50 protein-coding genes and 1 pseudogene (1 of these 51 running past the window's edge) are annotated in these 57,671 nt (G+C 37.3%); 11 read left to right on the top strand and 40 right to left on the bottom strand.

Annotated elements, in window-relative coordinates; translation table 11 throughout:
• Window positions 1-749 carry the 3' portion of an NAD(P)/FAD-dependent oxidoreductase gene (locus tag EKM66_RS08840; RefSeq protein ID WP_125763737.1) on the top strand. Its footprint begins 244 nt before the window's first position, so only the last 749 of its 993 coding nucleotides appear in the window; its start codon lies off the left edge, out of view; it ends in the stop codon at window positions 747-749.
• 96 nt (window positions 750-845) lie between these two features.
• Entirely contained in the window at window positions 846-1,493 is a 648-nt protein-coding gene (locus EKM66_RS08835; protein ID WP_164505100.1) for a DedA family protein, read from the top strand.
• Between the two features lie 17 nt (window positions 1,494-1,510).
• Here EKM66_RS08835 and EKM66_RS08830 read toward each other — a convergent pair whose 3' ends face one another.
• The 6 genes and pseudogenes from EKM66_RS08830 to EKM66_RS08805 form a co-directional block, all read right to left on the bottom strand.
• Window positions 1,511-2,116, bottom strand: coding sequence for a TIGR01906 family membrane protein (locus tag EKM66_RS08830; RefSeq protein WP_125763727.1), 606 nt, complete (start codon window positions 2,114-2,116; stop codon window positions 1,511-1,513).
• The gene (locus EKM66_RS08825) at window positions 2,109-2,888 is read right to left on the bottom strand and encodes a TIGR01457 family HAD-type hydrolase (RefSeq protein WP_125763725.1); all 780 of its coding nucleotides are present in this window, start codon (window positions 2,886-2,888) and stop codon (window positions 2,109-2,111) included. The genes EKM66_RS08830 and EKM66_RS08825 overlap by 8 nt, the downstream gene beginning before the upstream one ends.
• Window positions 2,888-3,469 carry a YutD family protein gene (locus tag EKM66_RS08820; protein WP_125763723.1) on the bottom strand — a complete coding sequence of 194 codons (582 nt, stop codon included), beginning with the start codon at window positions 3,467-3,469 and terminating at the stop codon, window positions 2,888-2,890. Before EKM66_RS08820 ends, EKM66_RS08825 begins: the two co-directional genes overlap by 1 nt.
• Window positions 3,470-3,484: 15 nt before the next feature.
• Complete coding sequence (locus EKM66_RS08815; RefSeq protein WP_125763721.1) at window positions 3,485-4,858, bottom strand: bifunctional metallophosphatase/5'-nucleotidase; 1,374 nt, start codon at window positions 4,856-4,858, stop codon at window positions 3,485-3,487.
• Window positions 4,859-4,866: 8 nt separating this feature from the next.
• Window positions 4,867-5,479, bottom strand: a pseudogene (locus tag EKM66_RS08810) (metallophosphoesterase).
• Window positions 5,479-5,814, bottom strand: a complete 336-nt coding sequence (locus EKM66_RS08805) for a hypothetical protein (RefSeq protein WP_125763719.1) — start codon at window positions 5,812-5,814, stop codon at window positions 5,479-5,481. Before EKM66_RS08805 ends, EKM66_RS08810 begins: the two are co-directional and overlap by 1 nt.
• Window positions 5,815-5,916: 102 nt before the next feature.
• Here EKM66_RS08805 and EKM66_RS08800 point away from each other — a divergent pair, with 102 nt between their 5' ends.
• The 4 genes from EKM66_RS08800 (at window position 5,917) to EKM66_RS08785 (ending at window position 12,140) form a co-directional block, all read left to right on the top strand.
• Window positions 5,917-7,347: a glycerophosphodiester phosphodiesterase family protein gene (locus EKM66_RS08800; protein ID WP_125763717.1), complete on the top strand. Its 1,431-nt coding sequence runs from the start codon at window positions 5,917-5,919 to the stop codon at window positions 7,345-7,347.
• Window positions 7,348-7,415: 68 nt separating this feature from the next.
• Window positions 7,416-8,819 (top strand): dipeptidase PepV, encoded by a 1,404-nt coding sequence (pepV, locus tag EKM66_RS08795; protein WP_125763715.1) that lies wholly within the window; start codon window positions 7,416-7,418, stop codon window positions 8,817-8,819.
• Between the two features lie 117 nt (window positions 8,820-8,936).
• The gene (locus tag EKM66_RS08790; RefSeq protein WP_125763713.1) at window positions 8,937-11,678 is read left to right on the top strand and encodes a transglycosylase domain-containing protein; all 2,742 of its coding nucleotides are present in this window, start codon (window positions 8,937-8,939) and stop codon (window positions 11,676-11,678) included.
• A 162-nt stretch (window positions 11,679-11,840) separates the two neighbouring features.
• Window positions 11,841-12,140 (top strand): hypothetical protein, encoded by a 300-nt coding sequence (locus EKM66_RS08785; RefSeq protein WP_125763711.1) that lies wholly within the window; start codon window positions 11,841-11,843, stop codon window positions 12,138-12,140.
• 64 nt (window positions 12,141-12,204) lie between these two features.
• Here the strand turns inward: EKM66_RS08785 and ccpA are convergent, their stop codons facing one another.
• Window positions 12,205-13,206, bottom strand: coding sequence for a catabolite control protein A (ccpA, locus tag EKM66_RS08780; protein ID WP_125763708.1), 1,002 nt, complete (start codon window positions 13,204-13,206; stop codon window positions 12,205-12,207).
• A 173-nt stretch (window positions 13,207-13,379) separates the two neighbouring features.
• On the opposite strand from ccpA, the gene EKM66_RS08775 reads away from it, so the two are divergent.
• The gene (locus EKM66_RS08775) at window positions 13,380-14,480 is read left to right on the top strand and encodes a M24 family metallopeptidase (RefSeq protein WP_125763706.1); all 1,101 of its coding nucleotides are present in this window, start codon (window positions 13,380-13,382) and stop codon (window positions 14,478-14,480) included.
• Between the two features lie 467 nt (window positions 14,481-14,947).
• On the opposite strand, the gene EKM66_RS08770 is transcribed toward EKM66_RS08775, so the two are convergent.
• From EKM66_RS08770 to murI, 4 genes are all read right to left on the bottom strand, one after another.
• Window positions 14,948-15,328 (bottom strand): YtxH domain-containing protein, encoded by a 381-nt coding sequence (locus EKM66_RS08770; RefSeq protein WP_191988041.1) that lies wholly within the window; start codon window positions 15,326-15,328, stop codon window positions 14,948-14,950.
• 4 nt (window positions 15,329-15,332) lie between these two features.
• The gene (locus EKM66_RS08765; protein WP_125763704.1) at window positions 15,333-15,740 is read right to left on the bottom strand and encodes a DUF948 domain-containing protein; all 408 of its coding nucleotides are present in this window, start codon (window positions 15,738-15,740) and stop codon (window positions 15,333-15,335) included.
• A gap of 67 nt (window positions 15,741-15,807) precedes the next feature.
• Window positions 15,808-16,407: an XTP/dITP diphosphatase gene (locus EKM66_RS08760; protein ID WP_125763702.1), complete on the bottom strand. Its 600-nt coding sequence runs from the start codon at window positions 16,405-16,407 to the stop codon at window positions 15,808-15,810.
• Entirely contained in the window at window positions 16,404-17,219 is an 816-nt protein-coding gene (gene murI, locus EKM66_RS08755) for a glutamate racemase (RefSeq protein ID WP_125763700.1), read from the bottom strand. The genes EKM66_RS08760 and murI overlap by 4 nt, the downstream gene beginning before the upstream one ends.
• A gap of 126 nt (window positions 17,220-17,345) precedes the next feature.
• Here murI and EKM66_RS08750 point away from each other — a divergent pair, with 126 nt between their 5' ends.
• A complete protein-coding gene (locus tag EKM66_RS08750; RefSeq protein ID WP_125763698.1) occupies window positions 17,346-17,834 on the top strand; it encodes a DUF2507 domain-containing protein in 489 nt (162 codons plus the stop codon).
• A gap of 56 nt (window positions 17,835-17,890) precedes the next feature.
• Here EKM66_RS08750 and EKM66_RS08745 read toward each other — a convergent pair whose 3' ends face one another.
• From EKM66_RS08745 to groES, 25 genes are all read right to left on the bottom strand, one after another.
• Complete coding sequence (locus EKM66_RS08745; protein WP_125763696.1) at window positions 17,891-19,720, bottom strand: ISL3 family transposase; 1,830 nt, start codon at window positions 19,718-19,720, stop codon at window positions 17,891-17,893.
• A gap of 640 nt (window positions 19,721-20,360) precedes the next feature.
• Complete coding sequence (locus EKM66_RS08740; protein ID WP_125763694.1) at window positions 20,361-21,374, bottom strand: aldo/keto reductase; 1,014 nt, start codon at window positions 21,372-21,374, stop codon at window positions 20,361-20,363.
• A gap of 105 nt (window positions 21,375-21,479) precedes the next feature.
• On the bottom strand, window positions 21,480-21,791 hold the full coding sequence (trxA, locus tag EKM66_RS08735) for a thioredoxin (protein ID WP_125763692.1): 312 nt from the start codon (window positions 21,789-21,791) through the stop codon (window positions 21,480-21,482).
• A 77-nt stretch (window positions 21,792-21,868) separates the two neighbouring features.
• Complete coding sequence (locus EKM66_RS08730; protein ID WP_125763690.1) at window positions 21,869-24,220, bottom strand: endonuclease MutS2; 2,352 nt, start codon at window positions 24,218-24,220, stop codon at window positions 21,869-21,871.
• A gap of 356 nt (window positions 24,221-24,576) precedes the next feature.
• On the bottom strand, window positions 24,577-25,110 hold the full coding sequence (locus EKM66_RS08725; protein WP_125763688.1) for a CvpA family protein: 534 nt from the start codon (window positions 25,108-25,110) through the stop codon (window positions 24,577-24,579).
• Window positions 25,111-25,219: 109 nt separating this feature from the next.
• Entirely contained in the window at window positions 25,220-25,528 is a 309-nt protein-coding gene (locus EKM66_RS08720) for a DUF1292 domain-containing protein (RefSeq protein WP_125763686.1), read from the bottom strand.
• Window positions 25,529-25,566: 38 nt separating this feature from the next.
• Window positions 25,567-26,001 (bottom strand): Holliday junction resolvase RuvX, encoded by a 435-nt coding sequence (gene ruvX, locus EKM66_RS08715; protein ID WP_125763684.1) that lies wholly within the window; start codon window positions 25,999-26,001, stop codon window positions 25,567-25,569.
• On the bottom strand, window positions 26,001-26,258 hold the full coding sequence (locus tag EKM66_RS08710) for an IreB family regulatory phosphoprotein (RefSeq protein WP_010018752.1): 258 nt from the start codon (window positions 26,256-26,258) through the stop codon (window positions 26,001-26,003). Before EKM66_RS08710 ends, ruvX begins: the two co-directional genes overlap by 1 nt.
• Window positions 26,259-26,321: 63 nt before the next feature.
• Window positions 26,322-28,961 carry an alanine--tRNA ligase gene (alaS, locus tag EKM66_RS08705; protein WP_125763682.1) on the bottom strand — a complete coding sequence of 880 codons (2,640 nt, stop codon included), beginning with the start codon at window positions 28,959-28,961 and terminating at the stop codon, window positions 26,322-26,324.
• Between the two features lie 236 nt (window positions 28,962-29,197).
• Window positions 29,198-30,538 carry a DEAD/DEAH box helicase gene (locus EKM66_RS08700; protein ID WP_125763680.1) on the bottom strand — a complete coding sequence of 447 codons (1,341 nt, stop codon included), beginning with the start codon at window positions 30,536-30,538 and terminating at the stop codon, window positions 29,198-29,200.
• Window positions 30,539-31,495, bottom strand: coding sequence for a DHH family phosphoesterase (locus EKM66_RS08695; protein ID WP_125763678.1), 957 nt, complete (start codon window positions 31,493-31,495; stop codon window positions 30,539-30,541). It abuts the gene before it with no gap.
• Window positions 31,495-32,613, bottom strand: coding sequence for a DNA polymerase IV (dinB, locus tag EKM66_RS08690; protein ID WP_225426581.1), 1,119 nt, complete (start codon window positions 32,611-32,613; stop codon window positions 31,495-31,497). The genes EKM66_RS08695 and dinB overlap by 1 nt, the downstream gene beginning before the upstream one ends.
• 27 nt (window positions 32,614-32,640) lie before the next feature.
• Window positions 32,641-34,083 carry a glucose-6-phosphate dehydrogenase gene (gene zwf, locus EKM66_RS08685; protein WP_125763674.1) on the bottom strand — a complete coding sequence of 481 codons (1,443 nt, stop codon included), beginning with the start codon at window positions 34,081-34,083 and terminating at the stop codon, window positions 32,641-32,643.
• A 626-nt stretch (window positions 34,084-34,709) separates the two neighbouring features.
• A complete protein-coding gene (gene yajC, locus EKM66_RS08680; RefSeq protein ID WP_404811466.1) occupies window positions 34,710-35,207 on the bottom strand; it encodes a preprotein translocase subunit YajC in 498 nt (165 codons plus the stop codon).
• Window positions 35,208-35,288: 81 nt separating this feature from the next.
• Entirely contained in the window at window positions 35,289-36,431 is a 1,143-nt protein-coding gene (gene tgt, locus EKM66_RS08675) for a tRNA guanosine(34) transglycosylase Tgt (protein ID WP_125763672.1), read from the bottom strand.
• Window positions 36,432-36,825: 394 nt separating this feature from the next.
• Window positions 36,826-37,860 (bottom strand): tRNA preQ1(34) S-adenosylmethionine ribosyltransferase-isomerase QueA, encoded by a 1,035-nt coding sequence (gene queA / locus EKM66_RS08670; protein ID WP_125763670.1) that lies wholly within the window; start codon window positions 37,858-37,860, stop codon window positions 36,826-36,828.
• A 6-nt stretch (window positions 37,861-37,866) separates the two neighbouring features.
• A complete protein-coding gene (ruvB, locus tag EKM66_RS08665) occupies window positions 37,867-38,889 on the bottom strand; it encodes a Holliday junction branch migration DNA helicase RuvB (RefSeq protein ID WP_125763668.1) in 1,023 nt (340 codons plus the stop codon).
• Between the two features lie 33 nt (window positions 38,890-38,922).
• Window positions 38,923-39,513, bottom strand: coding sequence for a Holliday junction branch migration protein RuvA (ruvA, locus tag EKM66_RS08660; RefSeq protein WP_125763666.1), 591 nt, complete (start codon window positions 39,511-39,513; stop codon window positions 38,923-38,925).
• A 2-nt stretch (window positions 39,514-39,515) separates the two neighbouring features.
• On the bottom strand, window positions 39,516-41,432 hold the full coding sequence (gene mutL / locus EKM66_RS08655; RefSeq protein ID WP_125763664.1) for a DNA mismatch repair endonuclease MutL: 1,917 nt from the start codon (window positions 41,430-41,432) through the stop codon (window positions 39,516-39,518).
• 17 nt (window positions 41,433-41,449) lie between these two features.
• Entirely contained in the window at window positions 41,450-44,098 is a 2,649-nt protein-coding gene (gene mutS, locus EKM66_RS08650; protein WP_125763662.1) for a DNA mismatch repair protein MutS, read from the bottom strand.
• Window positions 44,099-44,126: 28 nt separating this feature from the next.
• Window positions 44,127-44,933 (bottom strand): TIGR00282 family metallophosphoesterase, encoded by an 807-nt coding sequence (locus tag EKM66_RS08645; RefSeq protein WP_125763660.1) that lies wholly within the window; start codon window positions 44,931-44,933, stop codon window positions 44,127-44,129.
• A 129-nt stretch (window positions 44,934-45,062) separates the two neighbouring features.
• Complete coding sequence (locus tag EKM66_RS08640) at window positions 45,063-45,743, bottom strand: DUF554 domain-containing protein (RefSeq protein ID WP_125763658.1); 681 nt, start codon at window positions 45,741-45,743, stop codon at window positions 45,063-45,065.
• A gap of 71 nt (window positions 45,744-45,814) precedes the next feature.
• Window positions 45,815-46,624, bottom strand: a complete 810-nt coding sequence (locus EKM66_RS08635; protein ID WP_125763656.1) for a MerR family transcriptional regulator — start codon at window positions 46,622-46,624, stop codon at window positions 45,815-45,817.
• Between the two features lie 675 nt (window positions 46,625-47,299).
• Window positions 47,300-48,934, bottom strand: coding sequence for a chaperonin GroEL (gene groL / locus EKM66_RS08630; RefSeq protein WP_125763654.1), 1,635 nt, complete (start codon window positions 48,932-48,934; stop codon window positions 47,300-47,302).
• A gap of 53 nt (window positions 48,935-48,987) precedes the next feature.
• Window positions 48,988-49,275, bottom strand: coding sequence for a co-chaperone GroES (groES, locus tag EKM66_RS08625; protein ID WP_125763653.1), 288 nt, complete (start codon window positions 49,273-49,275; stop codon window positions 48,988-48,990).
• A 133-nt stretch (window positions 49,276-49,408) separates the two neighbouring features.
• Between groES and EKM66_RS08620 the strand changes: the two genes are divergently transcribed.
• A complete protein-coding gene (locus tag EKM66_RS08620; protein WP_225426580.1) occupies window positions 49,409-50,035 on the top strand; it encodes a CPBP family intramembrane glutamic endopeptidase in 627 nt (208 codons plus the stop codon).
• A gap of 365 nt (window positions 50,036-50,400) precedes the next feature.
• On the opposite strand, the gene EKM66_RS08615 is transcribed toward EKM66_RS08620, so the two are convergent.
• The 4 genes from EKM66_RS08615 to EKM66_RS08600 form a co-directional block, all read right to left on the bottom strand.
• On the bottom strand, window positions 50,401-51,681 hold the full coding sequence (locus tag EKM66_RS08615) for a cation:dicarboxylate symporter family transporter (protein ID WP_125763651.1): 1,281 nt from the start codon (window positions 51,679-51,681) through the stop codon (window positions 50,401-50,403).
• A 72-nt stretch (window positions 51,682-51,753) separates the two neighbouring features.
• Window positions 51,754-52,566: an alpha/beta fold hydrolase gene (locus tag EKM66_RS08610; protein ID WP_125763649.1), complete on the bottom strand. Its 813-nt coding sequence runs from the start codon at window positions 52,564-52,566 to the stop codon at window positions 51,754-51,756.
• Window positions 52,567-52,946: 380 nt separating this feature from the next.
• Window positions 52,947-53,915, bottom strand: a complete 969-nt coding sequence (gene manA / locus EKM66_RS08605) for a mannose-6-phosphate isomerase, class I (protein WP_125763647.1) — start codon at window positions 53,913-53,915, stop codon at window positions 52,947-52,949.
• 23 nt (window positions 53,916-53,938) lie between these two features.
• Window positions 53,939-54,598, bottom strand: a complete 660-nt coding sequence (locus EKM66_RS08600; protein ID WP_125763646.1) for a redox-sensing transcriptional repressor Rex — start codon at window positions 54,596-54,598, stop codon at window positions 53,939-53,941.
• Window positions 54,599-54,736: 138 nt separating this feature from the next.
• Here EKM66_RS08600 and EKM66_RS08595 point away from each other — a divergent pair, with 138 nt between their 5' ends.
• Window positions 54,737-56,656 carry an ABC-F family ATP-binding cassette domain-containing protein gene (locus EKM66_RS08595; RefSeq protein WP_125763644.1) on the top strand — a complete coding sequence of 640 codons (1,920 nt, stop codon included), beginning with the start codon at window positions 54,737-54,739 and terminating at the stop codon, window positions 56,654-56,656.
• A gap of 71 nt (window positions 56,657-56,727) precedes the next feature.
• The gene (locus EKM66_RS08590; protein ID WP_125763641.1) at window positions 56,728-57,585 is read left to right on the top strand and encodes a DUF368 domain-containing protein; all 858 of its coding nucleotides are present in this window, start codon (window positions 56,728-56,730) and stop codon (window positions 57,583-57,585) included.
• Window positions 57,586-57,671 lie beyond the last annotated feature (86 nt).

The following is a 57,671-nucleotide window of genomic DNA, read 5'->3' as shown; positions in this document are numbered from 1 at the left end:
AATACCTTGATACATCAGTAACCAATCTTGATCAAGAGGATGATATCTGGAAAGTTTCTACTACTAAGGAAACTATCTACACCAAGGCTATTATTATTGCAATCGGTAATGGTGCATTCAAACCTCGCAAACTTACATTTGAATATGATAAAGCTATTGAAGAAAACAATCTAACTTACTTCGTTAATGATATGGAAGAATTCCGCAAGAAAGATGTTGCAGTTGCCGGTGGTGGAGACTCTGCTGTTGATTGGGCAATTGACTTAAATGAAATCTCAAACAGCACATTCCTTATACATAGAAGAAACAAGTATCGTGCTATGGAGTCGAGTGTCGACAAACTCAATGAATCTACGGTTGAACAACTGAATCCTTATATCATTAAAGATGTTACATTCAATACTGATGATCACAGCAAAATTGATATTACATTGAAGATGATCAAATCTGACGAGATTAAAGTAATAACCGTCGACAAATTACTGGTCAATTACGGATTTATCTCAGACTCCAAAATTCTTCGTGATTGGAATATTGAACTCAATGGTCCGTTCATTAAGGTCAATCAAGAAATGGAAACCAATTTACCCAATGTGTTCGCCATCGGAGACATTGCATCATACCCTGGTAAATTACAATTAATTGCAACTGCATTTGCTGAAGGTCCAATGGCAGTCACCAAAGCTATTCGTAATTTATACCCTAATAAAGACTACTTTGAACATAGTACTTCATTATTTGAGAAATAATTTTAAGAATGCTATACAATTTAAAGTTATTTTAAGCTAAGCTGGTATAATGTAGTTTAATTTGAAAATTTTGGAGTTGATTGATTGAGTTACGTAATGAGTCTGATCGACTTTATTCTGCACATTGATAGCCACATGGTCAATATCGTGAATAATTTCGGAATCTGGACATATCTTATACTATTTCTAATCATATTCATTGAAACTGGGGTTGTAATTCTTCCCTTCTTACCTGGAGATTCATTAATATTTGCAGCGATGGCACTGGCTGCTAATCCTCAATATGGGTTATCAAGCATTGGGCTGTTCTTCTTATTCTTTGTTGCTGCGGTACTAGGTGATTCGATGAATTATGAAATTGGTGAGCATTTTGGTGAATTTGCAACTAATAACCGGTATTTAAGTAAACTGATAAATAAAGAGCATCTTGATGAAGCGCATGCTTTCTTTGAAAAACACGGTGGAAAGACTATTGCCATCGGACGTTTTATCCCATTGATAAGAACATTCGTACCATTTGTTGCGGGTAGTGGTACCATGCATTACAGAAAGTTTCTAGAGTTTAACATGCTGGGGGCTTTCCTATGGGTTCTCATTTGTTCACTTGCTGGACATCTTTTCGGAAATATTCCTGCTGTTCAAGAACATTTTTCAATGATTATCATCGGAATCGTAATTGTTTCATTAATTCCAATTTTAATTACTGCTTTGAAGAATCGTAAGAAAAAAACTGCTGGAGAATAAGTTAAAAGGCTAGGACATTATGTCCTAGCCTTTTTTATGTACTTCCAAATATTTAACCCCTCAAACAATATGAAAAATAGTACAAAACACTGTGTAAAGAATTCTTCTGGCAAGATATTAATCACTGGATCTCGTTCTGGATCAAATAACCAATCGCTATTTCGAAATAGTACTTCATGGAATACTACAAAAAATCCATCAAAATCTACTGCCATTAAAATTGCCAGCACTACTCCTATTATTGCAATATACTTAAATACTGGTTTGATATAGACTCGTTTCCTTCTCTGAAACCACAGATAAGCACCAGACAGTATCAATACGCCAAAATTGAGTATGAATAGTTTCTTAACATCCTCAAAATGCAATCGTCCCGCAGCAGAGGATTGAAAGTCACTCAGCTTAAAGGTCCAATTGAACGGATTGATCAAATAATTCATCATCTGGTCGTAATTGTGCATTACTGCACCAAAACTTAGATTTACTGCTTGTTCAAGATAATAATGTTTGATTGCAAAGAAAAACAGTCCATAACTGGCAAAAATTGTCACTGTTATAGACAGAGTCAGAATAAAGAGTGCCAATACTATTGTATAAAAAGTATCCTTTTGAAAATTAGACATCCCACTGATCTAGACTTTCTATTTGATATGTTGGTTTCTTAGTTTGCTTATCAATATCTTCATGGGTACTTACACCTGTGTAAACTAATAGAGTATCTAAGCCTGCACTCAATCCACATTTGATATCTGTATTGTAATTATCACCAACCATAATTGCTGTTGATGGATCAAATTCTTTGACTGATACGGCAAAATCAACGATATCGGGTTCAGGTTTACCGATATACTTAGCCTTTTGTTGCGTTGATGTCTCTACTAGCGAAATAACTGAACCGGCACCTGGAACTAATCCACGTTCATTAGGAAGATTAGTATCCGCATTTGTTCCAATAAAGAATGCTCCACGCTTGATAGCTAATGTTGCCAATTCAAATTTGTGATATGTAACGTCATAGTCTAATCCCACGATAACAACATCTGGATCGGTTTCATTAAGCTTGATTCCTGTACCAAAAATAGCGCTCTTCAAGCCATACTCACCTATAACATAAGCTGAATGGTTCTCGATTCCGTCTTTGAACATCCCTTTAACGTATGCGGCGGTTGCTAGTGATGGTGTCAGAACTTGTTTTGCCGTAGCTGTTATTTGATGATTATTCATCAAATTATCCGCCACTTGCTGCGGTGTCTTAGTAGTATTGTTCGTCAAAAAATAATAATCTAATCCGTTGGCGTTCAAATTATCAATAAAAATCTTTGCTTCTGGAATTTTATCCTTGCCTCGATACATGGTTCCATCTAGATCAATTAAGTATGTTTGGTACTTTTTCATTAGCTCTTCTCACCTATTTTTCTAATTTTAAAGTTTCTTGTTTTTGTATTCCCAGTCGACTTCTTACTATTATTGTGAGTTACTGGGCGTTTTTTATTTTTATGAGTCTTGCCAGCGTGGTTAGCCGCATTGTTAGTATTATTCTTATGAATCGAACGAATCTTACCTTGATGTGGATGTCCTTGATGGTTCTTTGGACGACTATGTTGTTGATTACGACGACGCTTTGAAACTGGAGCTTTTTTATCTTTCTCCAAGACAAAATAAGCACATCCGAAGTTGCAATACTCAATCAAATAATCCTCTAAGTGAGAAATTCTATTATCTATGCCGCTTTCTTTTCTCTCATCTTCATAAAATCCCTTGAATCTAAGCTGATCATATCCCCAATCACCGACGATGTAATCATACTTTTCCAGAACAGTATTATAGCGTTCTTCAATCTTCTCACGGTCAAACCCGCCATCATGATCTTCTACTAAATGATACTTTTCTCCATTGATAGTAATCAAATTATCAGTTAGGACTATCACGTCGGCCTGTTTAACTACTTCTTTTTCTTTCTCTTCAGGTTCTTGCACAAAATCACCTCACATTTACATTGGATATTTCTTTTTCAAATAATCGCCAAATACATTTCTCAAAAACTTAGGGTACAAAATTTCATTCTTACCCATAATCTCAATTGCAGGAAAGTATGGAACAAATAAATAATGGTCTAATAATGCTAACGTATACTCTTTATCCATTTGTAGTTTTTCATCATTAATGTAGACGTTTCTCTTCTCATCAATAGTAATTCCGCGATAAACAAGCTCGCCAAATATTTTACCACGGAAACCCATTCCTTTTTGCTGATGACTGCGTAAATATGGACGATTTTTTTCCATTTCCATAATCATCCACCAAATATCAGCACCACGCATAGTTGTTTTCATTGCATGAATTGCATGTGGCAACATATCATGCAGGTCTTTTTCAGTGACGACCCCGGCACTCAGTCCCTTTAAAAACAAGCCTGAGCTTAATACGCCGGCATCTGCTTGTGTATAATCCATTATTGCATCTAATCCAGTTTGAATAACAGCATTTTCATTATGAAAATCAGAACTTAGATCATTTGGAATATTGGCAATCTTTTTAGATGACAACAATCTATTACCGGTATCAAGTTGGTGTTGTATCCACTCTTTATCACCAGCTAACTCTGGAAGGTCCGCTGTTTTTTGGGTATCAGTATGTTTATCAACTACTTTTTTATTATCATCTAGCGTCAAATTAATGGTTCCAATATAATAGCCATATTTTCCAGCTGCTGCCAATAACACACCATTATCCATTTCACCTTTTTCAAACAAATGATGTGTGTGCGAACCGATGATAACATCAATTTCTGGATATTTACTAGCAAGCATCCGATCCATGGAAACACCCAAATGAGATAGCAAGACAATCACATCACATTCTTGCTTCTGCAACTCACCTAGCCACTTAGGTAACATCTCTTGAATCAAGCGAATATCCCAGTCTACTAGTGGATATGTCAAAATGAATGGCGCTGTGAACCCCAAGATACCAATTTTGGTATCTTTCTTTGTTTTTATAATAAGGTAAGGTTTAGCAAATTCTGCCAACTGATGAGTCTTTTCCTCGTATAAATTACCTAGTATGACCGGAAAATTAGCATCATCATATAGATGTTCCAAAACTTCGTGGCTGTTGCCGAGTCCTTCATTATTACCAACTGTTGCTGCATCATAATTTAATGAATTCAGCCAATCAATATTGGCACGGCCATCAGTCGCTTCTGTTAGCGGATGCGCTCTATCCATGGCATCCCCGATGTCGAACAAATAAAACTCCTGTTCAGTATGATGTGCACGAGCATCTTCAATATATCGTTTGATTTTGGGAAAATTTTCAAAGTGAGAATGTAAATCATTGGTGTGCATGATTCTTATAGTTTCCATATAAGTCCCTACTTTCTATTTAACTCCGCTATATCCGCTTTTTTCTTATCATACATTTCTAAGATCTCTTCTCCACGCAATGGAGAACCCCATGGGAGATCCTCTGACAAATAATCTCTTTCAGGAGCATCGACTCCGACATTGATATTTTCAGCAATTGGAACACTATAATGATGAATGTGTCCGTGCAAATTAATTATTTTATCCACTTTGCCAAGCAACATTGGATAATGTGTACAATAGAATTGATGATGATCAAATTTTAATAGTGCTCCAACATCTTCAAAAGTATACTTGGGCTTGCCATCCGGCATAGTTGGATTACGTTTGGCCAGAAATTTGAACAATTCACGATAATCATGATTGCCTTTGATCAAAACAATGTGACCATTCAATTGTTTGAGCATTGCATATGTATCTTCATTGGTCGGTGTGTTCTGAGGACGCATTGAGAATATCCCCTAGATGATAAACTGTATCATTATCATCGACTCGTGCATTCCAGGCATCGATCATAGCCTGATTCATCTGATTAACATCACTAAAATGTCGGGGTGCAAAATTATTCGGCTCTAGCAATTGATAATGATAAAAATGTGTATCTGCAATGAAGTAATTCATTATTTATCATTATCCTCCTTTGAAATAATTTTATTTGCTTTTAGAATATCGTTAAAAGCATCTAGAATTTGTCCTTCAGGTTTCTTCCATTCAACCCATTCAGACATATTCATTGGTGGTACGGTATAATTCTCATTGATGTAGTCTTCATAAATTATCACGGCTGATGAATGAGGAATATTAAGTTTTAAGATACGCACTTCTTTGATAAGCCCCAATTCAGCGGCCTTTTCCGCACGTCCATTCATGAGCACATTTGCCATTTCATAATACTTTGTGCCATCATTACGTGTAATCTGTTCGATTATATCAAGCGTTAATTTTTCATTGTCCATATTTGTACCTCACAATTATTACTATTTATCCAGCATATCTAGTATATAATACCAGAGAACGAAACATCGCTAATAAGCCTTGTTATATAGGGAGTTATTTAAATGAATTCTAGAAATTCCAATATTTTAAAAGTTCTATTAGTCAGTTGTGTATTCTTTTTTGCAAGTGGTTTTTCGGTTATTGGTCATCGTGGCGATCCGATCAAAGCTCCTGAAGAGACTTTCCAAAGTTTTAACACTGCCTTTTCCGAGGGTGCGGACTACGTTGAATTAGATCTCCATGTTTCAAAAGATAACGTTCTAGTAGTATCTCATGACAAAAATCTGGAACGTATCACAGGTACTTCCGATGTTGTTTCGCAACACAATTTTTCAGAATTAAGTCAGTTAACTCAAAAAAATGGCGAACCTATTCATAGCTTGGATCAGGTATTTGAACACTATAAAAATAATCCTAGAGCAAAATTCCTTATTGAAACTAAAAAGACTAGCAAAGGGAATCCTCAAAATATGGAGGAATTGCTCAAAGAATGTATTGATAAATACGGTATGCATGACCGAGTTATGTTCCATTCATTCTCAACGAAAAGTTTGCAAAATGAGTCTGAACTGATGCCAGACATCCCCCGTATTTTCATTGCCGGAACTATTAAACGTGTTAACTTCGATGTGCTTTCATATGTGACTGGTGTTAATCTTTCGTCAAAAATCATTACTCCAGAAGTGATCAATACTCTTCATTATATGGGTAAATCAGTTTATGTATGGGATGAAATGAATGAGAGTCCTTCAAAATGGAACACTCTAGTTAACATGCCTATTGACGGTGTCGTAACCAACTATCCAGCAACTGGTAATGAATATCGCAAATTAAAGGACAAGTCTAAGAGTGAAACTCTCAATCAAAATGTTTACTACATGAGTAACAAAGATGAACCAATCTACGAGAACCCTTACCGTTTGATCAAAACAAGTAAGGTCGTTCATCCAATGTCTGGCTATCATATTACTAATGTTGTTAAATTCAATGGTGAGGAATACGTCCAACTTGGTGAGAATCAATTCGCCAATTCAGATGGATTCACGCCTGATTACGAATTGAACGAGGTTGGAGCATACTTCGGTGCTAAAGCAATTTATCGTAAGCAACAACCTAATAACTTCTTGCGTGCAGAACCAAATAATTCCGCACAAGTAATTGGTAGAATGTCAGATAATAAAGCTGAAAGAATTCAAACGGTCAAAAAAAATGGTTCAAATGTCTGGCTTAAAGTTAGTGGTGGTTGGATAAAATCAAAATATGTATTGATTCAACTTACCGATGAAAACTATTATGGTAATAACAGCAAATTGAGCTATTACAATTTGCCGGTCAACCAAAGATTCAAAAATATTGATTTGTTACAAGATTTAGGAACATGGGAAAATTCAGATGAAGTTGGAACGCAAAACACTGATCTACTGAGGGATTATCCAAATTCTAATTTGCTTTTCCCCATGAATATCGAAAACGATTCCATAAATCATATATAGGTCAATTAGCTTATATTTACAACGTTTGGTAAAATAGATAAAAACTTCGTGTGGAGGTTATACGATATATGTCTATAGATTGGGAAAAAGAAGTTGCTCACCGTTCAGATGAATTGATCAATGATCTAACTGAATTGGTAAGTATTGATAGTCAAAGAGATATCGAACATAAAACAAGTGATTATCCACTTGGACCAGGACCTGTTGAAGCATTGCAAACATTTTTGCATTTTGCTGACAGAGATGGTTTCGAAACAAAGAATGTGGACAACCTAGCTGGTCGTATCGAATTGGGTGAGGGTGAAGATAAAGATGCAATCGGTATTTTGGCTCACGTTGACGTTGTTCCTGGCGGACCAGGTTGGAACACAGATCCTTTTGATCCAGTTATAAAAGACGGCAATCTTTATGCACGTGGGGCTGCTGACGACAAGGGTCCTGGACTTGCTTCATACTACGCATTGAAAATAATCAAAGAATTGAAACTTCCAACGACCAAAAAAGTTCAATTAATTTTGGGAACCGATGAAGAGAGCGAATGGGTCGGCATGAATCACTACATGGAAAAAGAAACCATGCCTGAAACTGGCTTCTCGCCTGATGCTGAGTTCCCTGCTATCAATGGTGAAAAAGGGATTGTCTCATTCATGATCAACTTCCCTACTCCTGAAGCAGGATTAGTTAAAACATTCAACGCCGGTATTAGACCTAATATGGTCCCACAAAATGCCGAAGCTGAATTGGATCTGAACTTCGAAAACATTGAAGCCATCAAAACTGCATTCAATCAATTCTTAAATGACAATAAAGACATCAAGGGTAATATCAGTACTAAAAATGGAACTGCTACAGTTACTGTCACTGGTAAAGGTGCACATGCCATGGAACCTTTCAATGGTATAAATGCCGCCACTTATCTAGCTACATTCTTGAATGAACTCGAATTAAATGACAGCCAAAAACTATATTTCAGTTTTATCGCTAATAACTTACATCTTGACTTTGCTGGTTCAAAACTAGGAATCCAAAATACAGATGATGTTATGGGTGAACTTACAATGACACCTGATATTTTCGTCTTCAATGATTCTGAAGCTAATGTTCTATTAAACATTCGTTATCCAAAGGGTGACACTGGCGAAACATTAACTGAAAAAATCAATGCTGCACTACCAGATGGTGTTACGGCATCTATCGACGGACATAATCAACTACCACACTTTGTAGCTGCTGACGATCCACTTGTACAAGCATTAGTTGGTGCTTATCACGATCATACTGGTGACAACACTGAACCATTCACAGTTGGTGGCGGTACTTATGGCCGTATTCTAAAACACGGTATTGCCTTCGGTGCAATGTACCCAGGTGATGAAAACGTCATGCATCAACCTAACGAATATATCAATATTGATAAACTGTTAAAGGCTACAGCAATATACGCTGACGCTATTTATCGTCTAATCAAATAACCTATCTAAAAAGTTCTCTGGAAGGTTCTTTCCTCAGAACTTTTTTGTTTTTGCACCGATAATACTTTTTTATTATATAATTGGTGTATGTAACTTTTTAAAGGGGCTTATTTAAAAGTGAAAAATTTATGGAATAGTATTGTCTCTGGCTTTAAAAGTATTAAGAGCTGGTCAGACTTTGCTAGTAAAGCTAATTTAACAATTGAAATAATTCGACGAATCGTGCTCTACATTATCGCGGGTATTTTTATTATGTTGAGTTTGGCTATAGGACTTGGTATGGGATATGTTTCAGCATTGACCAGCCAAGTTGATGTACCAACTAAACAAGAGATGCGATCTGAACTTCGGGATGTTAACAACTCTACTTCATTGTATTTTGCTAATGATCAAAAAGTTGAAGATCTCCAAAAAGATTTGACCGGTGAAAGTATCTCATTATCTGAAATGTCGCCTTACTTAAAAAAGGCCATAGTTTCAACTGAAGATAGTGACTTTTATCGCCACAATGGTGTTGTTCCTAAGTCTATCTTTAGAGCCATTATTTCCGATGTAACTGGTATCGGTGCTCAAACTGGTGGATCGACTTTGACGCAGCAAACCGTCAAAATGCAGATGCTTTCATCTGAAACTACTTGGAAACGTAAAGCTGTCGAGATTTTCTTAGCCATGCGTGTAGACAAGTACTTCACTAAAGATGAAATCTTACAAGACTACTTGAATGCTGCAACCTTTGGTAGCAATAACAAAAGTCAGAATATTCAAGGTGTGCAAGCAGCTGCTAAGGGTCTGTTTGGTAAGAACGCTGCTGACTTGAACTTGGCTGAATCAGCATTCATCGCCGGACTACCTCAAAGTCCATCAATTTATACACCCTACGCAATGAATGGTAAATTGAAGGATGATTACAGTCTGGGACTAAAACGTAAAGACATCGTTCTTTATCGTATGTATCGTGATAAGGCAATTACCGAATCACAATACAACGATGCCAAAAAGTTTGACCTAGCCAGTGACTTCCAAAAGCCGGCTAAGGCAACAACTAAGACTATCAAATATGGTTATGTCTATAACCTGCTAACTGAGCAAGCTAGAACCATTTTGATCAAGCGTTTGGCTAAAAATGACGGCCTCAAGTATAGCGAAATCAAGAAGGATCCAAATCTTTTTGAGAAATACTATACTCAAGCCGATACCGAACTTCACAACAAGAACTATCGTGTCGACAGTACTATTGATAAGAACTTGTATATTGCTATGAATGAGCAAGCACAAGCTTACAAGGAAAACCTTGGTACTACTCACAACAGTACTGCTACTGATCCTAATACTGGTAAGACTATCAAGGTCAATGAACCTGTTCAAAATGGTTCAGTATTACTAGATAATAAGACTGGACAGGTTCTCTCATTTGTTGGTGGTGTTAACTTTAAGAAATCTCAAATGAATCATGCGTTTGATACAAATAGATCTCCTGGTTCATCTATTAAACCATTAATAACCTTTGCCCCTGCTATTGAAAACGGACTTATTGGTTCGCAAACAATGCTGGCCGATTTCAAGACTAAGTTCAAAGGCTATGCACCTACTGACTACGGCTCAACTATCCAAAACCGTTTTGTTTCTGCACGTGAAACATTGGAGGAATCATACAACATCCCTTCAGTTAACCTATACAATTACATCAGAAGTCAAGGCGTTGATTCTAGCAAGTATATGTCCAACATGGGAATAAACCTAAGTGACAAGGAATACAGTCAACTTGGTATCACTCTTGGTGGTACTGCAACTGGTGTGACCGTTCTACAACAAGCTAGTGCATTCTCAACCTTTGCTAACAAGGGAGTTCACGTCAATCCTTATGTTGTTACCAAGGTTACTGACCCATCTGGTAAAACAATCTACAAACACAAGAATGCTAAGAAGCACGTCTTCTCTAAACAAACTTCATATATTATCAAGAACATGCTTCATGGAGTTGTAACCAAAGGTACTGCTTCCGCTGTTTCCTACGAATCAAACTTCAATACTAAGAACTTATTTGGTAAAACCGGTACTTCTAACGATTACCGTGATAATTGGTTCATAGGTAGTACCGCTGGTGTTACCTTGGCATCATGGATCGGTTACGACAATCTATACGGACACAATTACAACTTGGCAAGTAATTCTACTGATATTAACCAAGAATTATGGACTCGGATGGCAAATGCAGTATACAAAGAAGATCCGGGTTCAATGGACGTTAACAGGAAATTCAATAAACCTGCTGGAGTATCTAGTTACAAAGTTGATAAAGAAACTGGTACTAGAACCGGTACGGTCGAATACAACGGTCTCACGACCAAAGTCGATCAACATACAGCTAACTCGCTATATTACAAAGGTAGTCCAAAATCAATGTCATATGATAACTTCGCCATTGGTGGTAAAGCTAAGAATTACAAGCTATTCTGGAATCACTACTTTGGCCGTAATAATGGTTATGCTGTTGCTACGACAGTTGGTAATACTACCAAATCAGCAGACGAACTAGCATCTGAAAATGGTAGCGGTAGAACATCTGGATTCAGTAATAGTACTAATAACAATGACTCTTCTGATGTAACTACTAACAGCAGTTCCACTTCAACACGAAATACAAATAATTCAACTACTTCCAGCGGTACTCCTGATACTGGTACTGGATCAGGCTCTGGAGCAGGTTCTAACAGTTCAGGAACGACTGGTGGATCAACCTCAACTGGTGATACAACCACGACGACTGATACTGCTGAAACAGGAACAACTGGCGGTGGTAGCAGTACAACAACCGATACTGGTACTGCCGGTGGAACTGGTGAATTAACAACCGAATAAATCAAAAGAACTTGAAAAACACGTTTAACTTCCGAGTATGACCTAAAGAAGTTAAACGTGTTTTATTGTGTAAATTTGTTGTCTTATGTAGTTAAGTCACAGTCATTTTTTACTTACTATGCTAAAATTAGAAAAGTTATTCGTTTTATTAAGGAGAAATTTATGTACTTCAGTCCAAGCTTTTTACAAAACACACTATACATTGTCGCTGCACTATTAATTATCTTTATGATTTGGATAGCAGTCTACAAAGTCAGACACAACGTTAAATTCTGGGATAAGTCATCTACCCTCGCTGTTATCGTCTTGATCAATACACTATATTCAATCTTGCAGGGATTCATTAATCTACCATATACTCTCAGCACAATTGTGACCGGAGGATTATCTCTAGTGGCATTCGGGTATATCGTCATGATTCTTTGGGAGTTCCACAAACAAAAAAATACTAAAACTAAATAATTGAAGATATAAAAATAGCTGTCACTTCCAAATTGAAGTGACAGCTATTTTGGTATTATATCTATTATCTTGTAGATTCACGTTTAACGATTGAGTATGGTAATTTAATAGTGTTTTCGTCAATAGCTTCTTGATTCATCATCTTAGTCAATAATCTCATAGCTACGGCACCAATATCATAAAGTGGTTCTTCGATCGAACTCATCTTTGGACGTGTAACTTCACAAAGAATTGTATCGTTACTTGTGATAATTTCGAAGTCATCAGGAACCTTAATACCTGACTTCATTGCTGAATTCAATAAGCCTGAAGCAAGCAAGTCTTCTGTCACATAAGCAGCTGTAGCACCACTATTCTTAACAGCATCCCAAATTGCTTCACCGGCTCTAACTGAGTATTCAGCCTCAAATACTAGGTTTGAACTGAAGTTAATGTGAGCTTTCTTCAAAGCCTTCTTGTAACCATCAAGACGGAATTTACCATCAATAGGGTTCTCTAAGCTTCCACCTACGAAAGCAATCTTCTTGTGACCATTTTGAACTAATTGATTTACAACACTGTATACAGCGTCAGCAAAATCAATATTTACGCTAGCTGTTTCGTTGTTCTTATCAACTGAACCAGCCAAAACGATTGGAGTCTTTGAATTAGCCAATGTACGTTTTAATTTCTTAGACAATTGCTTGCCCATGTAAATCAAACCATCAACTTGTTTTGAAAGTAAGTTATTTAGAATTTGTTCCTCATCGCCAACTGATTCTTGCAAACTTGTCAAGATGATATTGTACTTGTACATCGAAGCAACATCATCAATACCTTTAGCAAGAGAAGCATAATACAAATCAGTAATATCAGGTAAGATAACACCAATTGTTGTACTCTTCTTGCTGGCAAGTCCACGTGCTACAGCATTAGGACGATAATTCAAACGATCAATAACCTCAAGAACTCTTTTTCTCGTTTCCTCTTTAACATTTGCATTTCCATTAACAACACGAGAAATTGTTGCCATTGAAACATTAGCAGCCTCAGCTACGTCATATATTGTTACAACTTTTTTATCCATTTAATATCCACTCTCTCAACTCAAATTTTCATTTAGACAACCTTAATTTATCAAAAATTTTCACATTTTGCAAGCGGTTTCCACGTTATTGTTGCAAGTTTTCATACTTTTTCAAAAAGAAAACCGTTTTCAGTGATATACTTTATACAAAATTGTAAAGGAGAGTTTTTTTCATGAAGAAGCAACTATTAGAATTACAAAACTATTTAGCTCAAAACGGTTACGATGCCGCCTATGTTTCTAATCCTACAGACATAAACTATTTTACCGGATTCTATAGCGAACCTGAAGAAAGAATTCTAGCACTTTTAGTTTTCCCTGATAAAGATCCATTTATCTTTGCTCCTCAACTAGAAGTTGAAGCCGCCAAAAAAGCTGGCTGGGATAAGGACGTCTTCGGATATCTCGATCACGAGGATCCATTTGCGTTAATGGCTGGTCACATCAAAGATGCCGTTGGCTCACCTGCCATATGGTCAATTGAAAAAGATAACTTATCAGTCGACAAGCTTGAATCTATCAAAGCTCAATTTCCAGATGCAACTTTCCCTGATAATCTTTCAAGATACATGGAAAATGCTATGTTAATCAAAACTGATGAAGAAATTGCACTGTTAAATGCTGCTGGTAAAGAAGCTGATTACGCATTTGAGGTTGGATTTAAAGCTATTCAAGAAGGACGTACTGAACAAGAAATCGTCGCTGAAATCGAATATGCCATGATGAAGAAGGGCGTTATGCACATGAGCTTTGACACAATCGTTCAAGCTGGTGCCAACGCTGCTAACCCACATGGTGGTCCAGAAAAGAATGCTATCGTTCCTAATGAACTCATCCTATTTGACTTAGGTACTGTCCACCAAGGCTACATTAGTGATTCTTCAAGAACAGTCGCTTTTGGCAAACCTGACGACAAGGCACTTGATATCTATAAAGTTGATCTAGAAGCTAACCTAGCCGCTATGGATGCTGCAAAACCAGGTATTACAGCTGCTGAACTGGATGCCGTAGCTCGTGATATTATCACCAAAGCTGGTTATGGTGAATACTTCATTCACCGATTAGGTCATGGTATGGGAACTTCAACACATGAATTCCCATCAATCATGGAGGGTAACGATATGGTTCTTAAACCAGGCATGTGCTTCTCGATCGAACCAGGAATCTATATTCCACACGTTGCTGGTGTTCGTATTGAGGACTGCGTACACATCACAGAAGACGGCTGTGAGCCATTTACACACACAAGTAAGGAACTAAGATACATCGATTAAAAAGTCTCTTATAACGTAAAAATAAGCATTCGGTATAATTGCCGAATGCTTATTTTTTATTATTTTGTATGTGATAATGCTAAAGAGTTCCCGTTTTTCAACGCACTCTACTAAAACGTGCTTTTGAAAAACAACTCCCTGTGCTTACTACGAATAGCTAATTCACCACTTTGTGGCAAACTAGCTATTCTAGGTAATGCTAAAGAGTTCCCGTTTTTCAATGCACTCTATTAAAACGTGCTTTTGAAAAACAACTCCCTGTGCTTACTACGAATAGCTAATTCACCACTTTGTGGCAAACTAGCTATTCTAGGTAATGCTAAAGAGTTCCCGTTTTTCAATGCACTCTATTAAAACGTGCTTTTGAAAAACAACTCCCTGTGCTTACTACGAATAGCTAATTCACCACTTTGTGGCAAACTAGCTATTCTAGGTAATGCTCGAGAGTTCCCGTTTTTCAACGCACTCTATTTTGCATCGTCCTCATCAAAGTTCTCTGATGCACCACTAGTTGCATCTGTATCATTATTCAAATCATCAACGGCTTTTTTGTTGTCAGTTGATTCCAAATCATCTTCATTAAAAATAATATTCGATGCGTCTTCATCTTCACGAATCTTATCAGCGGTTGCGTGCATTTGTTCTTTTAATACACCAGTTTTTTCGTTGAAGTTGTTTACCAAATCGTCTTTTCCAGCAAAACCAACTCCACCGTTATTAAAATCACCACGAATTGTTTTAACATTTTCCAACATACGTTGGCCTGATTCACTAGTTAAATATTTTGATGCTGCATAACCTGCGGCACTACCCAAAACTAGTCCAAGTAAAAATTGATTATTTTTCATAATGCTATTTCTTCTTTCTTGGCATAAATTTGGCCACTGTCTTTACAAGCGTTGCGGCATTGCCAATTGTCATAATATTTTGTAGTCCGAATCCAGTGTTAGGTTTCTCAGCAGTAGCGTTAGCAGTCTTCTTACCAATGTTCTCTACTGTATCGAATAATGGATTAAGCTTACTTGACTTACTGTTGACGTCATCCATTAATGTATTAGTTTTATCAACTAATTGATTAGTTTGATCCATAATATTGTCGGTATTCTTTGATAGAACTTCGACCATTTTAGTTGTTTCTTTGACTGTATCTTGTAGCTCGTTCAATAGTTTTGCTGTTGAAACTAGCATCTTAGCTAGGTATAAGACCAAAACTACGAAAGCTATGGCTGCAATCAATCCTGCGATTTGTCCCAGTGTCATAGTGAAACCCTCCTAATAAACTCTCTTTTGCTTCATATTAGCATTATAACAATTTTACGGCAATTAGTTACCAAATAATCCAGTCAGGATATGCTTTTTCTAATTTTTGAATTGCACGTCCACGATGACTGATTTGATTCTTTTCGTCCATTGATATTTGTGCCATTGTTTTACCCATTTCTGGCAAATAAAACAATGGATCATAACCGAAACCGTTGTCTCCTTCTGGCAACGTCCAGATCAAACCTTTGACTTCACCCTCAACAACCAAATCTTCATCATTCTTAGGATTGGAGAATACTAATGTGGATACGAATCTAGCCGTACGCTTCTCCATCGGAATACCACCTAGTTCTGACAACAACTTGGCATTATTGGCGGCATCATTGTGGTCTCCAGCATAACGTGCTGAATAGATTCCAGGCTGACCAAATAGTGCATCCACCTGTAATCCAGAATCATCGGCAATTGTTGGCAAATTAAACTTTTGCATTACCGCATGGGCCTTTAATTTGGCATTTTCTTCGAAACTCTGACCATTTTCTCTAACATCAGGAAACTCAGGAAAATCTAGTAATGTCTTTATTTCAAATTCTGACTTATCAAAAATTCTCTCAAATTCTCTAGCTTTATTAGGATTCTTTGTTGCAATAATTATTTCTCTCATTTGTTTTCTCCAAGATCAACTAAACTTATTTCATCAACTTCAGTACCCACAAGCCACTCTTTGGCCAATCTCTCAAACTCCTTAATACCACCAGTCGCATGTAATTTAATAACTGCATCACCTTTTGAATCCGTGAGCATATCATTCATTTTTAAATAATCTCTAACGTATGAGACTGTCTCAACACCGGAATCGACTAAGGTTATCTTATCACCCAAAGCCTTTCTGATCTGCGACTTTAACATTGGGAAGTGTGTGCATCCCATAACTAATGTGTCATACAACTCATCACGATATGGCATCAAAGTATCGGTAATGATTTTTTGAGCTCGTTTAGTATTCGCCTCATCATTTTCAACTATTGATACAAATTCTTGGGCGGGCAATCCCAAAACATCGATTTTAGGATCGATATCATCAATTGCTTTGCTATAACTCTTAGAATTGATTGTGGCCTGTGTTCCAATAACTCCAACATGCTTGGTCTTAGTATCACGAGCAGCGGTAATGGCACCCGGTTCGATCACACCAAACATTGGAATGGAAAATTCTTTTTTCAAAGTAGGCAAAGCGTTGGCAGTCGCCGTATTGCAGGCATAAATAATCACTTTGACATCTTGAGAGATCAAATACTTAACCAATTCACGTGTATACTCAGTAATTTGTTCCTTAGTCTTAGTACCATAAGGCATTCTAGCCTCGTCACCAATAAATACAATATCTTCATCAGGCATTTGCTTGATTGCTTCTTTCGTAACTGTTAAGCCGCCTAATCCGGAATCTAGTAAGCCGATTGGTCTTTTATCGCTCATAAATCCACCCTCTACTTTATAGAATTATATTTTAAATGAAATTTCTTATGCTCTGCGTTGTACAATAGCTTAAAAACCTAATAGTGTAATGATATAATAAATTGTCTAGAAAAAGGAGTTAAAATAATGGCCGCAAAATCAAAAGATACTAATGAACCAAAGTTAACTGACATCCCTGATGTTTTAAAACCAGGTCAAGATGGTGAAAACGTTGACGAGTTAACTGAAAGTTATTTTGCAGTTTCAGTACTCCGTGATTTCGTTCTCCCCGATCTGTTGGACAAGGATACTGTAGAACTGCTGTATTGGGCTGGAAAGAATTTGAGCCGACAACTAATCCTTGATATGCAAAGTCTTCCTGAGTTGTTTGCTAAAGCTGGACTTGGTGATCTTCAGATTACCAAGCAGACAAAAACCAGCTATCAATATACTCTGACTGGTCCTGAAGTGGTACAACGTTTTAATCTTAACAACGACAATCCAGAATTCTCACTCGAAACCGGAATTATTACTGAAACTGTCGAAAAAACTATTGAGGCTTTCTGTTTAGGTACATACACTGTCAACAGCAAAGCAAAAAGTGTTTCAATTAAAGTACAAATTGATCGAAACTAAAGTTTACAACAAAAAAGATGCTTAGGCAAAACGGTTCTTTCTTAAACTTGGTTACCTTAAGCACTAATCTGATGTATTTTCAGATTAGTGCTTTTTGTTTTCAATTGTTTTAGTTGAAATTTGTCTTGGCTTGCCATGAATGCTAACTGACATTTTTTTGTGAAGTTGACTAACCCACTTCGACCGTATACAATGCGTTTGATTAGCTTTAGTTTGTTATTATTACCTTCGACAAAACCTGAGTTAATGTCTAGAGATATCGCGCTTTTCACGGGGGCGATATCTTTTTTTATAGTTTCACAAAATCCGCTAATAATTGAATTCTTATAAGTACTTAGAAAACTATCAAGTAGTTCTGGATTGTTTCCCATTAAAACTTCATGAAATTTTTTGAACATCTTTTGCGCTTTGTCAATCACTGGGTAAGAAAGCTTTAGTACGGCTAGCTTTTGATTTTTTTTAGTATTTTCTGATATTTCTCCATTGATTGTTAAAATATCTTTTATTAATTTATTCCGTTTAACGCAGACTACTCCCGGTGGATAACACGCTTTTTTTACTTGAATGGGACCTACTGAAGGACGACCGGGAAAATTATTTTGACTAATATCTGTAATATAAACCCATAATGAACTCTTATTGTGATTATAGCCTTGGGAGAGTACGTAATAATAAATAACATTGTCAGTTAAACCATCACACATCATTTTATAAATAATATTTAGGTAATCATCCATAATTGTTTTTCGCTTCTTGTAATCTCTTGGTTTATCCATTTTTCTGACTTCACACGCAGTCATTTTTAAATATTTTCTGATAGTTACTGGATTCAAATGATACTTAGAAGCGGCTTGTCCAACGGACGCCGCTGTTAATTTATAATCGTGCTTAATTTTAATAATTTCGGTTTGTTTCTCATGGCGTCTTACTGCTTGATCCATATACTGTTGTGATTTAAATTTACGACGCTTATTATCAAATTTAATTACTTTACCCTTATCATTTATTGGCGCCGAATTGTCGTAATTGATGTGCTTTAACAGTTCTGATGGACATGCTTGTTCAACCCAAATTTTCTTAGGTGCATGTTTTAGAACTTTTCCTGCCTTGATAAAGATAGTAGAAGGTAATTCCTGTTTTAGAATATCTCTCAATTTATCTATCATATTTTTCAATAAATGAAATCTATCAGCTACTTGAGTACATTTTGGCAATGCCTCGCTAATCGCTTTGGCATAGGCACTAGCACGGTCACGTGCCACGAACTTTATTTTTGGATGATGTTTCAACCATCCTTTTACTGACATTACATTACGTCCTCGAAGTAGTGCCATGAGATGATGATCTTTTAAATCATAAATTGCTGTCGCATATGTTTGTCCTTTTCTAATGGCAATATCATCTATACCTATGGCCTTAACGTCAGGGTTATCAACGAATTCTAACTGATCGTAGAGTTTTTGAATCGAATCATTACTGATATTGGTACCCAATAACTTCAGAACATTACTGGCTCCTTCATTACTAAGATAAATTGAGACTCCCAAAATGAACATATTTAATGCATCTGTTCGACGTTGATAAGAGCTGGCAAATGGTAATGCTTCAACGAAAACCTTTTGAGGGCACTTTGGATTGTTACAACGATATTTATAAATATCAACGTCCAAGGTCGTATTCTCATTATGAATAGGTGTATCTTGCAGAATACGATGATACGTGGCAGCCACCTCGCGAGAAGGGACTCCACAGTTTGGGCAAAAACTAGCATGGGGTAAAGATTTTATAAATAAACAAATCTTGTTTTCTTTATTTGTAGTGTTGTAAATGAAATAATTCTTTCCAAGTAGGTTTATGTTGTAGTTGATTGGTTCATATTTTGCCATAGGACTATCCGCCTTTCATGGTCGAGTATAGTTACTATTCATGAGGAAACAAATAAGGAGCAGTAAAGCATGGCTATGCCAAACTTTACTGCTCCTTATTTAATTTTAAAATTTATGTTCTAACCAAGTTTAAGAAAGAACCGGCAAAACCGCCTAAGCATCTTTTTTTGTGCAACTTTATTCCTCTGCTGCCTACGGTCGAAAGTAACGAATCTGCTGCGGGACCGATTCCAGCCAAAAGACGGTCTGAAATCTCGATTTTGAACTCTGCATAAACCACAGATTTCAAAAGTCGTCCTGTACTGTAAGGCTGGAAACCCACCAGCCAACAGTACTATCACAGCTGATTCATTACTTTCGGCCTACGGCTACTATGTATACGACTATTTAATTTTAGTATTTCTGTATATGTTCAACTGATAAAAATATATTAATTACCTTTCAAACACTAATTACTCAAATCAAACAACTAGTTTAGCTGGAGGTTACAAAAAATTTTATCAACCGTGAATGTGGCGAAGCCACAGGACGAAATTTAAGATTTGCGGTTCATGCAAAGCTTAAATTCGAGGTTCGAGACCTTGGCTCGAGCCGGTCCACACGGTAGATAAATTTTTTTGTAACCGTAAGTGGATAAAATCTATGCCTGCCAATCAATCTCAGGTTGAGCGGATAAAATCTCATCGATTCTATTGCACTCATCTTCTGAAAACTCTAAATTATCCAACGCAGCAACATTATCAACAACCTGTTCCGGACGACTAGCACCAATCAAGACACTGGCAATTGCTGGTTGACGTAGATTCCAAGCCAAGGCCATTTGTGCCAAGCTCTGATTACGATCAGCAGCTACAGCATTCAAATCCTTCACTGTCTTCAATGTCTGTTCAACTTGTGCTGGGTGTAGAAATGGAATCGTCGATTTATTTGCACGTGAATCTTCAGGAATTCCATTAAGATATTTATTAGTCAAAAGTCCCTGACATAGAGAACTGAAACTAACCGCTCCTTTTTTCTCAGCAACTAATTCTGGAAATACATCATTCTCGACTTCACGATTCAACATATTGTATCGTGGTTGGTCAATTATAAATGGAGTGTGATTCTCGTGGAAAATATCTGCCATAACCTTGATTTGTGCCCCACTATAGTTAGACAATCCAACATACAAAGCTTTGCCTGAACGAACTAATTGATCCAAAGCCATTGCGGTTTCTTCTGGATCTGTTTCAGGATCAGCACGGTGACTATAAAAAATATCAAAATAATCTAAACCGGTTCTCAAAAGACTCTGGTCGGCACTGGCAATAATACTTTTACGTGAACCCCAATTACCATATGGTCCTGGCCACATCACATATCCAGCTTTGCTTGCAATCACCAGCTCATCTCGATATGGCTTCAAATCACTAGCAAGCATTCTACCGAAGTTCTCCTCAGCGCTTCCTGGTTCTGGGCCATAATTGTTTGCCAAATCAAAATAAGTAATACCTAAATCAAAAGCTTTATGGACAATTTTCTTTTGTGTTTCATACTTATCGACACTACCAAAATTATTCCAAAGTCCCAAACTGATAGCCGACAATTTTAAACCACTGTTACCTACTCGGTTATAAATCATTTTGTCGTAACGATGTTCATTTGCTTGATACATTCTAAATCCCCCTTAAATTTATGCGTTAAATACATGCTACCGCTTTCATGGGGATAAAAAAAGAACCCAATTCAATTAAGAATTGGGTTCTTGGTATCTATTAAGCTAGTCAGTATAGCCATCAAGAATCTTAGCAAGTTGAGCTTTACTGTGGAATCCTGTTAACTTTTCAACAACTTCGCCGTCTTTTTTGATAACTAGTGTTGGAATGGCCATGATTCCAAATGATTCTGGTGTCTTAGGATTGGCATCAACATCCATCTTTGTGAACTTAACTGCATCATTTTCTTCTGAAAGTTCTTCGATTACTGGTGATTGCATACGACATGGACCGCACCATGTAGCCCAAAAGTCAGTAATTACAACGCCATCTTTTGTTTCTTCTGTAAAATCTTTGTCTGTTAATTCGTCAACCATGTGATCACTCCTCTATATTATCTATCCTAAAAATATTATCACTTTCACGGAATTCTAGGAAATATTTTGTTTCGTAATTATAAGTCAACAATCGTAGCTCCGGAACCACCTGAACTAGCTGGTGCATAACCAAATGACTTAACACGCGGATTACGTTGCAAGTACTTAGTAACACCTTTTCTAATTACACCAGTACCGAAACCATGAACGATAGTAACTTGATTATAACCAGCTAACAGCGCCGAATCAATATATGAGTCTAATTCTGTCATAGCTTCTTCGTAACGTTTACCACGAAGATCAAGCTTACTTGAAAGTCCAGAGCTCTTAGTTCTTCTGACCATTGTTGGTTTCTTCTCTTCTTCTGGCTTGGAGTCGGTCTTCTCCAAATCATCACCAGCAAACTTCATCTTCAAGATACCTAGTTGAACTTCAAATTGTCCGTTTTTATCTTTACGAACGATCGTACCAAATTGACCATATGACAATACTTTAACTTCATCGCCAACTTTGAGTTCTTGCTTACGTTTATTGCGTCTAAGAACCTTATTCTTCTTAACTGTCTCATCTTGATGAAGATTCTTCAAACCAGTTTTCGCAGAAATAATTTGGTCTTCTTTAACTGCAACACCGGCCTGTTCCAATTTACGTAATCGATCAATAATTTTATCTGATTCCTTACGAGATTTAGAAACAATTTGATTAGCACGAACTTTGGCTGCTTGAATTTCTGATTCTTTCGAATTATCTAATTCAACTTGCTTATGTTCATAGTCAGCCTGAATATCTTTGTTCTTAGACAATTGAGCCTTCAGATCTTCATTATTCTTCTCATATTCCTTACGACGATTCTCAAGATCAGTGATCATGTTGTTCAAGTCTTGGCTCTCACCACTCATCAAACTTTGTCCACGATCAACAACTTCACGATCCATACCTAATCTAGCAGCAATATTGAAAGCATTACTTGATCCTGGAATACCAATCAACAAACGATAAGTTGGCTTCAATGACTTCTCATCAAACTCCATACTTGCGTTGATAGTGTCTTCAGTATTATAGGCAAACACCTTCAATTCAGGATAGTGAGTAGTTGCCATAATTACACAATGTGACTTAGATAACTTCTCAAGAATAGCAATCGCAATTGCAGCACCTTCTTGAGGATCAGTACCAGCACCCAACTCATCGATCAATACTAGACTGCGTTCAGAAACCTTACGCATAATATTAATAATATTATCCATATGAGATGAGAAAGTACTCAAGTTTTGTTCAATTGACTGTTCATCACCAATATCAACAAAAATTTCATCGAAGACAGCGACTTGACTCTCTTCACGAGCTGGAATAAATAAACCAGCCTGTGCCATAGCTTGTAATAATCCTAATGTCTTCATGGTAATAGTTTTACCACCAGTATTAGGACCAGTTATCAGCATTGTCTTGTAGTCATCACCAATCTTAATATCATTGGCAACTACCTTATCAGGATCAATCAAAGGATGCTTGGCATTGTACATATCAACAACGTGATCTTTAGAGATAATCGGTTCAGTACCCTTGATCTCTCTAGCATATTTAGCCTTCGCATTGATCAAATCAAATTGACCCAAAACTTCATTGTTTTTGACGATATCATCAATTTCCGGACGAACCAAATCTGATAATTCGTTAAGAATTCTAATCTCTTCCAATTTCTCAGAAGTTTGCATGTCATGTAAGCGATTGTTAAGCCCTACAACAGCTTGTGGCTCAATGTAAAGTGTTTGTCCACTGGCACTTTGATCATGGACTACGCCCCCAAATTTGTGACGATACTCAGTTTTAACCGGCACAACGAATCTGTCATCACGTAATGTAACAATTGCCTCAGTTAAATACTTAGTGTTATTACCACGAGTGTACTTTTCCATTGAACTACGGATTTGTTCGTTTAAACGTCCAATTTGTTCTCTGACATACTTCAAATCATCAGATGCCGTATCGAGAACTCGACCAGTATCATCAACTGATTTAGCGATTCTAGTTGTTAAACTAGGATTATCGATCAAATTATCATTCAAATCATACAACTGACGCAAATCAATTTGATCATCTTTTAGTTTTTCAAAAAACTCTTTAAGCTCACTAGTATTCTTAAGAACTTCCCCAATTGAAGCTAATTCAGTTCCATTTAAGTTACCGTCTTTTTTTAGACGATTGGCTTGATCATGTAAATCAGCCAATTTTCTAACCGGTATCTCACCCTTGATACGGACGATATCCATACCGTCCTTGGTCTGATCGATCAATCTTTGAACAATTGATTCAACTGACATCGGCATAAGCTTTTTCAAAAGGGTATTACCGCGAGATGTTATTAGATATTTGGCAATTTCGGCTTTGATCTTGTCAAACTCTAAAACATTTAAAGCTTTATTATTCATATCTTCTCCCTATTTTTTATCGTTTCTATTTTTAAATTAAAATGATTATTTACTTCTCCATATGCAAACACAATTTTTTTATTAAGCATATTTGAGATTCATTATTCATCTAAATACGTCTAATAACCAACAGATATCAAATTAGTGTTCGATTGAGAGTGACAAATCCAGCACTGGAAGACTTTCGAAATCTACGGGTTATGCAGAGTTCAAAATCGAGACTTCAGACCGCCGGCTAAAGTCGATCCCACAGCAGACTTATTATTTTCTACCGGAGGCAAACCAACTACTACATTTTAATAATAAATAAGACTGAAACAAAATAATTTGTCTCAGCCCATTAATTTATTATTTTTTTATATCCATAAGCCTGTCATCATTGCCGTCAATCCCGGCGTATTACGAATCATCGTCGAGGCTATGAATGAATGCTGAAGCGCATTTTGAATCCCATCAACCGGTATCATCGCCAACAACAAGAGAACCATAAACATAGTCACATAAGTAACTATCAATCCTAAGATTCCTCCACTTAACAAATTGACGTCGTTGAACATTGGATAATATGTTAAACGTTTAAAGTAAAGTCCTACAAAACGAACAATTATCCAACCAATAAAGCAGATAAAGATAAATGCAAAGGCACGATAAAATGCATCATCTAATTCCATCCCCACCTTAGTTGAGAAGAAAGCAAACTCACTTCCCAAACTTGCGGATGGATATGGAACGATCATTTCAAATTTTGGACCTAAAGCTTTGAAGGAAACTAGAGCAATCACAAAAAAGATTGCATATCCAACTGTAAAAAATGCTTGCATAACTAGGCCACGTCGGGCACCAACGTAAAACCCATAGGCTAAAAATAAAATAAGTAACAGACTTAGCATTATATCCCCTTACACACTCTCTTTTAAACTAAAAGCACTACTTTTCACTCTGTAGTAGAAAATCATAAACCATGGATCAATAAAAAATCAATCCATGGTTAATAATAAACTATTGATCTTGACCATCATCAGAAGTGAATGTATTTAAAACTTCTTGAACCATATCCCATTCTTCTTCATCTTCAATTGGAAGAAGGTCGCCGGCTGTAACATCGCCGTTTGCATCTGGTTCAAATGAATATGCTTGAAGTTCTACTTCATCAGAGTCTTCATCTGCTTTCGGATATAGAAATACATATGATTTACCATAGTCATCAGAATCAAAGGTAAATAATATCTTGTAAGTTTCTTCATTACCTTGATCGTCACTTAATGTAACTTCATCCAAATCCTTTGGTGATTGTGGATTTTCACTCATAATTGTCACCTCAATTAGCTGTATCTCTATTTGTACAGCTATTCCTTCGTTAACTTGCCTTTTGCATCAAGATAATTTTGTAAAATCATCTCTGCGGCAATTTTATCGATAACTTTCTTTCTCTTAACACGTGAAACGTTTGCTTCATCGATCAACATACGTTCTGCCTGAACTGTAGTTAATCGCTCGTCAATAAAGTCTACAGGCAAATTGAATTTATCAACTACCATCTTACCGTATTCACGCGACTTTTCGACTCTTGGTCCCTCAGTATTGTTCATGTTCTTAGGCAATCCGATAACAATCCCTGTCGGTTGTTTATCTTTGATGATCTCACCTAATCTATCTAAACCAAAATCTTCCTTATCCTCATTGATACGAATGATCTCTACACCTTGAGCGGTCCATCCCAATAGGTCACTTGCGGCTACACCAACAGTTCGGGAACCAACATCTAATCCTAATAAGCGCATTACTTGCCTTGGTTGAGATAACTCTTAACTAATTCTTCAATTATCTCGTCCCTTTCATGTTTTAAAATTAGATTTCTTGCATCATTGTGACGTGGAATATAGGCAGGATCACCAGATAGCAAGTATCCAACAATCTGATTAATTGGATTATACCCTTTTTCCTCTAGTGATTGGTAAACACTTTGTAATGTCTCTTTGACGTCCTTGCCTTTGTTTTCATTAAAATCAAAACTCATTGTTTTATCAAGTGAACTCATGGCAAACCTCCATATAGCAAAATTTAAGTGACCAGAAAGATTTCATTACAATTATAGCCCACTTTAATAAGATTTAATAACATCTTTGGCTAATTGTAACGCATTTGTAAGACCAGCGGGATTTTTACCGCCAGCTTGTGCCATATCTGGACGACCACCGCCGCCACCTTGGATCTCTTTGGCAATCTTCTTAATGACATCGCCAGCTTTGATTCCTTTGGCTTGAGCATCTTTACCCACAGCTACAACAAGACTGGCTTTTTTATCGGCACTTCCACCTAGGACCAAGATATCAGAACTTTGTTCATTCTTCCACTTGTCGGCTAGTTGTCTCAATGCTGCCATATCTGCTGGAATTGCATTGGCAATAACTTTGAATCCATTGATTTCTTCAACATTATTGAAGACTTCAGCAGATTTTTGACTTGTAAGTTTCAGCTTCAAGTTTTGGTTATCACGATTCAACGCCTTATTATCATCAACTAATTGAGTTGCGCGAGCTGGTACATCTTTCAATTGGTTAACTTTCATATTTCTGGCTGTTTCTTGTAATAATTGTAATTGATTGTTTAAGTACTCGAATGCTTCTTCACCAGTTACGGCTTCAACACGGCGAATACCTGAACCAATGGCTGATTCAGAAGTAATCTTGAACAATCCTAATTCTGAAGTATTACGGGCATGTGTTCCACCACAGAATTCAGTTGAGTAATCGTCAATTTCAATGACACGGACAATATCACCGTACTTTTCGCTGAACATGGCAATTGCACCCTTTTTCTTTTTGGCTTCTTCAATAGGTAATACTTCTGTTTTAACAGGAATAGCATCCCAAATCTTTTCATTAACAATCTTTTCTAGTTGACTGATTTGTTCATCAGTCAATGCTGCATTACTGTTGAAATCAAATCTCAAGTATTCAGGTTCAACTAATGAGCCTGCTTGATGTGTTCTTGATCCAACAACATCGCGTAAAGCTTGATCCAACAAGTGAGTTGCCGTGTGATTATGGCGTACTTTTTCACGGAAATCGCCATCGATCTTCAGATCGTATTCTTCACCTTGTTTCAATGTTGTTGAAACATTTACAAGATGAATATTTTGGCCATTTGGTGCATGTTGTACATCAATAACTTCAGCAACTTCGTTACCATTCTTATCGTAGATGCCACCGATATCGGCGACTTGACCACCCATCTCGGCATAGAATGGTGTCTTATCAAAGATCAATTGAGCCTTGCCCTCAGCAACTTCTTCTACTTCAGCATCATCGACAACGATATTTTTCAAAGTAGCTTTAATTTCATTGTTATCATAACCTACGAATTCACTAGGTGTTTTGATTTCCATCAATGTTTCATCTTGCATCCCCATTGATTGCTTGTTTCCACGAGCGGCACGAGCACGTTGCTTTTGTTCTTCCATGTTGGCTTTGAAACCATCTTCATCAACATCAAGTCCCTCATCATGTGCATATTCGCGTGTCATTTCAAGTGGGAATCCATAAGTATCATAGAGTTTGAATGCATCAGCGCCATTGATGACTTTTTCATCATCCTTGTGGAGATCCTCAATTATACCATTCAAGAGTGCTAAACCATCATTAAGTGTTTCTGAAAAACGTTTCTCTTCTAATTCAATTGTCTTAGCAATGAAGTCCTTTTGTTGGCTAACTTCTGGATAATAACTCTCCATAATTTCTCCAACGATTGGAACCAACTTGTATAGGAATGGTCCATTGATACCAAGCTTCTTACCATTAAGAACAGCACGTCTGATCAAACGTCTGATAACATAACCACGACCATCGTTTGAAGGTAGTGCACCATCACCAATGGCAAATGAAACTGTTCTAACGTGATCAGCGATAATCTTAAATGACACATCGTCTTCAGCGCTCTTGCCGTATTTACGACCATCACTAAGTGTTTCAACGTGATCAATAATTGGCTTAAATAAGTCAGTTTCAAAGTTTGTCTTTGTTCCTTGGATAATTGAAACTAAACGTTCTAGTCCCATACCCGTATCAATGTTCTTATGTGGTTGTTCAACGTACTTGCCATTTGGTAAGTGGTTTAATTCTGAAAATACGATATTCCAAACTTCAAGATATCTTTCATTTTCACCACCAGGATAGTTTTCAGGATCATCTTCATCCAAGTTATTGAATGATTGGCCACGATCATAAAAGATTTCTGAATCAGGACCACATGGACCTTCACCAATATCCCAGAAATTATCTTCTGTCTTCAAAATATGATCTTGAGCGATACCTACTTGTGCCCAAAGTTTTTGAGTTTCAGTATCTTTAGGATATGTAGTTACATATAAAAGATTCTTATCCATATCCAACCATTCAGGACTTGTTAAGAATTCAAATGCCCAAGGAATTACTTCTTTCTTGAAGTAATCACCAACTGAGAAGTTACCCATCATTTCAAAGAATGTTTGGTGACGTGCAGTTTTACCGACATTTTCAATATCATTAGTTCTAATACATTTTTGAGCATTAGTAATACGTGGATTTTCAGGAATTACTGTACCATCAAAATATTTCTTCAATGTAGCAACACCTGAGTTGATCCATAGCAATGTAGGATCATTAACTGGCACTAGTGAAGCACTAGGTTCGATCATATGTTGTTTTGTTTGGAAGAAGTCCAAGAACATCTTTCTTATTTCAGCACTTGATAATTTTTTCATTATTTTTCCCCTTAAAAAAAGAGAAAACCGTTGCTTTACAAGGACGCCACTGCGCGGTACCACCTTGTTTGCAACGATTTTCGTTAGCCTCTCAACAATTATTATTTACAATTTTAATTGGCAGCATCTATTAATTAATTATCTAGGCGTTCTCACCGACTAGCCTTCTCTTGAGATATTAATAATTAGACATATCCAATGAAAATATTAACTACCGATTGAAAAAAAGTCAATAACTAACTTCCGCGACGTTTGTCTCGCTTTTGTTTCATTTCTTGACGATTCTTAATACGGTTCTTTTGACGTTTGTCAGTTGAAATTGCTTGTCTAATCTTTTTCTTGTATCCAGGTTTCTTCTTGGTCTTTTGTTTCTTAACAAAACCAACTAGTTTTGGATCAAGTTTTTCTTGTGTAGCATGACGTTGAGTACGACGATCTCTGTCATAAGCCTCAACGATTTCATCATTCTTCAAATCCTTTGGCAAGAACTTGATTCCCATATGTTCTAGTTCAGCAATCTTATTCTCTTCACCAGGATTATACAATGTGATAGCAATACCAGACATCTTGTTACGTCCAGTTCTACCTACACGATGAATAAAGAAGTCCAAGTCATCAGGTATTTCAGCATTAATAACATGTGAAACACCATTAATATCAATACCACGTGCAGCCAAGTCAGTTGCAACAACGAATTGATATTCCATATTTTCGACTTGTTTCATAACACGTTTTCTTTCACGAGGACTTAACCCACCATGAATACGTGCAACTTTTAGTCCTTTAGCCTTTAAATAATTGTAAATTTCATCAACTGACTTCTTAGTATTGGCAAAAATCAATGCCAAATATGGTGATCCTAAGGTCATCAATTGATAAATCATTTCTTTCTTATCACGGCCATGAGCAAACATTAGCCAGTTTTCAACATTCTTAGCAATCACACTTGAGTTCTTGATTTCAACTCTTTGTGGACCCTTCATATACTTCTTCAAGAATGGTTCAAGTCTCTGTGGAATTGTAGCTGAGAAGACCATCATCTCATGGTTCTCAGGCATCTTGCTAGCAATATGATCGATATCATCTAAGAATCCCATATCAAGTGTCATATCAGCTTCATCGACAACGAAACGTTGAACATCATCAACATGTAAGTCATTCTCACGAATCATATCCCACAATCTACCAGGAGTTCCGATAGCAATTTGTGGTTGATGTGCTTCAAGCTTTCTCTTTTGACGTTCACGATCAGCTCCACCAACATAGATGAAGGCATTATATTCTTCAGGATAGTTCTTCAGGATAGCTTGTGTATCTTCATAGATTTGATAAGCTAGCTCTCTACTGGGAGTAGCAATCAAAGCTTGCACAGTTTGGTCCTTAGTAATTGCATTCAAAATTGGCAATAAGAAAGCATGTGTCTTACCAGAACCAGTTTCTGATTGGACAATAATGTCTTTCTTCTTATTAACAAGTGAGATTACAGCTTCTTGAACTTCAGTTGGTTCATCAAAGCCGATCTCCTTGAGCGATTTGTTTATCGCATCATTAAAATTATATTGTGAAAATTTAGTCATCTATTCACCCTTCGATTTGAAATCTTTAACGATTTCAATCAGTTCCTTAAACATTTGGTTTACTTCATCCAAATCTTTAGCATTTGCACCACTAGCTAATGGATGTCCACCGCCATCATGTTCTTTTGCCAACTCATTAATAATTGGACCTTGAGAACGCAAGTGCATTCTGAAAGTTCCGTCATCCTTTTGAACTGCTTCCAACCATGAAGTTACTTCGTGTAAACGACCTGGTGTTGAAACAACTGAGTTAGCCTTTTCTTGATTGATTCCCAACTTTTTCATTAAATCTAAGTCGATGATGGCTAGTGCAGCGCCTGATTCATCAACTTGTAGTCGATTGAACAATTCACCTTGTAACTGGGCTTGTGCCAAGGCGATCTCATTCATATTTTGATTAATACCAGAGAAGTTAATTCCCAGGTTCATAAAAGTCCCAACAACATTCATTGTATGTTGAGTAGTAGCAGGATACATGAAACGGCCAGTATCACCTACTATACCAGCATATAAATAATACGCAACGGATTTGGTCAAAGTTAATTCATCCGTTGAATCAATCAAGTCTGCGATTATTTCAGAACATGAGCTGGCTTTTGTGTTAACAAATAATTGATCACCATATGCTTCATCGTTTGGATGATGGTCGATTTTGATTAGAAAATCACCTTTGTTAAAACGTTCATCATCAACACGTGGAGTATTGGCAGTATCAACACAAATCACCAAGGCACCATTATAGTCGTCATCACTGACTTCGTCCATTGTTGATAGCCACTTAAGACCTTCAGCATTGTGTCCACCGATCAAAACTTTCTTATCTGGATACGCTTGACGCAAAGCCGTAGCTAATCCAGTTTGTGATCCAAGTGCATCTGGATCTGGGTTTTGATGGCGCAAAATTACTATCTTGTTGTATTTTTTGATTGTTGCTAGTATTTCTGAAAAACTGTTCATTAATTATCCTCCGGTGTAAATAGATTTAAAGAAACTTCTTCATAAGATAACGGATCAAGGTTAGTCAAAGTAATACCTAGTAGCCGTATCTTCTGATCACTTATGTCTAATTTATCATAAATCTCTTTGGCAATACGATATATTTCACCTTTATCCTGCACATAATCCTGAAATGTCATTCGTTTAGTGACCGTTTCAAAATCAGAATTACGTAATTTGAGAACGACTGTCTTGCCATGCTGACGTTGCTTCTTCAAATCCTTACTTACTAAGTCAGCCAAAAACTTCAATTCTTTTTCAACTTGCTCATTCAATACTAGATTCTGATTATAGGTTCTCTCACGTCCAATAGACTTACGAACACGATGACCTTCGACTGGCGAATCGTCAATACCATGAACACGGCGAAACATAACATATCCCATTTTACCAAAGGTATTGATAAATATGTCCTGATCAAGTTCTTGCAAATCTCCACCAGTATAAATATCCATCTCATGCAAACGCTTCTGCATTGCCTTGCCAATTCCATTAAACTTTTCAATCGGAATTGGTTTGAGAAAATCTTCAGCATACTGACCAAGGATAATGGTTCGTCCAAACGGCTTGCGATAATCAGATGCCATTTTTGCCAAAAACTTATTGTATGAAATTCCTACAGAACAAGTTAAATGGGTTTCACGAACTATCTTTTGTTGAATGTAATTAGCAACTTTCAAAGTGTTAGATTTATTCAACTTGTTTTCAGTTACATCCAGATAAGCTTCATCTAATGCAACAGATTGATAATTGTCCGTCACTTCTCCGAAAATACTATGAATATACTCAGAAGTTTTACGATACAACTCAAAATTCGGTGGAACTATTAACAATTTCTCTTTGGGAATCAATTCAATTGCTTGTTGAGCTGGCATTGCGGAATGAGCGCCATACTTCCGCGCATTATAGTTAGCAGTTGTAACCACCCCATGATGATGATTTTTCCGAGGATCAGGAGCTACGATCAAGCATTTCTTCTTATATTGTGGATGTTCACGTTCTTCCACTGAAGCGAAAAAAGCATCCATGTCAACATGGATGATTTTTCGATTCTCTTCAATTCTAATTGGTATCTTCAAAAATCCGATAGCATAACACCACCTAGTCTAGTCGTCCCAGACCCATGAATTACCATCACGTTCTAGTAAGGTATCTGCGGCCTCAGGACCCATTGTTCCACTAAGATAATTAGGGAAGTCAGTATCTTCTGAATCCCATTTTTCTCTGATAACATCGATGTACTTCCATGTGCTTTGTAATTCGTCCCACAAAGTGAAATGAACTCTATCACCTGACAAGATATCAATGATCAGACTTTCATATGCTTCACGAGCATTGTCAAAGTATGTCTTGTCTTCTGGGAACTTGATCAAATCTTGGTTAGAAGATTGATAATCGATCCCATTAACTAGAATACTGTGTCCTTCTTCTGGTTCGATCAATAAACTGACAGTTGTATTAGGGTTAACACCAAACTCTGAAACCTTATCATTAAACACAATATCAATTCTTGATGATTTGGCAGGCATACGTTTACCTGAGCGAACATAGAATGGAACACCCGACCAGCGTTCATCATTAAATTCTAGTTTACCTGCTGCGTAAGTTTCAATATTCGAATTATCGTCAACATTATCTTCATCACGATATGCATTCAACTTACCAAGACGGTCAGTATCGTATTGACCACGAACAAAGCTCTTATTAACTTCTTCAGGTTCAAGCACATCTAAGCTTGAGAACAAGTCAGTCTTAACCTTATGAATTGCTTTAGCGGTCAATTCTTCAGGTGTATCCATGGCAATTGAACCGATGATTTGCATAATGTGATTTTGAACCATATCACGCAAAACTCCGGCGGTTTCATAATATCCACCACGATCTTCAACACCCAATGACTCACCTAAAGTAACTTGAATATTTGATACATATTTATTATTCAAAGCCTTTTCAAACTTAGGATTCTTTAAACGAATATTGGGAATCTCTTGTATCATCTTTTTACCCAAATAATGGTCGATACGATAGATTTCATTTTCAGGGAAAGCCTTCGACAAATCATCATTTAATTCTGAAGCACTAGCCAAATCACGACCAAATGGCTTCTCAATAACTAGACGATTAAAGCCATCCTCTGTCTTCAAACCTTCAGAATTGATGTGTTCAGCGACTGTACCAAAGAATCTAGGTGCAATAGCCATGTAATAAACACGGTTATGACCAGCCTCAAATTGGTCATCAAGTTTGGCAGCTAATTCCTTTAGTGCAATGTAATGTTCTGAATCATTAACATTATGTGATTGATAGAAGAAATGTTTGGCAAAGTCTTCCATTTTTTGTTTGTCATCATCCAAGTCCTCAAGCGAAGTTACGACTGTTTCACGGAAATAATCATCACTCCATGGACGACGAGCCGTACCGATAACGGCAAAGTGGTCTTTTAAAATTCCCGCTTTGTACAAGCGATATAGAGCAGGATAGAGTTTTCTGTGAGCAAGGTCACCAGAACCTCCAAAAATAATAAAAATTGCTGATTTTTCTTTAGCCATTTTCCAAACCCCTTCTGATAGAATCATGCACTTCTATTTTACAACATGCACCCATAAACATCTTTAATTAAGACTTTTTAGTTATTAATTTTTTTATCTGAGGGTATTGTAAACCCTCTAGTGTACTTTAATGCAAGCATTTGTCTTCTTTTACGCCTCCAGAAAAAGTAACGATACCTGCAGTGGGACCGATTTCAGCCTGAAGTGCGGTCTGAACTCTCGTTTTTGAACTCTGCATGGACCTCGCAGATTTCAAAAATCGTCCTGTGCTGTACGAACGGAAGATCCCGTTCTACAGCACTTTCACCGCTGGTATCGTTACTTTTTCTTCCGGCTTGTTTGACACGTATACAATTTTCTAGTGCGTTCAACTAAGTAATGTTTCAACATTACTTCTACCTCTATTACCCCATAAGAATCACCAAAAAAAACTGGAGGTTGAGATAAATTAAACCAGCCGTGAATGTGGCGAAAGCCACAAGACGAGCTTGGAGATTTGCAAAGCAAAGCTTCAAGTCGAGGCGAGAGACCTTGGCTCGAGCCGGTCCACACGGCAGGTTTGATTTATCTCAATCGAAAACAAGCAAAAAAAAGGCTGAAACTTTCGTTTCAACCTCAAAAAAACATTATTTTTCTTCTGAATCGTCTTTTGCATCATCTGGTTTAGCAGGTTCAGTTTTTGGTTCTTCTTTAGCTTCTGTTTCAGGTTTTGCATCTTCAGCAGGTTTGTCATCTGCTTTTTCAGCATCCTTAGGAGCATCATTTGTTTCTTTTGATTCTTCCTTTGGTTCTTCTTCAACCTTAACTGTACCGGCTTTAGCTGGTGTAGTTCTACGAATGAAGTTCAAATCAAATGTTAAGTAAATGCCATCACAGTCAACAACGACTTCTTTGTTCTCACGGTCGATAGATGCAATCACACCTTTAATACCACCAAGTGTAACAACTTTGTCACCCTTGTCCATTTGCTTAAGCATTTCTTGACGTTTTTGTTGTTGTTTCTTTTGTGGACGAATAGAAATAAAGTACATACCGACAAACATAACCACGATAAGTGCGATAAAGATCATGTTTGTTCCACCTGCGGCAGCTGCGCCTAATGTTAAATAATTCAAATTTTCCACCTCTTAATAGTTTGCATAACTATATGGTATCAAAAATCATGCGGTCTAACCACATACATTGCTCTTTTATTAGAAATAAAATTAGAAATTACGAGCATTTGCTTTATTTAAGCCATATTGTTCAAAAACATGTTCTCTGAATTCTAATAAGTTATCATCACGAATTGCCTGACGAACATTTTTCATCAAGTTCAATAAGTAATAAAGATTATGATAACTAGTCAAATGTGTTCCAAATAATTCATTAGCATTGATCAAATGACGAATATAAGCACGACTGTAGTTACGACATACATAACAATCACAATCTTCATCAATTGGACGGAAGTCACGAGCATATTTGGCATTCTTAACTACCAAACGGCCCTTTGTTGTCATACATGTACCATTTCTAGCAATTCTAGTTGGTAATACGCAATCGAACATATCAATACCACGAATAACTCCATCAACTAAGGCATCCGTAGAACCAACACCCATCAAATATCTAGGCTTGTTCTCAGGAAGCAATGGTGTCGTGAAATCTAGAACGTGGTTCATCTCTTCTTTAGATTCACCAACTGACAATCCACCAATTGAATATCCAGGGAAGTCCATACTTGTAAGATCAGCGGCACTTTGCTTACGAAGATCTTCGAATCCAGCACCCTGAACAATACCAAACAATGCTTGCCAATCTGGATTACGGTGAGCATTTAATCCACGTTCTGCCCAACGGCTAGTACGTGCGACTGATTTCTTGATGTAATCATAACTTTCGAAGAATGGAGGACATTCGTCCAAACTCATCATGATATCTGGGCCCAAATAATTTTCGATTTTAATTGCTTTTTCGGGTGATAAGAATTCACGACGACCATTTAGATGATTCTTAAAATGGACACCAGCTTCAGTAATATCACGTGTGTTAGCTAATGAAAACACCTGGAAACCACCAGAATCAGTTAGAATTCCTTTGTCCCAGTTCATGAACTTGTGCAAGCCACCAGCTTCCTTGACAATATCTTCACCAGGACGAAGCCATAAGTGATAGGTATTTGCCAAAATAATGCTGGCACCGATTTTTTCCAAATCTTCTGGAGCCATGTTCTTAACTGATGCTTCTGTTCCAACTGGCATGAACATTGGTGTTTCAAATGTACCATGTGGTGTCTCTAACATTCCAAGACGTGCGCCAGTATGCTTTTCTTTTTTGATTAAAGTATATTTAACGGCTGGTTCCATGTGTTCCCTCTTTTCCTCAAATTCCGCTCTCTACTTAAATGAGCTGCAAAATCCAGATTCCTGCGCCTGCTACAGTTAACAAATGCACCAACTCCGTTGGCACTTTTGTTATCTTAGACAGTGCTCAGAATCTACCGGCTTTTTCCGCTCTCTATTTTAAACGAGCTGCAAAGCGACAATCCTCTGCGCTTACTACGAATAATAAATGTGCCACTTCGTGTCACCTTCATTATCCTAGGTAATGCTCAAAGATTAACCGTCACTTTTACGCTCTCTACTCAAAACGAGCTACACAAAACAACTCCTTCCGCTTACTACGGATAATAAATGTGCCACTTCGTGTCACCTTCATTATCCTAGGTAATGCTCAGAAGTTACCGTTTTGCTCCACTCTCTACTTTATAAACATTGCATCCCCAAATGAGAAGAAACGATACTTCTCATCAATGGCATGTTGATATGCATTCAAAATATTTTCTCTTCCAGTAAATGCTGCAACGAGCATTACTAATGTCGATTTAGGCAAATGGAAGTTGGTAATGAATTCATCAACTACTTTCCACTCGTAACCTGGTTTAATGAAGATATCTGTCCAACCACTATCGGCTTTGATTTCTCCATTGAACTTAGTACCAATTGTTTCCAGAGTTCTGATTGATGTTGTTCCAGTAGCGACAATCTTACCGCCGTTATTGCGAACTTCATTCAATGTCTTAGCTGAATCTTCATCCAAACGATAGAACTCTGAATGCATAACGTGTTTACTGATATCTGATTCAGTAACTGGTCTAAATGTTCCCAATCCAACGTGAAGTGTCAAATAAACTAATTTAACGCCTTTATCTTGAACCTTTTGCAACAGATCCTTAGTCCAATGCAATCCAGCAGTTGGTGCAGCAGCTGAGCCATTTTCTTTGGCATAAACTGTTTGATAACGGTCTGGATCATCAAGCTTTTCCTTGATATATGGAGGCAATGGAGTTTCACCCAATTGTTCCAAAATTTCCAAGAAAATTCCATCATAATGGAATTCAATGATCTTGCCACCATGCTCTAGTTCTTCAACAACAGTAGCTTCAAGCTGACCATCACCAAATTGTACTTTTGTGCCAACTTTGGCACGACGAGCAGGTTTCATCAAAACTTCCCACTTGTCACCTTCAATATTGTTCAATAACAATACTTCTTCATGACCATCCGTGTCTTCTTTTGTTCCATAAAGACGGGCAGGTAAAACACGGGAATTATTCATAACTAAGGCATCCCCAGGATTAAGATAATCCAAAATATCGTAAAAATGCTTGTCTTCATAGGCACCTGTATCATGGTCTAAAACTAGTAAGCGCGAGTGGTCACGATCCTTGATAGGTGTTTGAGCGATAAGTTCTTCAGGTAAATCGTAGTCAAAATCTTCGGTAGTTAATGTCATTGTTAATTAATTCTCCTTATCTGGATAAGTATAACCGAGATGTTCATAGCCTTTTCTAGTTACAATACGTCCACGGGCAGTTCTCTTTAAGAATCCTTTTTGCATCAAATACGGTTCATACACAGATTCAATTGTCTCTTGATCTTCACCAATATTAGCGGCAATTACTTTGATACCTAGTGGTCCACCACCATATAATTCAATCATCATTGACAGGATCCGTCTGTCAACACGATCAAGTCCGGCATCATCAACTTGCAATTGATTAAGAGCTGATTCAGCTATTTCATAGTCGATCATATCCTTGCCAGCAACTTGAGCAAAGTCACGAACACGCTTCAATAATCTATTAGCAATTCTAGGTGTACCACGAGATCTACGAGCAATTTCGTGGGATCCTTCTTCATCAACATTGATATTTAGAACTTTTGCGGAACGGAAAACGATTTTCGATAGTTCCTCTTCAGAGTAGTATTCCATATGAATATCAATTCCAAAACGATCACGCAATGGTGCTGACAACTTACCAGAAGTTGTCGTTGCTCCAATCAATGTATATGGAACTAACTCATGATGGAGTGAACGAGATTCTGTACCTTGTCCAACAATTATATCGATATAAAAATCTTCCATCGCTGAATAAAGAACTTCCTCAATTGCTCTAGGCATACGGTGAATCTCATCAATAAATAAGACATCCCCAGGTTCCAATTCATCAAGCACGGCAACTAGATCACCAGACTTCTCAATCGATGGTCCAGTTGTTGTATGAATGTTAACACCCATTTCATTAGCAATAATCATTGCCAAAGTTGTCTTACCTAACCCGGGAGGTCCATATAACAGAACGTGATCCAAAGTCTGTTGGCGTTGCTTAGCTGCTTTGATATAAACATCTAGTTCATGCTTAGCACGCTCTTGACCAAGATATTGGTCAAAGGTCTTGGGACGTAAAGATTGTTCTGCCAAATCTTCTTCGTCATCGAGTGAATCTGCATCAGTCAAACGATCATTATCATTATTATCCATAGACTAGCCTCCTTATCTATCTAATTTATTAGTTTACTTAGTTAACAATTTTAATCCGGCACGCAAATAATCATCAGCTGAATCAAGATTTTCTTTAAGAAGTCTGGGCTTGATCCTAGCAATATCACGAGCAGTATAACCCAATGATTCTAGGGCTAACATACCATCTTCTAAGTTTTGATTGCCATGTGCAAGTGGAGTTGGATCTTCGCCAAGTACCATTTGTCCTTGAGCTGACATCTTCCCACCAAGATCCAAGATGATCTGTTGTGCAGTCTTCTTACCAATCTTAGGGAATCTAGTTAAGAACTTAACGTCATTATTCTCAATAGCTTGAATCAAACCATTAAGATCTTGTCCTGCCAAGATTGCCAAAGCACTCTTAGGCCCAATTCCGGACACACTAATTAGATGTAAGAAAATCCTTTTTTCATCTAAATTATAAAATCCATATAACGCCTGCTCATTATCTCGAACAATTTGTTCAACATAGACTTTTGCTTCTTCATCCTGTTGATAGCGATAGGGATTAGCCACCTGGACTTTATATCCTACACCATTAACATCAACAACGACATAGGTTGGATCAATATAAGTAATTACTCCATTTAAGTATTCAAACATAATTATTCACTTTCTCTGGTGTCATGAGGATCTTGAATCCGTTTGAACATCTTCTCAAGATCTTTGTTACTAAATTCTACCAATACTGGACGTCCATGTGGACAATTATATGGATTTTCTGCTTTGGTCAAATTATTCAACAGTTCAATTGCCTGTACATCATCAAGATGATGATTAGCCTTGATAGCACGTTTACAACTCATCATGATAGCATTTTTTTCTCTGAACGCTGCCACACTTATCTTAGAATCATTCAATACATAATCAATCATTTCACGGATAGTGGATTCTTCTTGTCCCTCCACAAACCAAGTGGGATGCGTATTAACAACAAAACTGTTTTGACCGAAGTCATCTAAGTACAAACCGATATCCTCAAGTATTGGTTTCTTCTCACGAATCAAAATACTTTCGGAGTTGGGATAATCGAGAACAATTGGAACCAATAAACGCTGTTGATCATTCGAAACTTTGCCAATCTCTTTACGGTAATATTCATAATTAACGCGCTCTTGTGCGGCATGTTGATCGACCAAATAAAATCCTTCATTACTTTCAGCAACCAAGTATGTTCCATGAATCTGTCCGATATACCTTAATTCTGGAAAGCCCGTATCTGAACTATCTTCACTACTATCAGTCGAATCAGCTGGAAGAACCTTAGTTTCTTTTTCCTGGGCCAAACGTTCATCCCATTCTTTAAGATGGTCTGGTTCATCAAATATTGGCGTACCCAACAAATTTTTGGCCGGTGCTTGTACTTTTATTACAGGTTCCTTTTTATCAGGAATCTTAGTTGGCATTGGTTCATTGATCTGATTCATCATTGACAGATCATCAAACGAAATCTGTTCTGGTTTGTACACAACTTTTGCTTTTGGCTGATCAGTAGTAGTCTTACGATCCAAATTCTTAACAGCATCAGGAATCAAATTCTGATTAGAGAGTTTGTTCTTGATACCCTCACTAATCAAGTCGGCAATATGTCCCTCGTTAGTCAATCGAACTTCTTGCTTAGTTGGATGGACATTGATATCTACCAAGCTAGGATCGAGCGTAATATCGATAACTGCGATTGGAAATCTTCCTACCATTAACTTGGAACCATATCCACGAATAACTGCATTAGCTAATTGATAATTCCTAATATATCGTCCATTCAAAATCAAAGAAATATATGAACGATTCGAACGTGTCGTATCAGGTTTTGAAAAATAACCTTTGATCGTATAATCTTCATCGGAATTCTCAAACTCAAACATATGACTAGCTATCGTACGTCCATATATCCCTGCCATTGTCTGTTGCAAGTTATCATTTCCAGAGGTCCAGACAACATCCTTACCTTCATGAATCAATCGGAAAGAAACTTCAGGATGCCCCATTGCTAATCTATCAACGATATCCACAATCTTATTCAACTCTGTATGCAGTGACTTCACATACTTCAATCGAGCCGGAGTGTTGAAGAATAAATCTTCAACCGTAATCGTGGTCCCTTTTGAACGAGCATGAGTTTCTTTGTTTAACAAAGTATTTCCAGCAAATTCTGCACGTACAGCTGATTTACCATCAGTACTCGTAACAATCGTTAGTTTTGAAACAGATGCGATACTTGCCAAAGCTTCACCACGAAATCCCAATGTTCTAACATTGAACAAATCATGATCAGTAGAAATCTTACTGGTGGTATGAGGTTGAAAGGCAATCTCGACATCATCGGCACCAATACCGGCACCATTATCATTGACTTCAATCGACTTCAATCCAGACTGTTTGACTGTAATAAGCACTTGAGTTGCTTTAGCATCAATGGCATTTTCCACCAATTCCTTAACAACTGAAGCTGGACGTTCAATAACTTCACCAGCAGCAATTTGATTACTTAATTCAACTGGTAATTCATGAATCAACCCCAAACATTTCACCTTCTTTATTATTTAAGTTCTTTTTGCCATTTATATAGTAGATTGATTGCGTCAATTGGTGTGACACTCATCAAATCTTGATTTTGTAATTCATCAACAACCTTTTTCTCACCTTTGTTCAGCTTCACCTTAGGCTTAACTTCTAATTCTGGGAATAATGAAAGTTGTGATTCGGCTGTTGCTGAATCATTAACCGTTTCTGAGTCTTCTTCTTTAGTATCTACAGGTTCAGATTTAACACTCTTAGTTGGTTCTTTGGCAGCTTCAACTTTGATACCTTTTGGAGCAGTATCTTCTAAACTACTCAAAATAGTATCTGCTCGGCTCAAAACTTCATCCGGTAATCCAGCTAATTTAGCTACATGGATACCGTATGATTTATCAGCGGGTCCAGGTAATACCTTGTGCAAAAATACCAAAGTTCCGTTCTCTTCTGAAGCATCAACGTGAACATTCTTAACCCCTGGCAACTGACTTTCAAGTTCAGTCAATTCATGATAATGAGTTGAGAACATAGTCATTGCCTTAACGTTCTTGTCGATGTATTCAATGATCGCCTGAGCTAGCGCCATACCATCATATGTAGCAGTACCACGACCAATTTCATCGAAAATAATCAGACTGTTTTTAGTTGCATTCTTCAACGCATCATTGGCCTCACGCATTTCAACCATGAACGTACTGTCACCCGATATAAGATCATCAGCAGCACCAATTCGTGTGAAGATATGGTCAAAAATAGGCATATCAGCTGACTCTGCAGGAACGAAGCATCCTACTTGTGCCATGATAACTGTCAGTGCCATCTGACGCATATAAGTACTCTTACCAGACATGTTGGGACCAGTTATCAACAGGATATCGGTATCGTTGTCAAAAGTTACATCATTTGGAATATAACTATTATTACTCAAGACTTTTTCCACAACCGGATGACGTCCATTGACGACCTTCAAGTCATGGCCCTCAACAAAGTTTGGAGCAACGTAATGGTAAGTCTCACTCACTACCGCAAAGCTCTGTAGAACATCTAATTGTGACAAAATATTAGCCAAAGTCTGAATACGTCTAATTTGTTCTTTAACTGATTTTCTAATATCAGCGAAAAGTTGATGTTCTAAAGCTTGGGACTTGTCCTCAGCTTCAAGAATCAAACTTTCCTTATCTTTCAATTCTGGAGTTATATAACGCTCAGCATTAGTCAGAGTCTGCTTTCTCGTGTAACGACCTTCTGGAACCTTATCGATATTAGACTTAGTAACTTCAATATAGTATCCAAAAACCTTGTTATACCCGATTTTTAGATTACTGATACCTGTGACTTCTTGTTCTTTGGCACGTAATTCAGCGATCCACTTCTTACCATTCTTCGAAGCATCAGTATACTTATCAAGTTGTTCATTGTAACCTTCCTTGATAACACCACCACCTGTTACAGAAATAGGTGGTTCATCAACAATCGCCTTTTCAATAAGTTCTCGAACATCACTAACTTCATCGATTTGTTCGACATACGCATCCAAATCATAGTCGCCAATATCTAGAAGAATTTCTTTGATCTTAGGAACTTGTTCCAACGACGTCTTCAATTGAATCAAATCACGGCCATTAACGGTTCCATAAGCAACACGTCCAGCCAATCTCTCAAGATCATATACCTTAGTTAGATAGTCTTGGAATGATGATCTCTGGAAATAATTGTCCAAGAATACTTGTAAGATGTGTTGTCGCTTTTCAAGTTCAGTTTGATTAAGTAGTGGTCTTGCTAGCCACTGTTTTAAAAGTCTGCCACCCATAGCTGTTCTAGTTTCGTCTAACAACCAGAGAAGTGTTCCAGATTTTTTGTTTGTTCGCAGGTTTTTGAACAATTCAAGGTTACTTTGAGCCGTATGATCCATGGATAAATAAGCTGTCGTCTTATATGTTTCGGCGGCTTTTAAATGATCCAATGAACGCATCTGAGTCTCAACTAAATAAGAAATCAATGTTTTGACCGTTGTAACTTGTAATTCCTCAGTAATTTGTGAATAGTCATAGGCGAAGTTGTCGTCTAACTCTTCAATAGTAGAAACTAGAATTCCCAGTCGTTTGATCGGGTCAGAATATTTCTGTGGAAAACTACCGCTGACAACTGTTTCTTTGGTATTCAAGTTCTGTAATTCATTGATCAAATCAATTGAATTATTAACCGAAGTAACCTTTACTTCACCAGTCGAAAGATCTGCATAAGCTAGTCCGAAACGTTCTTTGTCACGGCTGATAGCTGTAATATAGTTATTCTCAGTTGCCGTATTGGCGGACTCATCCATAATCGTACCAGGAGTGACAATTCGTGTTATACCACGTTTTACCATCCCCTCGGCAAGTTTAGGGTCCTCCAATTGATCACAAATGGCGACCTTATAACCTTTATCCACAAGCGTATCAATATAGCCTTGAATAGCACGGTGAGGAACTCCACACATTGGAATATCTTCATCCGCTTTTTTGTTTCTAGATGTCAATGTTAGTTCAAGTATTTGTGAACCTTTGATTGCATCGTCGTAGAACATCTCATAAAAATCACCAACACGATACAACAAAAAAGCATCTGGATTTTCCTTTTTCATATCCAGATATTGTTGCATCATTGGTGTCTCTTTTGTTTTTTGTGGCATGAATTTCCCCCACCATTTTGAAATTAATTTAGAAAGTTAAGAAGCTCTGATTATCAGGACTTATAACATAGTTTTTGATACTGCGTGCATAATTTGTTTGGTCATTAATATCAACTACACAGAAGCCGATTTGCATACGACCATCTTCATCAACATCGAACTTTGTAGGACGTTGTGTTAAGAAACGTGTGATAATTGGCTCATCCTTAACACCTAGAATACCGTCATATGATCCAGTCATACCAACGTCAGTTAAATAAGCCGTCTTCTTGTCAAATACACGAGCATCGTTAGTTTGAACATGCGTATGTGTACCAACAACAGCACTAACTCGACCAGTCAAATACTTAGCTGTAGCAATTTTTTCACTAGTTGTTTCAGCATGAAAATCAACGAATTTAACTGCATCCTTATCCAAAGTTGGTAATAGCTTATCAAATGCTATAAAAGGATTATCTAATGGCTGCATCAACGCAGTTCCTTGCATATTGATAATGTAAACTTTCTTTTGATTGACCTTTTTCTCAATAACTCCACGTCCGGGCACATTGTCGCCTGAGAAATTATATGGACGTAAAATATTTTTCTTGGGATCATCTATAAAATCAAGCACTTCTCGCTTGTCCCAACTATGATTACCACCTGAAACAACATCTGCTCCAGCAACTTGAATTCTTTGGTAATCTTCAACTTTGATACCTTTACCACCATTGGCATTTTCGCCATTCACAATCGTCAATTGTGGTTTAACCTTCTGCTTGATCTTAGGCAAATAAGTCTCCACAGTTTTGAGTCCGATGTTGCCGACGACATCTCCAACGAAAAGTATTTTCATTATATAAAATTCCCCCATCTTTACCTATGATATTGTATCAATATTGACCAAATTTAAAAAGAGAGTGCGCTCATACAACACAAAAACACTTCCAAAAATTATTCGGAAGTGTCTTCTATTTTCGATATTTTAAAATAACTGTAACAACATGACTCCAATAATAGGAATAACTAGCGACGGCAAAAGATTTAAGACACTGATCTTTTTGATTTCAAGTAATCCTAAGCCTGATGCTAAGATCAATATTCCACCAACAATTGTTAATTCAGTAATCATATCTGTATTAATTGAATTTTGAAGTAACAACGCAATCGCGTAGATACTTCCCTGCCAAACAAATACAGCTACAGCCGCAAAGGCAATACCCAATCCAAAGGTCGATGCCAATACCACTGAAGTGATTCCATCCAACATCCCATTGGTAAATAGGAAGGTACTATCATGCTCAAGTGCCTCTTGAATTGGTCCAAGGATCGACAACGAACCGATACAATACAACAGGATTGCAGTTGCCAATCCTTCTGCCAAATTATTACCACCAGAGAATTTACCAACCAAATCATCGAACTTCTTCTCCAAATTTAGCCACTCGCCAAACAGTCCACCAACCGCCAAACTAACGATGAACATTACTGGGTAATTACTCTTAGCCATATTAACAACAACTGCATTGATTCCAATCACCATTGCAGCTAATCCAAGTCCCTGTGTCAAAATTCTTTGATACTCAGGTTTAATGCCCTTGTGCAAGAACCTTCCTAAAATGCTTCCACCGATGATCATTGCTACGTTAAAGAATGTCCCAATCATTATTAATACCCCCAATAGTCCTAAACAATAATATTAATATAAACTCTCTAGTAACTATAGGGTCAATACAATTATCTAACTGGCAAACGTATTTCAGTGACATATTTGTCATAATCGTTGGTAATACCGTAATCAATCAAGGTTATCTCAACCGCATCTTCAATAATCGTTAGTAGATAGTCATCACAATATTTCTTCAACTGCAAGTAAGCTGGTGCGGCATCCTCATGAGTACCGTGAAATCTGATCCGCAAGTAACTTCCCGCTGGAAGTTTAGAAGTAGCTTGTCGTTCATCCCCAGATTCTAGGATCAAAAGTATACCGCTATATTCATCGAATTTATTATCCAAAATATTCCTTTTACTCAACGACAAAGCAATTTTGCCTAAGAAGATTGCTTGATCCAGACCATATTTTCTCCGCAAGGCTGTTAAAGGGATCTCAATATCTTCACTTAGATGATAATCTTTACGCAAATAGACAATTGGCGTTTCTGGTAAGTTAAGATATTCAATTTTGCCCAAAGTTGACCCTTCAGCATCCTTTACCTGTTTCAAACGTGAGGTGATTCTGCCATTGATTGCCTGAAGAGTCTTGATCTGTCGTTCCACTTCCACTTGTTGCTTCTTAAGCATATTCTCAAGTGTCGAAATATCACGAGCATCAAAAAAGTTCTTGATGTCACTAATTGGAACATCAAGTGCACGCAAATATTTAATAACATTTAACCGTTCAAATTCTGCCGTCGAATAATATCGATAGTGGCTTTCTGAGTCTACTTTGGCAGGCTTAAGAATCCCTACTTCATCATAATAACGAAGCGTCGGTATTTTAATATCATATATTTTGGAAAGTTGCCCAATCGTGAATAGTTGGTCCATGTTGTTGCCTCGATTGTTTTTCTAAATTGTATCATATGTAAAGAAATAGCTATCTCTACGTTGATGTAGGGACAGCTATTTTCGGTTTTGTTTTTGTTTGTTTATAAGTTATTGTCTAAGTAACTTTTTTAGTAGTTTGTTTAAGTATTTTTGGAGCTTTTGGGTTGGAGCTTTGGGTTTGAAATGAGTTGCACAAGCCAGATTCCTGCGCCTGCTACAGATAACAAATGCACCAACTACGTTGGCACCTTCGTTATCTTAGGCAGTGCTCAGAATCTACCGGCTTTCTCCACTCTCTGTTCTGAAACGAGCTACACAAGGGCAAAACCTCTGCGCTTGCTACGAATAACTTGTGCATCACTCCGTGATACTCAAGTTATCCTAGGCAATGCTCAAGGTCTGACCGCCCTTGTTCCACTCTCTGTTCTTGAAACGAGTTGCGAAAAACAACTTCTTCCGCTTACTACGCTTAACAAATGTGTCACTCCGTGACACCTTCGTTAACCTAGGTAATGCTCGGAAGTTAACCGTTTTGCTCCACTCTCTGTTTTGAAATGAGTTGCGAAAGACAAATGCCTCCGCTTAGCTACGCTTAAGAAAGGATGCACAAACCGCATCAATTCTTAAGCTAGGCTATGCTCAGCATTTAACCGGCTTGCTCCACTCTCTGTTTTACTACATCATTCCGCCCATGCCTGCAGCTGGGTTAGCACCTGCGGCTGGAGCTGCTCCTGCATTGTCATCTGGTTTGTCAGCAACAACTGCTTCTGTTGTTAACAACAATGCGGCAACACTGGCAGCATTTTGTAATGCTGAACGTGAAACTTTAGTTGGATCAATGATTCCGGCATCAACCATGTTTTCCCACTTGTCAGTTGCAGCGTTGTAACCAACTTCTGCTTTTTGACCCTTCATGTGTTCAACGATAACTGAGCCTTCCATACCAGCATTTTCAGCGATTTGACGTACTGGTTCTTCAAGAGCTCTAACAACGATGTTGATACCTGTTTGTACATCGCCTTCACCCTTAACAGCCTTAACTGCGTCGATGATGTTCAAGAATGCTGTACCACCACCGGCTACGTAGCCTTCTTCAACGGCAGCACGTGTAGCGTTTAGAGCATCTTCAATTCTGTATTTACGTTCTTTCAATTCTGTTTCAGTAGCAGCACCGACTTTAACAACGGCAACACCACCAGCAAGTTTAGCTAAACGTTCTTGTAGCTTCTCACGATCGAAGTCTGAAGTTGTTTCAGCGATTTGCTTCTTGATTGTTTCAACACGTTCGTTGATAGCACCCTTGTCTCCGGCACCTTCAACAATTGTTGTGTTGTCCTTTGTAACTGTGATCTTACCAGCTGTACCTAATTGATCCATAGTTGTATCTTTTAGTTCAAGGCCAAGGTCAGAAGTAATAACTTGTGCACCTGTCAAAGTAGCAATATCTTCCAATTGTTCCTTACGACGGTCACCAAAACCAGGAGCCTTAACAGCAACAACATTGAATGTTCCACGAATCTTGTTCAATACAAGTGTTGGTAATGCTTCACCATCAATGTCATCAGCGATGATCAATAATGCCTTACCTTGTTGAACGATTTGTTGTAGTAATGGCAAGATATCTTGGATATTTGAAATCTTCTTGTCAGTGATCAAGATGTAAGGATTGTCTAAGTCAGCTTCCATCTTGTCGTTATCTGTAACCATGTATTGTGAAATATATCCACGGTCGAATTGCATACCTTCAACAACATCAAGTGTTGTATCAATACCCTTTGATTCCTCAATTGTGATAACACCATCGTTACCAACTTTTTCCATGGCGTCAGCGATCAACTTACCAGTTTCTTCACTAGCTGATGAAACAGAAGCAACTTGGGCGATATCTGACTTGCCAGCAACCTTGTGTGAAATCTTGTGCAATTGATCAACAGCAGCCTTTGTTGCCATTTCAATACCAGTTCTGATACCAACAGGGTTAGCACCAGCAGTAACGTTCTTCATACCTTCTTTGATGATAGCTTGAGCCAAAACTGTGGCTGTAGTAGTACCATCACCGGCAATATCATTTGTCTTTGAAGCAACTTCAGAAACAAGCTTTGCACCCATGTTTTCGAAGTGGTCTTCTAGTTCAATACTCTTAGCAATAGTAACACCATCGTTTGTGATCTCAGGTGAACCATAACTCTTTTCAAGAACAACATTTCTACCCTTAGGTCCGATAGTTGTCTTAACTGTGTCAGCTAACTTGTTGACACCATCTAACATTTTTGAACGAGCATCTTCTGAAAATTTAATTTCTTTTGCCATACTTTCACACTCCAATAATTTTTATAAAATTTAACTTCTCATTTTTAAATTAATTATTTTTCAACGATTGCCATGATATCTTTTTCGTGTAAGATTAAATAATCAGTGTCATCAAACTTAACATTTGAGCCAGCATACTTATCGAAAAGAACCTTGTCGCCAACCTTAATGTGCATTGGTAATGTCTTTCCATCTTCTGTTATTGAGCCAGCACCTACAGCTACAACTTCAGCTGTTTGTGGCTTTTCTTTAGCGTTGTTAGCAAGAACAATGCCGCCTACTGTCTTCTCTTCTTCTTTATCGACTGTTACAATAACTCTGTCTCCAAGTGGTTTTAACAATTTGAATGCCTCCGATGATTAATATTTATTTTTAATTTAGCACTCCAAGTTCTGTTGTGCTAATCACATGTTTTATATTAACATTTTATTGTGAACATGCAAGTATTTACCTTTATAAAAAATAGGAGAAATTATGAAATACTCAACGAATCAATTTTTGACACTACTAACATATGTTGCTTTACTCTTTGTCGGCTCACTGTTATCAATGGTAAAAGTTACCGGATCATCTTACTTTTTGATTATCACAATTGCTGCTCTACTAGCAACTGGAATAATGGTTTATCTAACCCAACAAAGTAGTCCAAACGAATTAGAAGAGAAAACAACTCTCAATCACAAACTTCAATGGATCATTGTTGGAACTATTGGAGCTTTAGCAATTCAATTCGGATTAGGATTGATTGATCAGCATATTTTCCACGCTAGCACCGATTCGGCTAATACCATGCAACTACTTACTTTGGTTCACGCCTATCCATATTATTTCTTATATGTCTTGGTTTGCGCACCAATTATGGAAGAAATCATCTTCAGACGTGTCTTTTTCTCTAATTTGATCAAACCTACTAATATTTACTGGGCAGCTGCTATTTCAGCATTGTTCTTTGCATTTATGCATCAAGATACTAGGTTCTTGATTTACGTGGCAATGGGATTGTGGTTCTCGTTTATTTACTACAAGTCGAAGAATATTTATGTCAGTGCTGGTAGTCATTTGGTTATGAATACTTTGGTTGTGATGATTAGTATGCGGTAATTGTTTTTCACCACCTCCAGCTAATATATAATTAAGTGAGCTTGTTAGTATAATTTTAGCTAATTACAAACTCAACTATCTTTACTGGATAGACTTTACATAAAAATACATACTCAAGAAAATTATTAACCATCAATATAGCCGCAGGTTGGAAATGACAGAGCCAGCAGCACAGGATGTCTTTTGAAATCCGTGGGGGATATGCGGAGTTCAGAAGCAAGACTTCAGACCTAGGCTGAAGTCGGTCCCACTGCAGGGTCTGTTATTTCCAACCGTAGGCGAAAATAAAACACTAAGCAAAAAAAGGGATTACAACTTTAAAACCAAAAGTTGTAATCCTATTTATTTTCTATAAAAACTAATTGTTACATTCCTCGCTTATACTCGGAAACATATTTCTTACGTTTTTCATCGTCGAACTCATCTTCACTTTTAGCAATAATAATTGTAGCAAGTGAGTTACCAACAACGTTAACAGCGGTACGTCCCATATCTACCAGACGGTCGATACCAGCAATAAATGTTAGACCTTGCATTGGCACACCGATAGTTGAGACTGTTGCCAACAGAACAACGAATGAAGCTCCTGGTACACCAGCCATACCTTTTGATGTCAGCATTAGAACAATTACCAAAGTGATTTGTTGTCCTAAAGATAAATTAATATGATAAGCCTGTGCTAAGAATAATGCGGCTAATGATTGATAAATGGCTGAACCATCAAGGTTAAATGTATATCCAGTTGGGATAACAAATGAAACAATACCTTTACTTGCTCCATACTTTTGCATTTTGTCCATCATTTTTGGTAAAGCTGCTTCTGAACTGGCAGTGGTAAATGCCAGCACAAATTCATTCTCAATAATTCTAAATAGTTCATAAAAATCAACATGAAATAGTCTTCCGACTAAATACATCACAACAAATACGAAAAATGCCATAGTTGCATAGGCAATAACAATAAATAACGCCAATGGCTTTAATGAATCAAAGCCCATCTCTGCGACAGTCACACCAATCAATGCGCAGACACCGATTGGAGCTGTGCGCATAACCCAATTAGTAACTTTGAACATAACATTCGCAACTGCGTTCAATAGATCAGTAATAATTTTGCCTTGTTCTCCAAGAGATGCAGTACCTAATCCAAAGAGTACTGAAAAGAAGATAATTGGCAACATATCGCCCTTGCCCATTGCGGCAAAAATATTGGTTGGGATAATTCCCATAAGAACTGACCAAATACCTGAGTGTTTAGCCGTTGATGCCGAGGCAGTATATTGCGAAATACTTGAACCTTTCAAATCATTGATATTGATGTAAGTACCTGGATGTGTGATATTAGCAACAACAATACCAATGATAATAGCTAGTGTGGTCATCACTTCAAAATAAATCAAAGTTTTCAAACCAATTCGGCCAAGTTTTCGAATATCACCCATATTAGCGATACCGACGGTCAAACATGAAATAACGATTGGTAAAACGATCATTTGAATCAATGAAATAAACATTGTACCAATATTCTGCATAACAGTAATGGCGGCCTTATTGTGGTAGAACAGCTGTCCTAGAACGATACCCAGAACCAATCCAATAATAATCTGCCAACCTAGACTAAGCCGAAAAAACTTTTGCTTTTGCAATTTAATGCCCCCTTAAAACGTCGGTTTTTATTATAGCAGATTTTTCATAGGTTTAATCAAATTAGAATAATATTAATACTTTTTCAGAAATTTATTGAAATAAAAATTTAAATCTATAGATATATCTGTAAACAAATTATGGCCTGCATTATTCAAAATAACCTCTTGAATATTGTTATCTGAACTCAACAGGCTCAACTGATCTTGGAATCCTACCACCGGATCATTTTTACCTAACAAAATAGTTACTTGGAATTGCAAATCAGATAATGTAAGCGATAACTTGTTTTCAAATGACAATTGATATTTTTTTTCGATTTTAATATTATTCCAGAACTCACGATTATACTTTTCAATTCCAGGTAGAACGGTTGCTTGATAAACATCCCAAGCATTCTGATTGATCAACACATTTGAGCCAAGAAAATCTTGATACTTATCTGCGTTACGCTCAACAATAACTTCTCCATCATTGATATTTTTGTGTGTAGAAACATTTCTATTAACTTTATCGGCCTTAATTACTGGACAAGTTATGAACGCCGAATCTATTTGATCCGACAATTTTACCAGCAACCCTAGACACAGATATCCGCCATATGAATGACCAACGATGGCGATTTTTTCACTGTCAGATGTTTGCCTAATAAATTCAATTATCAAATTCAAAATATCATCCGAATTTTTCACGTCATGAACATCTTGTGAATCTCCCATACCTGGTAAATCCAAATAAATTCTCTTATACGATTTACTTTTGAATAATGGTTCATATACTACTTCAAGACTTCTAGAATCCGAACCCATTCCGTGGAAAAAGTAGATTGGCTTGCCAGATCCGTATGTTTTGTAGTTTAGGTTTGTGTTATCAATTTTAATTTGCATGTTATTAGCTTACCGCAAAGTTATTTTTAGACAAAAAAATAGCACCTCATGTTGTGAGATGCTACATATTTTACTTGTTCTATTTAAACGAACTACAAAAACTAGATTTTTCACTCTCTATCTGAAACGAGTTGCGGAACAACAAACATCTGCGCTTACTACGATTAGCGAATGCACTACTGCGTAGTACCTTCACTAAACTAGGTAATGCTCAATGTTTCCCGTTGTTATTTCACTCTCTCTATCTGAAACGAGTTACGGAACAACAAACATCTGCGCTTACTACGATTAGTGAATGCACTACTGCGTAGTACCTTCACTAACCTAGGTAATGCTCAATGTTTCCCGTTGTTCCTCCACTCTCTGCTTGTAAATCTCTGCTATTCTTCTCCAGATTCAGAAGCAATAATATCAAGGTCACCATCAAGTTTCCATGAATCAACTGTTGCTGGAACTATCAGGTGAACGCCCTTCTTCAAGTCGTAATCTTTACCATCAACAGTAATTTTACCAGCACCGTTAATAACTGAGATCAATGTATACTTGCCAATATTGTGTTTCAATGTGACAGGTTCTTTGATTTCCCAACGATATACGGCAAAGAATGGTGATACTGGAGGTTGTACAAATGTTGTAAATGTATTCTTTCCTTCAGTCTTTGTTTGAATATCCAATTGTGGATCTTTGTGTGGAACGATGATTGTATCTTCAGATTGTTTGATGTGCAATTCACGTTTCTTGCCGGTACTCTTCTCAACACGGTCATAATCGTACAAACGATATGTTGTATCACTACTTTGTTGTGTTTCAAGTGCCATAATACCTTTGTTCAAGGCATGAACTGTACCACTTGGTACATAATAGAATTCACCAGTCTTAACTGGAACCTTTCTCAATAGGTGATTCCAGTCGCCTGACTCGATCATCTTATCAAGCTCTTCTTTGTTCTTTGCATTGTGACCATAGATCAAATATGAACCCGGTTCAGCGTCAATGATATACCAGCACTCTGTCTTGCCTAATTCATGCTCATGCTTCCAAGCGTAATCATTGTCTGGGTGAACTTGAACTGAAAGACTAGCTTCAGCATCCAAAATCTTCGTTAACAAAGGAAATACTTTGCCCTTTGGATTGCCAAACAATTCACCATGGTTCTTCCATAGATCATCAACAAATTGTCCAGCAAATTCACCGTTCTCAACTTCAGAACGACCATGTGGATGTCCAGAAATTGCCCAACATTCACCGATATCACCGTCAGGGATGTCGTAACCGAATTTTGTTTCTAGCTTACGGCCACCCCAAATTTTATTATGAAAAACAGGTTTCAAAAATAATGGTTCACTCATGCAAATAGCCTCCAAATAATTTTCTATTCTTTATTTTCATTCTCTTCTTCAAGTGACTTGTCGCGGTCCAAGAAGAAAATCAATGTTTGTAATTCATTAGCTAAATCTACGTAATGTACACGTATTGAATTAGGAACATTGATAATAACTGGTGTAAAGTTCAAGATACCCTTCACACCTGCTTCGGCTAATAAATCGGCTGTTGTTTGAGCAGCATTAGAAGACACAGTCAAAATGCAGACATCAATCTGTTGCAAATGAAGCTGTTCTTTTAATTCATTAACGTGGTAAACAGGAACTCCACTCTTCACTGTGCCAACAATCGACTCATCGATGTCAAAAGCTGCAGCAATTCGAACATTATTCGTTCGAGAAAAGTTATAATTTAGTAAAGCGTTTCCTAAATTACCTACACCAACTAGAGCAACATTGGTTCTCTTGTCTTGGTTCAAGAGCTTCTTAAAGAAAGCTACAAGTTCATTAACATCGTAGCCATATCCTCTCTTGCCAAGTGCACCTAGATATGAGAAATCACGTCTAATAGTTGCGCTATCGATTTTTACTCCTTCAGACAATTCTCCTGAAGAAATCTTCTTGGTACCTTCGTCCTTTAAGAACTGAAAGTATCGATAATATATTGGTAAACGCTTTATTGTTGCATTTGGTACTGTTGTTTTTGTCATATTATCCCACCATGTGTGCATCGTTTCACTAACTATTATAGTAAATAAAAATGGATGAAAACGCAACATCTTAAGCCATAAAAGGCAGAAATTTCTAATTAATGATAAAATTGTGAATATATAAAGGAGTTTATAACCGTGATTTTATTACAAGCCCAAAGCATAACTAAGAATTTTGGAACCAAAAAGCTTTTTTCTAACATAAGTTTTGAAATTCAAGATAACAGTAGAATAGGACTCGTTGGTCGAAATGGTGTGGGTAAATCTACCCTGCTTAAGATAATTTCTGATCAAGAGAGTTATAACAGTGGCAATATCGCCCTCAAAAAAGACACAAATATTGGCTATCTAGCACAGGATTCTGGCTTAGATAGTGACAATATTATTTTTGATGAAATGGAAAAGGTCTTCGACTACCTCAAAGCACAGGAAAAACAAATGCACGAACTTGAGGGGAAATTAGCGGACAACACAGTCAGTGACTATGACCAGATTTTGAAGCAATATGATCAACTTCAAAATACCTTCCGTCAAGAAAATGGTTACGGATATCAATCAGATATCCGCAGTGTCCTCAAGGGATTCGGATTCGATGAGGATGTCTGGCAAGAAAAGATCTCCACATTATCTGGTGGGGAAAGATCAAGACTTGCTATGGCAAAAATGTTGCTAGAACATCATGATATATTGCTACTTGATGAGCCTACTAACCATTTGGATATCGACACTGTCGAATGGTTGGAAGGTTATTTGAAAGGCTATCGTGGCGCACTAGTCATTATTTCTCACGATCAATATTTCTTAGACAAAGTTGTAACTGAAATTGTTGAGATCAATCATCATTCTTCTAAACATTATTCTGGTAACTACACTTTCTATCTACAAGAAAAGAAGAAAAATCAAGACGTTGAGTGGAAACACTACGAGGAACAACAAGCTGAAATCAAGAAGACTGAGGAATATATTCAGAAGAATATTGTCCGTGCTTCTACTACTAAAATGGCTCAAAGCCGCCGTAAAAAGTTGGAAAAGATGGATGTCATGGATCGGCCAGATTCTGATCAGGGTTCAGTTCACTTCTCATTCCAAATTGACAAAGAAAGTGGTAACGATGTCCTATTGATCAAAGATGCCGCTATCGGATATGAAGCTGATCAAGTAATGTCTGAACCTATCAACTTGGACGTCAAAAAAGGTGAACGTGTTGGTATCATTGGACCTAACGGTATTGGTAAGTCTACTCTTTTGAAGTCAATTTTGGGACAGATACCAATGCTCAAAGGTAGCTTCCAATTTGGTGCCAATGTTCAAATTGGATACTATGATCAGAACTTAACTAATCTCGATCCACATAAAGATGTCTTGCATGAAATTTGGGACAGATATCCCCTACTTGATGAACAAGTTATTCGCAATGTGCTAGGATCATTCCTATTTAGTGGTGATGACGTTTTGAAGCCAGTTGCCGGACTATCTGGTGGTGAAAAAGCACGTTTAACACTAACTAAGTTATCAATGGAGCACGATAACTTCCTAGTAATGGATGAACCTACTAACCACTTGGATATTGATAGTAAGGAAGTCCTAGAAGATGCTCTTAAATCGTTTGCTGGGACCGTACTGTTCGTTTCCCATGATCGTTACCTACTTAATACACTTGCTAACAGAATCGTTGACATCGGACCTAAGGGCAGCACCATCTATCTAGGTGACTATGATTATTACCTGGAGAAAACAACAGAGTCCACCGAAATTAATTCAGAACAGTCTTCTGAATCTCATAACCTTAGTGAGAAAAAAGTTGAGTATCAACAATCCAAGGAACAACAAAAACAAGAACGCAAGTTACGTCGACAAGTTGAAGATCTTGAGAACCAAATCGCAGAGTTAGATAAGAAGAATTCTGCCATCCAAGTTGAAATGACCAAAGACGAGAATTTGAGTTCATATACTAAATTAGCTGATTTCCAAAAAGAACTAGACGAAAACAAGGCCCAACAAAGCGAGTTAGAGGACGAATGGACTGAAAAATCCATGGAGTTGGAAGAATTAGAATAACAGTTAAAATTGCCTTAATATGAATATTTTGATATTCTGAAACTTACAAATAAAACAAGTTGAGAATAAATATGCAAAACAAACAGCAAGAGAATTTTTTCATCCGCTTTTTCAAGGGTGTCATAATTGCCCTTGGGTTTATTTTACCGGGAGTCTCAGGTGGAGTTTTGGCCGCAATCCTAGGAATTTACGAACGACTATTGCACTTCATGGCGCACATCAGACAGAATTTCAAAACTGACTTCATGTACTTTCTACCAGTTGGTATTGGTGGAATCGTGGGCATTGGACTATTATCTAAGCCCCTAGAATTCCTATTACAGCACTATCAAGTGATCGTTCTATGGGGATTTGCCGGAGCTATAATCGGTACCATGCCATCCCTAATTCGAGCATCAACATCACGTAGCCGGCGTGATATGGTCGATATAATGTGGTTCTTCTTCATGTTGATATTCGGTGGACTATTCCTATTCTTTATGAGTAAGATATTTGGGACTATCCCCGCTAACTTCTTAGGATTTGTGATTGCCGGGATGTTGATAGCACTGGGTGTTTTAGTTCCAGGATTGAGCCCATCTAATCTATTGTTGATATTAGGACTCTATACACCGATGCTGACAGGATTCAAAAATTTCGATATTGTCGGAGTATTCTTGCCAATTGCTGTTGGTGGTGTGATTGCTATGGTCCTGTTCTCCAAAGGGATGGAATATTTAATTGAACACCATCATTCACGTGTTTACCATTTTATATTGGGAATCGTACTTGCTAGTACGATTTTGATACTTGTGCCTAATCCCTACTCTAACGAGACTATTAGCTACACCGGTATTACTGGGTTGACCATCGTATTTAGTCTAGTTGCCTTTGTAGCCGGAGTTTTATTGGGGCTTTGGATGAGCCAGCTTGAGAATAAATATAAATAATTTTGATATGAGAGATTGCAAGTTTAATCCGAACACTTTGTTAAATATCCACGAAATGAATCAATGGCAGTATTCCAGCCTAAAAC

The sequence above is a fragment of the Companilactobacillus hulinensis genome (genome assembly GCF_003946555.1).
GTDB classification, from domain to species: Bacteria; Bacillota; Bacilli; order Lactobacillales; family Lactobacillaceae; genus Companilactobacillus; species Companilactobacillus hulinensis.
The sequence above is the reverse complement of the archived record's forward strand: the minus strand, read 5'-3'. Positions and strand labels throughout refer to the sequence as shown.

Bases quoted from the DNA above. Each gene is read 5' to 3' on its own strand.
- EKM66_RS08835 (WP_164505100.1), top strand. From the start codon at position 846: ATGAGTCTGATCGACTTTATTCTGCACATTGATAGCCACATGGTCAAT.
- EKM66_RS08830 (WP_125763727.1), bottom strand. From the start codon at position 2,116: ATGTCTAATTTTCAAAAGGATACTTTTTATACAATAGTATTGGCACTC.
- EKM66_RS08825 (WP_125763725.1), bottom strand. From the start codon at position 2,888: ATGAAAAAGTACCAAACATACTTAATTGATCTAGATGGAACCATGTAT.
- EKM66_RS08815 (WP_125763721.1), bottom strand. From the start codon at position 4,858: ATGGAAACTATAAGAATCATGCACACCAATGATTTACATTCTCACTTT.
- EKM66_RS08805 (WP_125763719.1), bottom strand. From the start codon at position 5,814: ATGGACAATGAAAAATTAACGCTTGATATAATCGAACAGATTACACGT.
- EKM66_RS08800 (WP_125763717.1), top strand. From the start codon at position 5,917: ATGAATTCTAGAAATTCCAATATTTTAAAAGTTCTATTAGTCAGTTGT.
- pepV (WP_125763715.1), top strand. From the start codon at position 7,416: ATGTCTATAGATTGGGAAAAAGAAGTTGCTCACCGTTCAGATGAATTG.
- EKM66_RS08785 (WP_125763711.1), top strand. From the start codon at position 11,841: ATGTACTTCAGTCCAAGCTTTTTACAAAACACACTATACATTGTCGCT.
- ccpA (WP_125763708.1), bottom strand. From the start codon at position 13,206: ATGGATAAAAAAGTTGTAACAATATATGACGTAGCTGAGGCTGCTAAT.
- EKM66_RS08775 (WP_125763706.1), top strand. From the start codon at position 13,380: ATGAAGAAGCAACTATTAGAATTACAAAACTATTTAGCTCAAAACGGT.
- EKM66_RS08770 (WP_191988041.1), bottom strand. From the start codon at position 15,328: ATGAAAAATAATCAATTTTTACTTGGACTAGTTTTGGGTAGTGCCGCA.
- EKM66_RS08765 (WP_125763704.1), bottom strand. From the start codon at position 15,740: ATGACACTGGGACAAATCGCAGGATTGATTGCAGCCATAGCTTTCGTA.
- EKM66_RS08760 (WP_125763702.1), bottom strand. From the start codon at position 16,407: ATGAGAGAAATAATTATTGCAACAAAGAATCCTAATAAAGCTAGAGAA.
- murI (WP_125763700.1), bottom strand. From the start codon at position 17,219: ATGAGCGATAAAAGACCAATCGGCTTACTAGATTCCGGATTAGGCGGC.
- EKM66_RS08750 (WP_125763698.1), top strand. From the start codon at position 17,346: ATGGCCGCAAAATCAAAAGATACTAATGAACCAAAGTTAACTGACATC.
- EKM66_RS08745 (WP_125763696.1), bottom strand. From the start codon at position 19,720: ATGGCAAAATATGAACCAATCAACTACAACATAAACCTACTTGGAAAG.
- EKM66_RS08740 (WP_125763694.1), bottom strand. From the start codon at position 21,374: ATGTATCAAGCAAATGAACATCGTTACGACAAAATGATTTATAACCGA.
- trxA (WP_125763692.1), bottom strand. From the start codon at position 21,791: ATGGTTGACGAATTAACAGACAAAGATTTTACAGAAGAAACAAAAGAT.
- EKM66_RS08730 (WP_125763690.1), bottom strand. From the start codon at position 24,220: ATGAATAATAAAGCTTTAAATGTTTTAGAGTTTGACAAGATCAAAGCC.
- EKM66_RS08725 (WP_125763688.1), bottom strand. From the start codon at position 25,110: ATGCTAAGTCTGTTACTTATTTTATTTTTAGCCTATGGGTTTTACGTT.
- EKM66_RS08720 (WP_125763686.1), bottom strand. From the start codon at position 25,528: ATGAGTGAAAATCCACAATCACCAAAGGATTTGGATGAAGTTACATTA.
- ruvX (WP_125763684.1), bottom strand. From the start codon at position 26,001: ATGCGCTTATTAGGATTAGATGTTGGTTCCCGAACTGTTGGTGTAGCC.
- EKM66_RS08710 (WP_010018752.1), bottom strand. From the start codon at position 26,258: ATGAGTTCACTTGATAAAACAATGAGTTTTGATTTTAATGAAAACAAA.
- alaS (WP_125763682.1), bottom strand. From the start codon at position 28,961: ATGAAAAAATTATCAAGTGCTGAAATAAGAAAGATGTTCTTGGACTTC.
- EKM66_RS08700 (WP_125763680.1), bottom strand. From the start codon at position 30,538: ATGACTAAATTTTCACAATATAATTTTAATGATGCGATAAACAAATCG.
- EKM66_RS08695 (WP_125763678.1), bottom strand. From the start codon at position 31,495: ATGAACAGTTTTTCAGAAATACTAGCAACAATCAAAAAATACAACAAG.
- zwf (WP_125763674.1), bottom strand. From the start codon at position 34,083: ATGGCTAAAGAAAAATCAGCAATTTTTATTATTTTTGGAGGTTCTGGT.
- tgt (WP_125763672.1), bottom strand. From the start codon at position 36,431: ATGGAACCAGCCGTTAAATATACTTTAATCAAAAAAGAAAAGCATACT.
- queA (WP_125763670.1), bottom strand. From the start codon at position 37,860: ATGACATTAACTACCGAAGATTTTGACTACGATTTACCTGAAGAACTT.
- ruvB (WP_125763668.1), bottom strand. From the start codon at position 38,889: ATGGATAATAATGATAATGATCGTTTGACTGATGCAGATTCACTCGAT.
- ruvA (WP_125763666.1), bottom strand. From the start codon at position 39,513: ATGTTTGAATACTTAAATGGAGTAATTACTTATATTGATCCAACCTAT.
- mutS (WP_125763662.1), bottom strand. From the start codon at position 44,098: ATGCCACAAAAAACAAAAGAGACACCAATGATGCAACAATATCTGGAT.
- EKM66_RS08645 (WP_125763660.1), bottom strand. From the start codon at position 44,933: ATGAAAATACTTTTCGTTGGAGATGTCGTCGGCAACATCGGACTCAAA.
- EKM66_RS08640 (WP_125763658.1), bottom strand. From the start codon at position 45,743: ATGATTGGGACATTCTTTAACGTAGCAATGATCATCGGTGGAAGCATT.
- EKM66_RS08635 (WP_125763656.1), bottom strand. From the start codon at position 46,624: ATGGACCAACTATTCACGATTGGGCAACTTTCCAAAATATATGATATT.
- groL (WP_125763654.1), bottom strand. From the start codon at position 48,934: ATGGCAAAAGAAATTAAATTTTCAGAAGATGCTCGTTCAAAAATGTTA.
- EKM66_RS08620 (WP_225426580.1), top strand. From the start codon at position 49,409: ATGAAATACTCAACGAATCAATTTTTGACACTACTAACATATGTTGCT.
- EKM66_RS08610 (WP_125763649.1), bottom strand. From the start codon at position 52,566: ATGCAAATTAAAATTGATAACACAAACCTAAACTACAAAACATACGGA.
- manA (WP_125763647.1), bottom strand. From the start codon at position 53,915: ATGAGTGAACCATTATTTTTGAAACCTGTTTTTCATAATAAAATTTGG.
- EKM66_RS08600 (WP_125763646.1), bottom strand. From the start codon at position 54,598: ATGACAAAAACAACAGTACCAAATGCAACAATAAAGCGTTTACCAATA.
- EKM66_RS08590 (WP_125763641.1), top strand. From the start codon at position 56,728: ATGCAAAACAAACAGCAAGAGAATTTTTTCATCCGCTTTTTCAAGGGT.